The organism is Streptomyces sp. NPDC111507 (genome assembly GCF_055638955.1).
The window spans coordinates 1,568,966-1,626,636 of the sequence record NZ_JBVKBU010000001.1 but is presented as its reverse complement, the minus strand read 5'-3'; the positions used below and the strand labels follow the sequence as shown (position 1 = coordinate 1,626,636).

At 70.4% G+C, this 57,671-nt stretch carries 45 protein-coding genes, 1 tRNA gene and 1 other RNA gene (2 of these 47 running past the window's edge); 36 read left to right on the top strand and 11 right to left on the bottom strand.

Going from position 1 to position 57,671, the window contains the following annotated elements; translation table 11 throughout:
- From ACZ7M2_RS07225 to ACZ7M2_RS07210, 4 genes are all read left to right on the top strand, one after another.
- Nucleotides 1-453 carry the end of a serine/threonine-protein kinase gene (locus ACZ7M2_RS07225; protein ID WP_471594462.1) on the top strand. Its footprint begins 1,266 nt before the window's first position, so the window shows 453 of its 1,719 coding nt (coding positions 1,267-1,719); its start codon lies off the left edge, out of view; its stop codon occupies nucleotides 451-453.
- Between the two features lie 157 nt (nucleotides 454-610).
- Nucleotides 611-1,852 (top strand): serine/threonine-protein kinase, encoded by a 1,242-nt coding sequence (locus ACZ7M2_RS07220; RefSeq protein WP_471594461.1) that lies wholly within the window; start codon nucleotides 611-613, stop codon nucleotides 1,850-1,852.
- A 300-nt stretch (nucleotides 1,853-2,152) separates the two neighbouring features.
- Nucleotides 2,153-3,259 carry a peptide chain release factor 2 gene (gene prfB / locus ACZ7M2_RS07215; protein ID WP_403695303.1) on the top strand — a complete coding sequence of 369 codons (1,107 nt, stop codon included), beginning with the start codon at nucleotides 2,153-2,155 and terminating at the stop codon, nucleotides 3,257-3,259.
- Nucleotides 3,260-3,572: 313 nt separating this feature from the next.
- Nucleotides 3,573-4,178, top strand: a complete 606-nt coding sequence (locus tag ACZ7M2_RS07210) for a hypothetical protein (protein WP_471594460.1) — start codon at nucleotides 3,573-3,575, stop codon at nucleotides 4,176-4,178.
- A 199-nt stretch (nucleotides 4,179-4,377) separates the two neighbouring features.
- Here the strand turns inward: ACZ7M2_RS07210 and ACZ7M2_RS07205 are convergent, their stop codons facing one another.
- Nucleotides 4,378-4,569: a hypothetical protein gene (locus tag ACZ7M2_RS07205; protein ID WP_095854342.1), complete on the bottom strand. Its 192-nt coding sequence runs from the start codon at nucleotides 4,567-4,569 to the stop codon at nucleotides 4,378-4,380.
- A gap of 392 nt (nucleotides 4,570-4,961) precedes the next feature.
- On the opposite strand from ACZ7M2_RS07205, the gene ftsE reads away from it, so the two are divergent.
- The 7 genes from ftsE (at nucleotide 4,962) to ACZ7M2_RS07170 (ending at nucleotide 11,345) form a co-directional block, all read left to right on the top strand.
- On the top strand, nucleotides 4,962-5,651 hold the full coding sequence (gene ftsE, locus ACZ7M2_RS07200; RefSeq protein ID WP_101404877.1) for a cell division ATP-binding protein FtsE: 690 nt from the start codon (nucleotides 4,962-4,964) through the stop codon (nucleotides 5,649-5,651).
- A 31-nt stretch (nucleotides 5,652-5,682) separates the two neighbouring features.
- The gene (gene ftsX, locus ACZ7M2_RS07195) at nucleotides 5,683-6,600 is read left to right on the top strand and encodes a permease-like cell division protein FtsX (protein WP_352048982.1); all 918 of its coding nucleotides are present in this window, start codon (nucleotides 5,683-5,685) and stop codon (nucleotides 6,598-6,600) included.
- A 67-nt stretch (nucleotides 6,601-6,667) separates the two neighbouring features.
- On the top strand, nucleotides 6,668-7,834 hold the full coding sequence (locus tag ACZ7M2_RS07190) for a S41 family peptidase (RefSeq protein ID WP_471594459.1): 1,167 nt from the start codon (nucleotides 6,668-6,670) through the stop codon (nucleotides 7,832-7,834).
- Between the two features lie 69 nt (nucleotides 7,835-7,903).
- Nucleotides 7,904-8,446 (top strand): SsrA-binding protein SmpB, encoded by a 543-nt coding sequence (gene smpB / locus ACZ7M2_RS07185; protein WP_054229635.1) that lies wholly within the window; start codon nucleotides 7,904-7,906, stop codon nucleotides 8,444-8,446.
- 105 nt (nucleotides 8,447-8,551) lie between these two features.
- Nucleotides 8,552-8,940: a transfer-messenger RNA gene (gene ssrA / locus ACZ7M2_RS07180) on the top strand.
- A 79-nt stretch (nucleotides 8,941-9,019) separates the two neighbouring features.
- Nucleotides 9,020-9,841 (top strand): hypothetical protein, encoded by an 822-nt coding sequence (locus ACZ7M2_RS07175; protein WP_471594458.1) that lies wholly within the window; start codon nucleotides 9,020-9,022, stop codon nucleotides 9,839-9,841.
- A gap of 106 nt (nucleotides 9,842-9,947) precedes the next feature.
- Nucleotides 9,948-11,345, top strand: coding sequence for a hypothetical protein (locus tag ACZ7M2_RS07170; protein ID WP_471594457.1), 1,398 nt, complete (start codon nucleotides 9,948-9,950; stop codon nucleotides 11,343-11,345).
- A gap of 6 nt (nucleotides 11,346-11,351) precedes the next feature.
- Here the strand turns inward: ACZ7M2_RS07170 and ACZ7M2_RS07165 are convergent, their stop codons facing one another.
- The 7 genes from ACZ7M2_RS07165 to ACZ7M2_RS07135 all read right to left on the bottom strand — a co-directional run bounded on the left by ACZ7M2_RS07165 (nucleotide 11,352) and on the right by ACZ7M2_RS07135 (nucleotide 22,125).
- The gene (locus ACZ7M2_RS07165; protein ID WP_471594456.1) at nucleotides 11,352-14,294 is read right to left on the bottom strand and encodes a glycoside hydrolase family 3 protein; all 2,943 of its coding nucleotides are present in this window, start codon (nucleotides 14,292-14,294) and stop codon (nucleotides 11,352-11,354) included.
- Nucleotides 14,295-14,305: 11 nt separating this feature from the next.
- A complete protein-coding gene (locus tag ACZ7M2_RS07160) occupies nucleotides 14,306-15,319 on the bottom strand; it encodes a LacI family DNA-binding transcriptional regulator (protein WP_351430269.1) in 1,014 nt (337 codons plus the stop codon).
- A complete protein-coding gene (gene yicI / locus ACZ7M2_RS07155) occupies nucleotides 15,319-17,568 on the bottom strand; it encodes an alpha-xylosidase (RefSeq protein WP_471594455.1) in 2,250 nt (749 codons plus the stop codon). Before yicI ends, ACZ7M2_RS07160 begins: the two co-directional genes overlap by 1 nt.
- A gap of 11 nt (nucleotides 17,569-17,579) precedes the next feature.
- A complete protein-coding gene (locus tag ACZ7M2_RS07150) occupies nucleotides 17,580-18,401 on the bottom strand; it encodes a carbohydrate ABC transporter permease (RefSeq protein WP_352048989.1) in 822 nt (273 codons plus the stop codon).
- Complete coding sequence (locus tag ACZ7M2_RS07145; RefSeq protein WP_471594454.1) at nucleotides 18,398-19,375, bottom strand: carbohydrate ABC transporter permease; 978 nt, start codon at nucleotides 19,373-19,375, stop codon at nucleotides 18,398-18,400. Before ACZ7M2_RS07145 ends, ACZ7M2_RS07150 begins: the two co-directional genes overlap by 4 nt.
- Nucleotides 19,372-20,667 carry an ABC transporter substrate-binding protein gene (locus ACZ7M2_RS07140; protein ID WP_471594453.1) on the bottom strand — a complete coding sequence of 432 codons (1,296 nt, stop codon included), beginning with the start codon at nucleotides 20,665-20,667 and terminating at the stop codon, nucleotides 19,372-19,374. Before ACZ7M2_RS07140 ends, ACZ7M2_RS07145 begins: the two co-directional genes overlap by 4 nt.
- 120 nt (nucleotides 20,668-20,787) lie before the next feature.
- The gene (locus ACZ7M2_RS07135) at nucleotides 20,788-22,125 is read right to left on the bottom strand and encodes an MFS transporter (protein WP_471594452.1); all 1,338 of its coding nucleotides are present in this window, start codon (nucleotides 22,123-22,125) and stop codon (nucleotides 20,788-20,790) included.
- A gap of 83 nt (nucleotides 22,126-22,208) precedes the next feature.
- Here ACZ7M2_RS07135 and ACZ7M2_RS07130 point away from each other — a divergent pair, with 83 nt between their 5' ends.
- From ACZ7M2_RS07130 to ACZ7M2_RS07105, 6 genes are all read left to right on the top strand, one after another.
- The gene (locus ACZ7M2_RS07130) at nucleotides 22,209-23,237 is read left to right on the top strand and encodes a LysR family transcriptional regulator (RefSeq protein ID WP_471594451.1); all 1,029 of its coding nucleotides are present in this window, start codon (nucleotides 22,209-22,211) and stop codon (nucleotides 23,235-23,237) included.
- A gap of 1,746 nt (nucleotides 23,238-24,983) precedes the next feature.
- Complete coding sequence (locus ACZ7M2_RS07125) at nucleotides 24,984-25,811, top strand: hypothetical protein (RefSeq protein WP_471594450.1); 828 nt, start codon at nucleotides 24,984-24,986, stop codon at nucleotides 25,809-25,811.
- A complete protein-coding gene (locus tag ACZ7M2_RS07120; RefSeq protein ID WP_471594449.1) occupies nucleotides 25,811-28,021 on the top strand; it encodes a glycosyltransferase in 2,211 nt (736 codons plus the stop codon). The genes ACZ7M2_RS07125 and ACZ7M2_RS07120 overlap by 1 nt, the downstream gene beginning before the upstream one ends.
- Nucleotides 28,018-29,322 (top strand): acyltransferase family protein, encoded by a 1,305-nt coding sequence (locus ACZ7M2_RS07115; protein ID WP_471594448.1) that lies wholly within the window; start codon nucleotides 28,018-28,020, stop codon nucleotides 29,320-29,322. The genes ACZ7M2_RS07120 and ACZ7M2_RS07115 overlap by 4 nt, the downstream gene beginning before the upstream one ends.
- A gap of 200 nt (nucleotides 29,323-29,522) precedes the next feature.
- Nucleotides 29,523-30,902, top strand: a complete 1,380-nt coding sequence (locus ACZ7M2_RS07110) for a nitrate/nitrite transporter (protein ID WP_471594447.1) — start codon at nucleotides 29,523-29,525, stop codon at nucleotides 30,900-30,902.
- 101 nt (nucleotides 30,903-31,003) lie between these two features.
- Complete coding sequence (locus ACZ7M2_RS07105) at nucleotides 31,004-32,164, top strand: uroporphyrinogen-III synthase (protein ID WP_471594446.1); 1,161 nt, start codon at nucleotides 31,004-31,006, stop codon at nucleotides 32,162-32,164.
- Here ACZ7M2_RS07105 and ACZ7M2_RS07100 read toward each other — a convergent pair.
- Entirely contained in the window at nucleotides 32,113-32,670 is a 558-nt protein-coding gene (locus tag ACZ7M2_RS07100) for an anthrone oxygenase family protein (RefSeq protein ID WP_471594445.1), read from the bottom strand. The genes ACZ7M2_RS07105 and ACZ7M2_RS07100 overlap by 52 nt on opposite strands.
- Before the next feature lie 177 nt (nucleotides 32,671-32,847).
- Between ACZ7M2_RS07100 and ACZ7M2_RS07095 the strand changes: the two genes are divergently transcribed.
- The 6 genes from ACZ7M2_RS07095 (at nucleotide 32,848) to ACZ7M2_RS07070 (ending at nucleotide 40,254) form a co-directional block, all read left to right on the top strand.
- Complete coding sequence (locus ACZ7M2_RS07095; protein WP_352049000.1) at nucleotides 32,848-33,435, top strand: CGNR zinc finger domain-containing protein; 588 nt, start codon at nucleotides 32,848-32,850, stop codon at nucleotides 33,433-33,435.
- Nucleotides 33,436-33,727: 292 nt separating this feature from the next.
- Complete coding sequence (locus ACZ7M2_RS07090; RefSeq protein ID WP_054229655.1) at nucleotides 33,728-34,264, top strand: sigma-70 family RNA polymerase sigma factor; 537 nt, start codon at nucleotides 33,728-33,730, stop codon at nucleotides 34,262-34,264.
- Between the two features lie 38 nt (nucleotides 34,265-34,302).
- Nucleotides 34,303-35,094, top strand: coding sequence for an anti-sigma factor family protein (locus tag ACZ7M2_RS07085; RefSeq protein ID WP_471594444.1), 792 nt, complete (start codon nucleotides 34,303-34,305; stop codon nucleotides 35,092-35,094).
- 83 nt (nucleotides 35,095-35,177) lie between these two features.
- Nucleotides 35,178-37,604, top strand: a complete 2,427-nt coding sequence (locus ACZ7M2_RS07080; RefSeq protein ID WP_471594443.1) for a HelD family protein — start codon at nucleotides 35,178-35,180, stop codon at nucleotides 37,602-37,604.
- A 423-nt stretch (nucleotides 37,605-38,027) separates the two neighbouring features.
- The gene (locus ACZ7M2_RS07075; protein ID WP_471594442.1) at nucleotides 38,028-39,449 is read left to right on the top strand and encodes an NAD-dependent malic enzyme; all 1,422 of its coding nucleotides are present in this window, start codon (nucleotides 38,028-38,030) and stop codon (nucleotides 39,447-39,449) included.
- Between the two features lie 523 nt (nucleotides 39,450-39,972).
- A complete protein-coding gene (locus tag ACZ7M2_RS07070) occupies nucleotides 39,973-40,254 on the top strand; it encodes an HU family DNA-binding protein (RefSeq protein WP_007382399.1) in 282 nt (93 codons plus the stop codon).
- A 125-nt stretch (nucleotides 40,255-40,379) separates the two neighbouring features.
- Here ACZ7M2_RS07070 and murA read toward each other — a convergent pair whose 3' ends face one another.
- Nucleotides 40,380-41,726, bottom strand: a complete 1,347-nt coding sequence (gene murA / locus ACZ7M2_RS07065) for a UDP-N-acetylglucosamine 1-carboxyvinyltransferase (protein WP_067379861.1) — start codon at nucleotides 41,724-41,726, stop codon at nucleotides 40,380-40,382.
- Nucleotides 41,727-42,006: 280 nt separating this feature from the next.
- On the opposite strand from murA, the gene ACZ7M2_RS07060 reads away from it, so the two are divergent.
- The 11 genes from ACZ7M2_RS07060 to ACZ7M2_RS07010 all read left to right on the top strand — a co-directional run bounded on the left by ACZ7M2_RS07060 (nucleotide 42,007) and on the right by ACZ7M2_RS07010 (nucleotide 54,607).
- Nucleotides 42,007-42,582: a YqgE/AlgH family protein gene (locus tag ACZ7M2_RS07060; RefSeq protein ID WP_054229660.1), complete on the top strand. Its 576-nt coding sequence runs from the start codon at nucleotides 42,007-42,009 to the stop codon at nucleotides 42,580-42,582.
- A 30-nt stretch (nucleotides 42,583-42,612) separates the two neighbouring features.
- Nucleotides 42,613-42,909, top strand: coding sequence for a DUF3039 domain-containing protein (locus tag ACZ7M2_RS07055; RefSeq protein WP_075029065.1), 297 nt, complete (start codon nucleotides 42,613-42,615; stop codon nucleotides 42,907-42,909).
- Between the two features lie 253 nt (nucleotides 42,910-43,162).
- Complete coding sequence (locus ACZ7M2_RS07050; RefSeq protein WP_471594441.1) at nucleotides 43,163-44,482, top strand: extracellular solute-binding protein; 1,320 nt, start codon at nucleotides 43,163-43,165, stop codon at nucleotides 44,480-44,482.
- Between the two features lie 4 nt (nucleotides 44,483-44,486).
- Nucleotides 44,487-45,431 carry a carbohydrate ABC transporter permease gene (locus tag ACZ7M2_RS07045; RefSeq protein ID WP_471594440.1) on the top strand — a complete coding sequence of 315 codons (945 nt, stop codon included), beginning with the start codon at nucleotides 44,487-44,489 and terminating at the stop codon, nucleotides 45,429-45,431.
- The gene (locus ACZ7M2_RS07040) at nucleotides 45,428-46,282 is read left to right on the top strand and encodes a carbohydrate ABC transporter permease (protein WP_471594439.1); all 855 of its coding nucleotides are present in this window, start codon (nucleotides 45,428-45,430) and stop codon (nucleotides 46,280-46,282) included. The genes ACZ7M2_RS07045 and ACZ7M2_RS07040 overlap by 4 nt, the downstream gene beginning before the upstream one ends.
- Nucleotide 46,283: 1 nt before the next feature.
- Nucleotides 46,284-47,960, top strand: coding sequence for a beta-N-acetylhexosaminidase (locus tag ACZ7M2_RS07035; protein WP_471594438.1), 1,677 nt, complete (start codon nucleotides 46,284-46,286; stop codon nucleotides 47,958-47,960).
- 280 nt (nucleotides 47,961-48,240) lie between these two features.
- Entirely contained in the window at nucleotides 48,241-49,134 is an 894-nt protein-coding gene (locus ACZ7M2_RS07030) for an FAD binding domain-containing protein (RefSeq protein ID WP_352049009.1), read from the top strand.
- Nucleotides 49,131-50,795, top strand: coding sequence for a (2Fe-2S)-binding protein (locus ACZ7M2_RS07025; RefSeq protein WP_471594437.1), 1,665 nt, complete (start codon nucleotides 49,131-49,133; stop codon nucleotides 50,793-50,795). The genes ACZ7M2_RS07030 and ACZ7M2_RS07025 overlap by 4 nt, the downstream gene beginning before the upstream one ends.
- Complete coding sequence (locus ACZ7M2_RS07020; RefSeq protein ID WP_471594436.1) at nucleotides 50,792-53,098, top strand: xanthine dehydrogenase family protein molybdopterin-binding subunit; 2,307 nt, start codon at nucleotides 50,792-50,794, stop codon at nucleotides 53,096-53,098. Before ACZ7M2_RS07025 ends, ACZ7M2_RS07020 begins: the two co-directional genes overlap by 4 nt.
- On the top strand, nucleotides 53,095-53,238 hold the full coding sequence (locus tag ACZ7M2_RS07015; protein ID WP_388212553.1) for a hypothetical protein: 144 nt from the start codon (nucleotides 53,095-53,097) through the stop codon (nucleotides 53,236-53,238). Before ACZ7M2_RS07020 ends, ACZ7M2_RS07015 begins: the two co-directional genes overlap by 4 nt.
- A gap of 190 nt (nucleotides 53,239-53,428) precedes the next feature.
- Nucleotides 53,429-54,607 carry an SUKH-4 family immunity protein gene (locus ACZ7M2_RS07010; RefSeq protein ID WP_471594435.1) on the top strand — a complete coding sequence of 393 codons (1,179 nt, stop codon included), beginning with the start codon at nucleotides 53,429-53,431 and terminating at the stop codon, nucleotides 54,605-54,607.
- 85 nt (nucleotides 54,608-54,692) lie between these two features.
- Here the strand turns inward: ACZ7M2_RS07010 and ACZ7M2_RS07005 are convergent.
- Nucleotides 54,693-54,764 (bottom strand) — tRNA-Cys (locus ACZ7M2_RS07005).
- A 218-nt stretch (nucleotides 54,765-54,982) separates the two neighbouring features.
- Here ACZ7M2_RS07005 and ACZ7M2_RS07000 point away from each other — a divergent pair.
- Both ACZ7M2_RS07000 and ACZ7M2_RS06995 read left to right on the top strand, forming a co-directional pair.
- Nucleotides 54,983-56,425, top strand: a complete 1,443-nt coding sequence (locus ACZ7M2_RS07000; RefSeq protein ID WP_471594434.1) for an MFS transporter — start codon at nucleotides 54,983-54,985, stop codon at nucleotides 56,423-56,425.
- A gap of 256 nt (nucleotides 56,426-56,681) precedes the next feature.
- Nucleotides 56,682-57,671, top strand: the 5' portion of a protein-coding gene (locus ACZ7M2_RS06995) for a DEAD/DEAH box helicase (protein WP_352049015.1). Its footprint extends 810 nt past the window's final position; only the first 990 of its 1,800 coding nucleotides appear in the window; the start codon lies at nucleotides 56,682-56,684; its stop codon lies off the right edge, out of view.

Genomic DNA, 57,671 nt, shown 5'->3' with positions numbered 1-57,671 from the left:
CGGCAGGTCGCGCGCCCGCAGCAACAGCAGCGCCCGCCGCAGGGACAGCAGCCGCCGCCCGGATACGGGTATCAGCAGCAGCAACAGCCGCAGCAGTACGCGCCTCAGCAGCCGCAGCGCCGTCAGCGGCAGCAGCCGCAGGGGTACGCCCCCGCGCCCCAGCAGCAGCCGCAGCGGTACGCGCCCCCGCCGCAGCAGCCCGAGGCACCGGCGCCCCGGCAGTCGCGCGAGCCGCGGCAGCGCAGCGCCAACCCGATGAAGATCCCGGGACTCGGCTGCCTCAAGGGGTGCCTGTTCACGATCGTCATCCTGTTCGTCGCCGGCTGGCTGGTCTGGGAGTTCAGCCCGCTCCAGCACTGGATCGGGACGACCAAGGGGTACTGGAGTGTGCTGAAGGACGGGTTCACCACCGCCACCAAGTGGATCGGGGATCTCGGCGGTTCCGGTAATTAGCTCCCGCCGATTCCCTTTGATTCCCGGTGAATCCCTCGCGGTTCCCTCGCGACTCTGGGGATTTGTCGACATCTGACGGGTGATTTCCGTCTCCGGAGTGAAGGTTGGCTCTTCGGACGCGTACTTTTAGCGGCAACACGCGTCAGTAGGAGCAGTCTTGGCACGGAAGATCGGGAGCCGGTACACCGCCCACCAGATTCTGGGGCGGGGCAGCGCCGGCACGGTGTGGCTCGGTGAGGGACCTGAGGGGCCCGTCGCCATCAAGCTGCTGCGCGAGGACCTCGCGTCCGACCAGGAGCTGGTGGGCCGCTTCGTACAGGAGCGCACGGCTCTGCTCGGACTCGATCACCCGCATGTCGTGGCGGTACGGGACCTCGTCGTCGACGGCAATGACCTCGCGCTCGTCATGGACCTCGTACGGGGCACGGATCTGCGCACCCGGCTCGACCGGGAACGGCGGCTGGCGCCCGAGGCCGCGGTCGCGATCGTGGCCGACGTCGCGGACGGGCTGGCGGCGGCGCACGCGGCCGGGGTCGTGCACCGCGACGTGAAGCCGGAGAACGTGCTGCTGGACATGCAGGGGCCGCTGGGCCCGGGGGGCTCGCACCCCGCGCTGCTCACGGACTTCGGTGTGGCCAAACTCATCGACTCGCCGCGGCGGACCCGGGCCACGAAGATCATCGGGACGCCGGACTATCTCGCGCCCGAGATCATCGAAGGGCTGCCGCCGCGGGCCGCCGTCGACATCTACGCCCTGGCGACCGTCCTGTACGAGCTCCTCGCCGGGTTCACGCCCTTCGGGGGCGGGCATCCCGGGGCGGTGCTGCGGCGGCACGTGACCGAGACGGTCGTACCGCTTCCCGGTATCCCCGAGGAGCTGTGGCAGCTGATCGTGCAGTGCCTGGCCAAGGCGCCGGCGTCGCGGTTGCGGGCCTCCGAGCTGGGGGCGCGGTTGCGGGAGCAGCTGCCGCTGCTGGCGGGGATGCCGCCGCTGGACGTCGACGAACCGGAAGGGGAGTCGGCGGAGGACGTCCCCGAGGGGGGCGAGACGGCGGAGCCGACGGAGCCGGCTTCGCGGGTGCGGCGGGGGGCGGTGCCGTTGGTGCCGGGGGCTGCGCCGGACTCCAACCGGGACACGCATACGTCGATGCGGGTGCCGGGGCCGGACGAGCTGGCGGGTGGGGCGCGCGGGACGGCTCGGGCGCCGCGGGCGGCGGGGGCGCCTCGGCCGGGGTCGGCTCGGCACCGGGCGTCGGCGCGGCGGCGTCGGATCACGTTGGGGGTGGCGGGGGCGGTTCTTGTCGCCGCGGTGGGGGTCGGTACGTGGCTGGCCACGTCGGGTGACGACGCGGGGGCGACGCCGCACGACACGAAGAACTCGGCCCCGGCGTCCCCCTGACCCCCACTCCGACCCGGGGCTCCGCCCCGGACCCCGGTTGTTCGGCCGCGGGCCCGGTGGGGGCTGGTCGCGCAGTTCCCCGCGCCCCTGGGGGGTGGGGCTTCGCCCCTGGCCCCCCTGGTGGGTGGTTGGCTGCGGGCCCGGTGGGGGTTGATCGCGCAGTTCCCCGCACCCCTGGCCCGCGGCTGCGGGGCTGGGCGCGTAGCGCCCGGAACCGACGGTCCCGTGCCCCTGGCCCCGGGAGGGACCCCCGTCGGGCGAGGGGCGAGCCTCGCTTGCGGCAGCCGTTACGCTGGAGGCGTGGCAGTCGTCGATGTATCCGAAGAGCTCAAGTCCCTCTCCTCGACCATGGAGTCGATCGAGGCCGTCCTGGACCTCGACAAGCTGAGGGCAGATGTCGCCGTGCTCGAGGAGCAGGCGGCCGCGCCGTCCCTGTGGGACGACCCGGACGAGGCGCAGAAGATCACCAGCAAGCTGAGCCACCTCCAGGCGGAGGTCAGGAAGGCCGAGGCGCTGCGCGGGCGTATCGACGATCTGAGCGTGCTCTTCGAGATGGCCGAGGAGGAGGACGACCCGGACGCCCGTGCCGAGGCCGAGTCCGAGCTCGTCGCCGTCAAGAAGGCGCTGGACGAGATGGAAGTCCGGACGCTGCTCTCGGGGGAGTACGACTCCCGTGAGGCCGTCGTCACCATCCGTGCCGAGGCCGGAGGCGTCGACGCCTCCGACTTCGCCGAGAAGCTCCAGCGCATGTACCTGCGCTGGGCCGAGCGCCACGGGTACAAGACCGAGCTCTACGAGACCTCGTACGCGGAAGAGGCGGGCATCAAGTCCACCACCTTCGCCGTCCACGTCCCGTACGCGTACGGAACGCTCTCCGTGGAGCAGGGCACCCACCGCCTCGTGCGCATCTCGCCGTTCGACAACCAGGGGCGCCGCCAGACGTCCTTCGCGGGTGTCGAGATCCTGCCCGTCGTCGAGCAGACCGATCACATCGAGATCGACGAGTCCGAGCTGCGCGTGGACGTGTACCGGTCGTCCGGCCCCGGCGGCCAGGGAGTGAACACCACCGACTCCGCGGTGCGCCTCACCCACCTCCCCACCGGAATCGTCGTCTCCTGCCAGAACGAGCGGTCGCAGATCCAGAACAAGGCGAGCGCGATGAACGTGCTCCAGGCCAAGCTGCTCGAGCGGCGCCGCCAGGAGGAGCAGGCCAAGATGAACGCCCTGAAGGGCGACGGCGGCAACTCCTGGGGAAACCAGATGCGTTCGTACGTCCTGCACCCCTACCAGATGGTCAAGGACCTGCGGACCGAGTTCGAAGTCGGTAACCCCGAGGGCGTTTTCGGCGGGGAGATCGACGGATTCATCGAGGCCGGAATTCGCTGGCGCAAGCAGCAGGAGAAGTAGTTCGAGGTATCAACATCACCTGGATGCCTCTTTGTCGACAAGGCAACTGCCGCCCATCGGGCGGCAGTTGCCTTTTGTGTGGGGGAATTCTGGGTTTTACGTCACAGTCACATGTCCGCAGGGCAGGCAAATGTCACTGATCCGGACATCGCGTACGCAACGACCTTGACGTTGCTGTGAAAACTGGGAAGGGTGACGCGTGGCATGCGTATCTCCGGGGCGCATGTGAACCGGGGGGCTGAGCGAGCCACCTGTGACGCCGTGGCCCCGGGCGCTGCTCCATTGACGATCAGCTACTGGGGGTAGCAAACAGATGACCAAGAAGACGCGGATCCGCGTGGCACGCATAGCAGCCGGTGTGGTGATCGCCGCCGGTGCTTCGCTGACTGCCGCGGGTGCCGCCTCGGCTCTCGACATCAATGTCGGTGTCACGGTTGACGGAGACCCGAGCGCCACCCCGACCGAGACGGGCATTCCCACCGTCCCGGCCACCCCGACGACGGAGCCGGGCACCACGCCTCCGGCGACGCCCACCATCCCGAGCACCCCGACCGACCCGGCCACGCCGACCACCACGCCGCCGACGGACGAGCCCACCGACCCCACCGAGGACCCCACCGAGCCCACCGACCCGACGGACAGCCCGACGGACGGTTCCGGCACCGGCACCGGTGGTAATGACAGCAACCCCGACGGCGGCTCCAAGCCCGTCGAGCAGGGCAAGGGTTCCTCCGGCCTGACCGACACCGGCGCGAACACCTCGTCCGACACCTCCGCCCAGGGCAAGAACGGGCAGCTGGCCGAGACGGGTGCCGCCGAGACCACGTTCCTGCTGGTCGGCGCCGCCACGATGATCGCGGGCGGTATCGGCTTCCGTCTGCTGCCGCGCCTCGCGAACGGCCGCGGCGCCGCTGCCTGACGCAGCTGAGCGCAGCACGAGAGGGGCCCGGAGCAGTCAGCTCCGGGCCCCTCTCGCGTCAAGCACATCAGCGATGCTCGGGATGGTTCACCGAGTGACCGACCGTCTCGGACGGTGACCATCATGATGAGCACCGCGGTGACCACCATGATGACCGCCTGAGAGGGTGACTGAGGTCACACCGCTGCTCTCAGGAGACTCATACCGTCTGGTGCGCCAGCAGCGCCACCGCCGCGATCAGCACGGCGAGCAGCGCGATCAGCGCCATCGGGTTCAGCCCCGCGAAGGGGCTCTCCTGCTGCAGCCGCTCCCGGTTCGCGCGGCAGACCGGACAGCGGCCCTCACTGACGGGCGCCGCGCAGTTCGCGCACACCAATCGGTCGTACGTCATGCGCTTGCCCTCCTTGCGCCGTCCTCCGCCGCTTACATAACGCCGCGGGGAACGCAACCGTTCCCCTTCCACTGTGCCAGGTTCCGCGGGAAACGGCGCGGCTCGCCTTATCCTGCCCTGTGCTCCGCGGGTTAGGCAGGGAAACGGGCGCTTCCGGAGGAGCGGGCGGCGTCTGGTTCGCGGCTGCCGGCCTGTAGGGGCCGGGCGCGCGGATCCCCGCGCCCCTACGGGGTGCCCGTACAAAGGCCCGTACAAAAGGGCCCCGCCAAAGACCTGTACAAAAACGCACAAGCCCCGCACAACCCCCGCGCAACCCTGACCGGCGACTGCGCTCGTGCACCCGGTTCGCGTATGGTCACGCTCACCTACCCCCGGCGACCCGTGGTGCATCCGTGATCCGATTCGACAGTGTCTCCAAGGTCTACCCCAAGCAGACCCGCCCCGCTCTCAGGGATGTCTCCCTGGAGGTCGAGCGTGGTGAGTTCGTGTTCCTCGTGGGGTCCTCCGGCTCCGGAAAGTCCACCTTCCTGCGGCTGATCCTCCGCGAGGAGCGGACCAGCCAAGGCCAGGTGCACGTCCTGGGCAAGGACCTCGCGCGCCTCTCCAACTGGAAGGTGCCGCAGATGCGCCGCCAGCTGGGGACCGTGTTCCAGGACTTCCGCCTGCTGCCTAACAAGACGGTCTCCGAGAACGTCGCCTTCGCGCAGGAGGTCATCGGCAAGTCCCGCGGCGAGATCCGCAAGTCCGTGCCCCAGGTGCTCGACCTCGTCGGGCTCGGCGGCAAGGAGGACCGGATGCCCGGCGAGCTGTCCGGTGGTGAGCAGCAGCGCGTGGCCATCGCGAGAGCCTTCGTGAACCGGCCCAAGCTCCTCATCGCGGACGAGCCGACCGGCAACCTCGACCCGCAGACCTCCGTCGGCATCATGAAGCTGCTCGACCGCATCAACCGGACGGGCACCACCGTGCTGATGGCGACGCACGACCAGAACATCGTGGACCAGATGCGCAAGCGCGTCATCGAGCTGGAGCAGGGCCGCCTCGTCCGCGACCAGGCGCGCGGCGTCTACGGCTACCAGCACTGACGACGGTCCACGGAAAGGCTTAGCAGACGCCATGCGCCCCCAGTTCGTTCTGTCGGAGATCGGTGTCGGTCTCCGGCGTAATCTGACGATGACCTTCGCGGTCGTCGTCTCGGTCGCCCTCTCCCTCGCCCTGTTCGGCGGTTCGCTGCTGATGAGCGACCAGGTGAGCACCATGAAGGGCTACTGGTACGACAAGGTCAACGTCTCGGTCTTCCTCTGCAACAAGAGCGACGCGGAGTCCGATGCCCACTGCGCCAAGGGGGCCGTGACCACCGAGCAGAAGAACCAGATCCTCAGCGACCTCAAGAAGATGACCGTCGTCGAGAAGGTCTCGTACGAGTCGGCGGACCAGGCCTACAAGCACTACAAGGAGCAGTTCGGCGACTCCCCGCTGGCCAGCTCCCTCACGCCGGACCAGATGCAGGAGTCGTACCGCATCAAGCTGAAGGACCCGCAGAAGTACCAGGTCATCGCGACCGCCTTCGACGGCCGTGACGGCGTGCAGTCCGTGCAGGACCAGAAGGGCATCCTGGACAACCTCTTCGGGCTGCTCAACGGCATGAACTGGGCCGCGCGCGCGGTGATGGCGATGATGCTCGTCGTCGCCCTGATGCTGATCGTCAACACGGTGCGCGTCTCGGCGTTCAGCCGGCGCAGGGAAACCGGCATCATGCGGCTCGTGGGCGCCTCCGGGTTCTACATTCAGGCGCCGTTCATCATGGAGGCCGCGGTCGCCGGACTGATCGGCGGAGGCGTCGCCTGCGGATTCCTGGTGGTCGCGCGGTACTTCATCATCGATCACGGCCTCGCGCTCTCCCAGAAGCTGAATCTGATCAACTTCATCGGCTGGGACGCCGTGCTCACCAAGCTGCCGCTCATCCTCGCGACGAGTCTGCTGATGCCCGCGCTTGCGGCGTTCTTCGCGTTGCGCAAGTACCTGAAGGTGTGACGCATGCCAAGGGGGCCGTACTGCCAACCGGCGGTACGGCCCCTTGCGTTGTCCTAGACTCACCGCCATGTCAGGCCGAGACCTGTTCTGCCAGCCCCGCCGCGCAGGCCGCGGGGCCGCCCTGACATTGCTTTTCGCGAGTGTCCTCGTCGCGGGGGCCGCGACCGGGTCCTTCGGTGATCCCGACCGGAAATCCCCGTCCCCCTCGGCGCGTTCGACCCCGGCGGCCCACCGCGAGACGGTCACCGATGCCGCCGCCGAGGCGATGGCCGACGGCAAGTCCCCCATGGAGGCCGCCGAGCGGGCCGTCAGCCGCAGCGGGGACCGCTGGGGCGCCGTCTACTCCCAGGGCGAGTACGAGGAGTTCGAGGAGGCCCTCGACGGCCAGTACACGGGCGTGGGGCTGTGGGCCCGGCGCGAGCGTGACGGCCGTATCGAGGTGACCCGGGTGCAGAGCGGCTCGCCCGCGGCCGCCGCCGGGATCCGCACGGGAGACCGGCTGCGCAGCGTCGACGGAGAGAAAGTGGACGGCCGGCCGGTCACCGAGGTCGTCTCGTTACTGCGCGGGGACGCGGACGACGCCGCCGCCGGTACGAAGGTCTCCCTCGGTCTGGAGCGCGGCACACGCGTGTGGAGTGAGACGGTGCGCCGGGCGAGGCTGTCCACGGACTCCCTGACCGTCCGCAAGCTCCCCGGCGGCGTCACCGTGATCAAGGTCGCCGCCTTCACCAAGGGCGTCGGTGACGCCGTACGGACCGCCGTCGAGCAGACCCCCGAGCACGCCGGGATCGTCCTCGACCTGCGCGGCAACTCCGGCGGACTGGTCACCGAGGCCGTCACCGCCGCCTCCGCCTTCCTCGACGGCGGCCTCGTCGCCACCTACGACGTCAATGGCGCGCAGCGCTCCCTGCACGCCGATCCCGGCGGCGACACGACCAGACCCCTGGTCGCGCTCGTCGACGGCGGCACGATGAGCGCGGCCGAACTGCTCACCGGGGCCCTCCAGGACCGCGGCCGTGCGGTCGTCGTGGGCTCCAGGACCTTCGGCAAGGGCTCGATCCAGATGCCGAGCCGGCTGCCCGACGGCTCCGTCGCCGAGCTGACCGTCGGCCACTACCGCACCCCCGCCGGGCACACCGTCGACGGGCGGGGCATCACCCCCGACCTGGAGGTGGACGCGGAGGCCCTGGAGCGGGCGGCGACCGTGCTCAGCGGTCTCGGCGACCCTTCGTAGCCACCGGCTCGGCGCTCTTGTAATCGGCTTTCCCCAGGACCCCCCTGTAGTGCGAAAATGGTCAGCACTATGAGTAAGGGAATGTACGTACCGAAGGAGTCCCAGCCCAAGCAGGGCGGAGGGGCCGCGAAGGCCAAGGACGGCAAGCGCAAGATCGTCGCGCAGAACAAGAAGGCACGGCACGACTACGCGATCATCGACACCTACGAGGCCGGGCTCGTCCTGACCGGCACCGAGGTGAAGTCGCTGCGCCAGGGACGCGCCTCGCTGACCGACGGCTTCGTCCAGATCGACGGGAACGAGGCGTGGCTGCACAACGCCCACATTCCCGAGTACAGCCAGGGCACCTGGACCAACCACACGGTGCGCCGCAAGCGCAAGCTGCTCCTGCACCGCGAGGAGATCGACAAGCTGGCGTCGAAGTCGGAGGAGACGGGTCACACGATCGTGCCCCTCGCCCTGTACTTCAAGGACGGCCGCGCCAAGGCCGAGATCGCGCTCGCCCGCGGTAAGAAGGAGTACGACAAGCGGCAGACCCTGCGTGAGAAGCAGGACCGCCGGGAGTCGGACCGCGCGATCGCGGCGGCGAAGCGGAAGCAGCGGGGCGAGTAGCCACGGGGAATACGGTGGCATCGACGTGCGTTGGTCACGTACGATGGGATCTGCACCTCACAGCGGGTGCGCAACCCTCTTCGGAGGGGCTTGAAAAAACAACATGGGGATGATCGGTTTCGACAGCGGCTGTCGAAGCAGGGGAAGCGTGTCGAGGAAGCGACAATGATCTCGTTAACCATATGTCGCAACCAATAATCGCCAATTCCAAGAGCGATTCCCAGTCCTTCGCCCTCGCTGCCTAATAAGCAGTGAGTGAAGGACCCTTAATGGGTGTCAGCCCGGGGGTGTTCCCGACCCGGACCCTGGCATAATCTAGGGAACTAAACCATCGAGCCCGGTCACGGGGTTCGATGGGAAATCAAACAGTGGCTGGGCCCGTCGGCGACTTGTTCGCGTGATCACCGGGGCCGAGAAAATCGCAGCGAACTGCACACGGAGAAGCCCTGATTCTGCACCGGTGGACGCGGGTTCGATTCCCGCCATCTCCACGATCAGGAGGTCCTCCCGGACCTCCACATCCCATGTGGGCAAAGGCCTCGTCGCTTTCGAGCGGCGGGGCCTTTGTCATGCGTGATCATCCAGCTGAAGTACGTGGGCGGCACATATCCTCGCGAGGAACTCATGGCGGAACAACGGGAAGCACGCTTTTTGATCCACGACGAACCCCGGCACCTGCTCGTCCGCGCCCAGGGCGAGCCGTCTCCGGTGTACGAGCCGGAGGATCCCGGGGACCACGAGGACCCCGGCACCTTCACCCGTAACACCCCGCTCGACGACGACGGGCTGGTCCTTCCGGCGGACTTGGCGGATGCGCTGCGTTCCTGGTCGTCGTCCCGCTCGGCGGACGGTTTCCCGTCCCGTCGGCACAGGCGGAAGCACGTCGAACGGGGCCTGGAGGTCGCCCAGGCGGTGGCGAGACATCTGGGGCCCGCATGGGTGGTGCGGTACTGGGACGAGAGGCAGGCCAGGGCCCCGTTCGTGTGCTGGGGATGCGGACGCCCGGACTGGGCCCTCGAGGAACACGGCGAGCCCCCGCACCCGCTCCACATCGTGGTCGAAGGCGAGTTCAAGTGGTACCCGCTCCGCGCGGAGGGATTCGGAGACTTCGCACCGGACGGTCCCGTCGGCAGTCTCCATCTGTCCGAGGAACTGGTGGCCGATCTGTACGCGTGGGCGAAGAGCATCGACACCACGGTGAACCTGGACCTGCGGGACCGGGAGGACGGTAAGTACGACGACGAGTGGGAGCGGCTGTTCCACGAAGGGACGGAGCTGGCGAGACGCGTCGCGCACGAGCTCGGCCCCGCCCGGAAGGTGACCTACAGAGGCCTGGCGAACGGCGGTCCGGCCGCCATGACGTCGGTCACCTGGCAGGGGGACCGGGAAGTGTGAAAGTCCGCTGAACACGAGCGGTGAAGTGCCATTCGCGTTCGCCGTAAAAGAGACCTGAAAGGCTGGGGGGGGGACGACTGTGACGGGACGGCAGGAGCCGTACTGCGTGGACTACGACGCGGACTTCGGACTCAGTGGGCTGACCGAGGCGTTCACGCTCTCACCCGCGCCGGAGAACACCGGCGCGGCACTCGGACTCGTCACGGCGAAGCTCGACGCGTATGACCGTGAGTGTCCCGTGGGCAACGTCGACCATCTCAGCGCGGATGAGCGGAGCATCCTCGGCTACGACACCAGCCACGACGACTGGGGGTACGCCGAGGAACTGCGCGAGGACGTGCGCGGGCTCGTCGAGTCCCCGCTGCCGGACGAGGCGATCCAGGCCGTGTGGCGAGCGGCCGCGGGAGGCGGATGGGATCCCGCGGCGCACGGCATGAGCGCCCGTGACTGGCTGCGGCGCATCGACGAGACCTGTGCCGCACGGCCGCCCCGGAAAGTCCCCGGGCGGCGCCCGGCACCTTCCTCGTGGTGGGGCGCCTGGCAGCCGACGGCCGACGAGGTGCGTGACGACGTGGTCGCGGAGATCGCGGAGATCGCGGACATACGGTCCTGTCGCGAGCCGTCGGCCGGTTCCCTCCCTTCCCCCGACACCCGGCTCCCTTCTCCCGACACCCTGTCGGCCCTCGAAGAAGTGGCCGTCCGCGTGCATCCCGAGCTCGGCTTCCGGCTGTTCCTGCGCGCGCTGAAGGTGCACTCCGTGCGGATAGAAAAGGCGCGGTACGACCGGTTCCAAGCGCTCGGTGACAGGTTCGGCCACCCCGCTGCGCTCATCGACTCCGGTCTCGCCATCGTGTGGCCGCCCATCGACACCGCCCGCCGTGATGCCACCTGGGACTTCGGGCTCTCCCGCCTCGCCGGGCAGGCGCACCAGGACTGGTATGGAAGCCGGGAGGAGGTCCGGAGGGCGGCCGAGGGCGACGACATCGGGCAGACCCCGGGCTCCGCGGCCGCCGTGCTCCTGGAGGACACGCTCCGTCTGTTGCGGTCCGCACTGCCCGACGCAGCGGTCACCGCACTGTGGGCCGGCGCCTCGGACAGGCCGGGGAGTACCGACGGCCGGGACTGGCTTCGGCTGATCGCGGACGTGTGCCGGGAGCGGCTGAAGGAGGCCGCCCCCGCGTACACACCCGTTGTGGCGCGCGCCCGCACCGAACTCGCCGACACGGTGCTGAGGGAGATCCGGGAGACAGCGCCCACTGTGAGGGACAAGGCCATCAGCCCCCACTGGCATCCTGTTCCCGCCACGGACGTCATGGACGCGCTGGAACACGTGGTCACCCGGATCGATCCCGATCTCGGGTTCCGGTTGTTCCTCCGCGTCCTGAACGCGCTGTCCGTGCGACTCCCGCAGGAGCAGTACGACCGGTACAAGGCGATCGGCGAGCGCTTCGGGTACGGCGAGTATCACGTCTCCGGCGTGGATCACCTGATCGAGGCCGGCTGACCCACCTCAGCGCAGGGTGAACGTGGACAGCCGCACACCCCCGCTCAGCACCAGATACACGCCCGTACGCCCCTTCGCCGCGCCGGTGAGGGCGGCGGTCACCGTCGTGTAGTCGTACGGGGATGCCGTGCCGCCCGTACGAGCGGTGCCGACGAGCGGGCCGGTCGGCGAGCCCAGCCGGACCTCGACCGTGCCGGACGAACCGGCGACGCGTGCGCTGAACTCGGACACTCCAGAGCCCAGTCGGGCGTCCGCGAACTTCAGCCAGGCCCCGTCGGCCGTCGCGCCCACCGCCGTCCCGCGCGCCTTCGACTCGTCGACCAGACGGACGGAGCCGGGGGAGTAGTCGTCGAAGTTCTCCGCCCGGGTCACCTTCGTGAGGTCCCGGGGCGGGATCGTCTCGCCCCGTACCGTCCAGGACGTTCGGGAGCGGATGTCGGAGGACGAGGCGCCGACCAGGACGTCGTACGTGCCGCTCTCCACCACCCACTTCGAGCGGGTGACGTCCCAGTGCGCGAGGTCCTTCGCAGGGACCTTCAGCCGGACCGTCCTCGTCTCCCCGGGCTTCAGGGACACCCTCGCGTACGCCTTCAGCTGCTTCAGGGGTTCCTTGTCCCTCGACGCCCGCTGGTGGGTGTAGAGCTGGACGACCTCGTCGCCCGCCCGCTTGCCCGTGTTCGTGACCGCCACCTCGTAGCCGCCGTCCACCCTCTTCAGCGCGCCGTAGCGGAACGTCGTGTACGACAGGCCGTAGCCGAAGGGATAGAGCGGCCGCCCCTTGAAGTACTGGTAGGTGCGGTCGGACTTGATGATGTCGTAGTCGAGGATCGAGGGGAGGTCCGATGCCGACCGGTACCAGGTCTGGGTGAGGCGGCCCGCCGGGTTCGTGTCGCCGTAGAGGACGTCGGCGAGCGCGTTGCCCGTCTCCTGGCCCGCGTGGGTGGTCCACAGGAGGGCCGGGACCTCCTTCTGGAGGGTGCCGAGGGTGGTCGGGTAACTGTTCTCCACGATCACGACCGTCTTCGGATTGGCCGCGCGCACCGCCCTGACCAGGGCCTCCTGCGACGGGGCCAGGCCCATGTCCGTACGGTCGTGGGCCTCGCGGCCGTTGATCGCGGGCATCGAGCCGACCACGACCACCGCCGTGTCCTTGCCCCGCACCGCGGCCACGGCCTCGTCCACGCCGCTGCGGACGACGTCCTTGGAGTAGTGGGCGGCCCCCGACTTCTCGACCAGGCCCAGGGTGCCGTCGGGGCCCGTCGGACCGAGGTAGACCGGGTTCGACCACCAGGACTCGGTGGTCTCGTATCCGGCGTACCGGAGCAGGTACGTGCCGTCGTCCTGCCGCTCCAGCTTGAACTGCTGCTGGACGTACCAACCGTTGGGCTGGACCTGGTCGTTGACGAAGTTCGACCAGTTGTAGCCGACGTACTTGCCGTTGGCGGCCGAGCGCAGGGTCACGATGCCCGAGCCCCAGTCGAACGCGTCGAACTGGGCCGCCACCCCTGTCTCGGTCCTCTCCTTCAGGGCCCCGCCGGCCTCCGACGCGCCCGCCGTCACGTACTTCCCCGTCGCCGTGTCCCTCAGCGCGATGCGGTCGACGCCCTCGCTGCTCCCCACCGAGGTGCCCAGCTTCGTGGCGATGCCGTCGGCAGGCGTGACCGCGTACGGCAGCGTGCCCGAGTACCAGTCCGTGTAGAGGGTGTCGGCGAGCGGGCCGACCACGGCCACGTTCTTCGCCGCGGCCTTCAAGGGCAGTACGCCGTCGTTCTTGAGCAGGACCGCGCTCTTTGCCGCCGCCTCGCGGGCCAGCTTCTGGTGGGCCGGGCTGTTGATGACCGACTGGTCGATCGAGCCGTACCTGCCGCCGTTCGGGTCGAACTCGCCGAGCCGGACGCGGACGGCGAGGACGTGGGAGACGGCCGTGTCGACGTCCGACTCCTTCAACAGGCCGGTGCTCAGGGCCGACTTGATGGCCGTGGTCGTCGGGGCCGAATCGCCGTTGTTGTCCGTGAAGCTGTCGATGCCCGCCTTGAGCGCCGCCGCGTCGCCCTCGGCGAGGGTGTCGTAGTAGTTCTGGGTGCCGGGGAGCAGGTTGCCCGGGGCGAAGGCGTCGGTGACGTTCAGCAGGTCTCGGGAGGTCCACGTCCGTACGACGTCGTCCAGGTCCGGGTTCACCGTGTCGGGGCGGCCGTTGACCAGGTTGTACGAGGCCATCACGCCCGTCGTCGCGTCCGCCTCGACGGCCGGTCTGAAGGCCGCCTCGTCGTACTCGTGCTGGACGCGTGGACGCAGGTCGGAGGACGTGGTCGCGCGGTTCACCTCGTTGTTGTTGGCGAGGTAGTGCTTGAGGGTGGGGGCCGTCTTGAGGTGGTCGGGGTCGCCGCCGGTCAGGCCCTCGCCGTACGCCGTGGAGATCGAACCGGTGAGATACGGGTCCTCGGAGTAGCCCTCCTCGTTGCGTCCCCAGCGCGGGTCGCGCAGCAGGTTGACCACGGGCGCCCACAGGTTGAGGCCCCAGCCGTCGGGGCGTTCCTGCTGGAAGCCGCGCGCCTCGTCGCCGACCGCCGAGCCGACCTGCTGGATCAGTGCCGGGTCCCAGGTGGAGGCGAGACCGATCGCCTGCGGGAAGACGGTCGCCCTGCCGAGCCAGGCGACGCCGTGCAGGGCCTCGGTGCCGGTGCGGAAGGACTGGATGCCGAGGCGGGGGATCGCGGGCTCGTACTGGTGGAGGAGGGAGACCTTCTCGTCGAGGGTCAGCCTCCCCAGCAGGTCGTTCACGCGTGCGGTGACGGGGAGGCGGGGGTTGCGGAAGGCGTACGCGGGGTCGTCCGCCCCTGCCGGAACGATGGCTGTCAGACCGGCGGTCAGCGCCAGCGCCAGGACGAGGGAGGCCCGCTGTCTTCTCCTGCTTCCTCTGTTTCCCTTGCTTCTCTTGCCTTTCCTCATGTCACGGCTCCTCAAGGGGTCAGCGTGCGCGGTGCGGTACTCGCGCGTTCCGTCAGCCGGGGTGCGAGGAGCGTGGCTTCGGGTACGTCGGTGCCGCCCAGCTTCTTCATCAGCAGTTCCACCGCCCGCGCGCCCACCTCGGTGGACGGGATGGCGACGGAGGTGACGGGGACGCGGACGTTCTCGGCGAGCTCGTCCGGGCAGATCGCGGTGACGGAGAGGTCGACGGGGACGCGCAGACCGAGCTGTTCGAAGGCGTCGATCAGCGGTTCCAGGACCGGTTCGTTGTGCACGACGACGCCGGTGAGCGCCGGCTGTTCGCGCAGGAGCTGTTCGGCGACCCGGCGGGCGGCGGCGGGCGAGGCCTCGCAGGGGTGGACGGAGGACGCCAGCCCGCCCCGGTCGGCGGCGGCGGTGAAGCCCTCCACCACACGCTGGGCGAACGCCGTCCCCCGTACGTACACCTCGGGCGGCGACCCGACCAGCGCCACGACCCGGTGCCCGAGCCCCGCCAGCCGCTCGACGCACAGCTCGCCCGCCGCCTTGAAGTCCAGGTCGATGCAGGTCAGCCCGGCGGGCCCGGCAGGGAACCCGATGAGGACCGAGGGGCGGTCCAGGGCGCGCAGCAGCGGCAGCCTGGGGTCGTGCAGCTGGACGTCCATCACGATCAGCGCGTCCACCAGCGCGGTGTCCGCGACCCGCCGCAGCCCCTCCTCGCCCTCCTCCTGCGTCAGCAGCAGGACGTCGTGATCGTGCCTGCGCGCCGCCGTCACCACCGACACCGCGAACTGCATCACCACCGGCACATGGATGCCCGCCCGCAGCGGCACCACCAGGGCCAGGACGTTCGACCGGCTGCTCGCGAGGGCGCGCGCCCCGGCGTGCGGGCGGTAGCCCAGTTCGCGGATGCTGGCCTCGATGCGCTGCCGGGTCTCCTCGGAGATGGGGCGCTTGCCGCTCAGGGCGTAGGAGACGGTGCTGGGGGAGACCCCCGCGTGCCGCGCCACATCGGTGATCTTCACCATCAGGCCGGCTCCACCGTGAGGAACCCGGTCCCCGCCTGTGCCCGCGCGGTCCGCTCCCCGGAGGCCAGCCCCCAGGGTGCCGAGGGATCACTGCAGGACGCCCGGAGCGTGTCTCCTTCCCGTACGACGGTGAAGGTCACGTCGCCGACCGGCACGGTCACCTGAGCGCCCCGCTCCAGCCCGTACGCCCTGAGCGTGACCCCGTCGGCGTACACGTAGTCGGGCCGGTCGTCCACCGCGCCCACCGGGATCACCGCGCCCGGCCGCACCAGCAGCGGCACGCTGCTGAAGCCGTGCCGCTCGCGCACCCAGCGCGGACCGGTCACCGTGCGCCCCGTGAGGAAATGGGTCCAGGTGCCGTCCGGAACGTAGTAGGAGACGTCCCCCTCGTCGCTGAAGACGGGCGCGACCAGCAGGTCCGGGCCGAGCATGTACTGCCGTTCCAGGTGCGCGCACCCCGGATCGTCGGGGAATTCGAGGACCATCGCCCGCATCATCGGCACGCCCTCCGCGTGGGCGGCGCGGGCGACCTCGTACAGATACGGCATGAGGCCGAGCTTCAGCCGGGTGAACAGCCGCAGCACGTCCACGGCCTCCTCGTCGAACAGCCACGGCACCCGGTAGGAGGACGAGCCGTGCAGCCGGCTGTGGGAGGAGAGGAGCCCGAAGGCGATCCACCGTTTGAAGAGGGCCGGTGTCGGTGTTCCCTCGAAGCCGCCGATGTCGTGGCTCCAGAACCCGAACCCCGACATGCCGAGACTCAGCCCGCCTCGCAGCGACTCCGCCATCGACGCGTACGTCGCCTCGCAGTCGCCTCCCCAGTGCACCGGGAACTGCTGGCTTCCGGCGGTCGCCGAGCGCGCGAAGACGACGGCCTCCGCCTCGCCCCGGTGCTTGCGCAGCACTTCGAAGACCGTGCGGTTGTAGAGGTAGGTGTAGTAGTTGTGCATGCGTTCCGGGTCGGCGCCGTCGGCGTACGCCACGTCGACGGGGACCCGCTCGCCGAAGTCGGTCTTGAAGCAGTCGACGCCCTGGTCGAGCAGCGCCTCCAGTTTCGAGGCGTACCAGTCGCGGGCGGCCGGGCTGGTGAAGTCGACCAGCGCCATGCCCGGCTGCCACAGGTCCCACTGCCACACACTGCCGTCGGGCTTCCTGAGCAGATGGCCCAGGGCCTTGCCCTCCGCGAAGAGCGGGGAGCGCTGCGCGATGTACGGGTTGATCCACACGCAGATGTGCAGGCCCTTGTCCTTCAGCCGGGTCAGCATGCCTTCCGGGTCGGGGAAGACGCGCGGGTCCCACTGGAAGTCGCACCAGTTGAACTCGCGCATCCAGAAACAGTCGAAGTGGAAGACGGAGAGGGGGAGTTCGCGCTCCCGCATGCCGTCGATGAACGAGGTGACGGTGGCCTCGTCGTAGGAGGTGGTGAAGGACGTCGACAGCCACAGGCCGAAGGACCAGGCGGGCGGGAGGGCCGGGCGGCCGGTGAGCCGGGTGTACTTGCGCAGGATGTCCTTCGGGCTCGGCCCGTAGATCACGTAGTACGTCAACTGCTGCGTCTCGGCGCTGAACTGGACCCGGGAGACCGCTTCCGAGGCGACCTCGAAGGAGACACGGCCCGGGTGGTCGACGAAGACCCCGTAGCCCGCGTCCGTCAGATAGAAGGGGACGTTCTTGTACGCCTGTTCCGTCGCCGTACCGCCGTCGGCGTTCCACATGTCCACGACCTGGCCGTTCTTGACGAGCGGGCCGAAGCGCTCGCCGAGGCCGTAGACCTGGGTGCCGACGCCGAGGTTCAGCTGCTCGCGCAGATAGTGGGCACCGGCCGCGTCCCGCATGATGCCCATGCCCTTGGGGCCGCTGGTGGTGAGGACACGGCCGTGGGCGAGGAAGTCGACGTGCCAGGGGGTGGTGCGGGCGACCCGGACGGACAGGGCGCCCGCGGTGAGCGTCGCGTGCTCGTCGTCGTGCTCCACGATGGGGGCGAACTCGCTCCGGTGGACTTCGAAGCGGGGGCCGCGCGGTTCCTCGCCCTGGAAGTGCGTGAACGTGACGCCGATGACGTCCGGCATCGGCGCGTGCGCGCTGATCGTCACGACCGGTCCCTTCAGCAGGTCGCCGCGGTGGCGGATGGGCTGGGTCGGCGCGTGGATGTCGAGGGTTGCGTCGGACGTGCTGACGTCGAGGACCTCGACCGGGTGGGCCGCGGTGACGCCCTCGCGCAGCAGCCAGTAGCCGTCGGTGAACTTCACGCCCACACCCCTTACTTGACCGCGCCCACGGCGATGCCGCGGGTCAGTGTCCGCTGGAAGACGAGGAAGAAGACGATCGCGGGGAGCACGCCCAGGAGGGCCGCCGCGTTGGTCATGGTCGCGTCCATCAGGCGTTGGCCCTGGAGGACGCCGAGCGCCACCGACACCGTCTGGTTGTCGTTGGAGATCAGCATGACCAGCGGCAGCAGGAACTCGTTCCAGGTCCAGATGAAGAAGAAGACCAGGAGGACACCGATGGTGGGGCGGCTGACGGGGACCACGATCCGCCACAGCACCTGCCACTGGTTCGCCCCGTCGATCCGGGCGGCCTCGATGATCTCGCGCGGGAACCGCCCGAGGACGGAGGACAGGAGATACGTGCCGAAGGCCGCCTGGACGACCGTGAACACGATGATCACGCTGAGCCGGGTGTCGTAGAGTCCCGCCTGCTTGCTCAGGTAGTAGATCGGATAGACCAGCGCCTCCTGCGGCAGCATGTTCGCCAGCACGAAGAAGGCGAGGACCCAGGTGCGGCCCTTGATGCGGCCGATGCCGATCGCATACGCGTTCAGGACGGACAGCACGGCGGCGCCGATCGCCACCGAGCCGGAGATCAGGATCGAGTTGACGAGCTTCTGGCCGTAGTCGACGCGCTGCCAGAAGTCCTTGAGGCCGTCGAGGTAGAGGCCGTGGGGCAGGCTGAGGGGTCCGTTCGACGCGTACTCGGCGGGGGACTTGACCGCGTTGATCGCGACGATGCCGAAGGGCAGCACCATGAACAGGGCCGCGATGATCAGGGCCACGAGGACGGGATAGCGGCGTACGGCGGTCATGCGCGGAGTCCTTCCTCGGCGTCCTCGGCGCGGGTCTGGAGCTTCAGGCCGATCAGGGCGAGTACGAGGATGATCACGGTCAGCACGGTGGAGATCGCCGCGCCGTAGCCGACCTGGGTCTTCTCGAAGAAGGTGGTGAAGGAGAAGTAGGACGGCACGTCGGTCGCGCCGCCGGGACCGCCCTTGGTGAGGACGTACACCGCGCCGAACACCTTGAGCGCGGCGATCGTGCACCAGAGGAGGACGACGTAGATCTCCGGGCGGATCTGCGGCAGCGTGATGTGCCAGAAGCGGCGCCACCAGCCCGCGCCGTCCAGCTCCGCCGCCTCGTACAGCTGCGGGTCGACGCGTTGCAGCCCCGCCATGAAGACGACCAGCGGGAAGCCGATCTGGACCCACACCATCACGCCCATGACGCTGTAGAGGGCGAAGTCGGGGTCGCCGAGCCAGTCCCGCTGGAGCGAGCCGAGGCCCACCGCCTTCAGGAGTGCGTTCAGGGAGCCGTTGTCGGGGGCGAGGATCCAGCTCCAGACGATGCCGGCGACGGCGATGGGCAGGACCTGGGGGAGGTAGAAACAGGCGCGCAGGACGGCGGCGATCTTCGTGCCGAAGTGCTTGCCGACGAAGTCGAAGAGGGCGGCGGCCAGCACGAGCCCGAGGACCGTCGGCACGGCGGCCATGGCGACGACCATGAACAGGCTGTGCCGGAAGGATGCCCAGAACTCGGAGTCGTCCAGCAGCTCGCGGTAGTTGGCGAGCCCCGACCACTTCGGCGAGCCGACGCCCTGCCAGTCGGTGAAGCTCACGCCGGTGTTCATCAGGAACGGGACGACGATCACGGCGAGGAAGGCGAGGACGCCGGGGAGCAGGAAGAGGGCGTAGGAGGAGTGGGGGCGGCGCGAGCTCGTCGTACGGCCGTGGTGCCGGTGGTGTCCCCGGACGACCCGGCCGCCCCGTTCGACGGTGACCGTCATGTCTTCGGCGCGCCCTTGTCGTACGCCGTCTGCAGCGCGCTCAGATAGGCGTCCGGTTTCTCGCTCCCCGTGATCAGCTTCTGGGTTTCGGAGACGAGGACGTCGTAGAAGCCGGCGACCGGCCAGTCCGGGTAGAAGGCCAGACCGTCCTTGCCGGAGAGTGTGTTGAAGTCGGCGATCAGAGTCTTGGCCTTCGGGTCGGTGATGGCGGCGGTGTCGGCGCCCACCGGGACCCCGCCCTTGTTGCCGAGCAGGTTCTGGATCTTCTGCGACATGGTGATGTCGATGAAGTCGTAGGCGAGGTCCTTGTTCTTGGCGCCCTTGGGGACGACCCAGAGGTTGCCGCCGGAGCCGAGGGTGAGGTTGCTGCCGGGCCAGAGGAAGGTGCCCCAGTCGAACTTGTTCTCCGTCTGGAAGCGCCCGTACCACCAGCTGCCGCTGAACAGGATCGGGCTCTTGCCCTGGATGAAGGAGAGGCCCGCGTCCTCGGCCTTGAGCGAGGTGGACTTCTTGCTGATGTAGCCCTTCTTCACCCAGTCGGCGAAGGTCGTGGCGGCGTACGTCCAGGCGGCGTCGTGGAAGTCCGTCTTGCCCTTGTAGAGCTCGTACTTGTCGACCCACGAGCGGTCGGCCTTGGAGAGGGCGAGCTGGTACAGGTACTGCTGGGCCACGTACTCGGCGCCCGCGTTCGCCAGCGGGGTGATGCCCTTCGACACGAACGTGTCCATGGCGGCGGTGAGCTGGTCGAGGGTGGTGGGCTGGGCGATGCCGTACTTCTTGAAGAGGTCCTTGTTGTAGAAGACCATCGTGTACTCGGCGTAGTTGGGCACGCCGTACCACTTGCCGGAGCCCATGACCCCGTTGGTGTCGTACTGGCTGGTGGTGCGCACGCCCGCGCTGAGCTTCTTGTCCCAGCCGCGCTTGGTCGCCTCGGCGGTCAGATCGGTGAGAAGCCCCTGCTTGGAGAGCAGCCCGGCCGTCGCGTTGCCCTTGTTGTACTCCATGAGGTCGGGCGCGTCGTTCGAGTTGAGGACCATCGGGGCCGTCTTCTGGATCTGCTCGAAGCCCTTCTCCTCGAACTTCACCTTGACGCCGGGATGCTTCGCCTCGAACTCCTTGATGGCCTCGTTCCAGGCCACGCCCATCGCGCTGTCCGGCCCTTCGTAGTGCCACAGTTTCAGCGTCTTGCCGTCCGAGGAACCGCTGTCCGAGCTGCCGCAGGACGCCAGCAGCAGGGAGCCCGCCAGGGCCACCGCCGCCGTCGCCACCGCACGCCTTCGTGTCGTCAACATCCATTGCCTCCGGGGGAGTTGGATGGGTTTCGGGACCGTCACGCAGCGTTCGTCGAATCGTTTCGATGCGTGACGTCGAAGCGCTTCGACGGGGGAAGGTATGTGGGGGTCCCGGGCGCGTCAATGGGGTGCGTCGGAATTGGGGCCGAGGGACTGGCGGCGGTTCGGCGGGTCGGACGTCAGGGGGATCGTGAGGGAGATCGCGAGCGCGCTTCCCGCCGCCGCGACCGGCACCCCGAACCCCGCCGTCGCCGAGAGGTGCTCGACGATCCAGCCGCCGGTCGCCGAGCCGCAGGCGATGCCGCCGAGCAGGCCCGTCACCGCGAGGGTCATGCCCTCGTTCAACCGGCCCTCGGGAGTGCGCCGCTGGACGAGGGCCATGCCGGTGACCATGGTCGGCGCGGTCGCGGCCCCGGCGAGCAGCAGTGCGCCCGCGAGGGCGGGGAGCGAGGCGGTCAGGGAGGCCGCGAGCAGGGGGAGGGTCATGAGGGCCGTCATGGCGGCGAGACACCACGGGTGGCGCCGCTCGGCCGGACCGGTCGGCTTCCGCGCCCCGTACAGCAGCCCCGCCACGCACGACCCCGCCGCCTGGAGGGCGAGCACCGTGCCCGCCGCCGACCGATGCCCCTGTGCGTCCGCGAAGGCGATCGTGACGACCTCCATCGAACCGAAGACGGCACCGGTGGCGAGGAAACAGAGGAGCAGAGGCCGCATTCCGGTGGCCAGGAGAGGGGACGTGGACGGCGTACGGGGCTGGGGCGGCGGCTCCGTCGAACGCTGGGCGGCGAAGATCAGCACGCCGGTCATCATCAGCACGCCGGCCACCAGCGTGCCCGCCTCCGGGAAGAACGTCCCGCACAGGAAGGCCGCGCACACCGGGCCCAGCATGAAACACAGCTCGTCCGCGGCCTGTTCGAAGGAGTTCGCGGTGTGCGCGGCGGCCGGGTCGTCCCGCAGGAGGTGGGCCCAGCGGGCGCGTGACATGCCGCCCGTGTTGGGGGTGGTGGCCGTGGCGGCGTACGCGGCGAACAGGGTCCAGTCCGGCGCCCCGAGACGCACGCACAGCAGCAGCGCGACGCTTCCCAGCAGGGCGAAGGCGGTGGCCGGCACCGCGATCCGGGCCTGACCGTGGCGGTCGACGAGCCGCGCGGTCCAGGGGGCGACCAGCGCGGTCGCCGCGAGACCGGTCGCCGTCACGGCGCCGGCGAGGGCGTACGAGCCGCGCGAGCCCGCGATCATGATCACCGCGCTGACGCTGAACATCCCCATGGGGAGCCGGGCGAGCAGGTTCCCGAGGGTGAAGGCGCGGGTGCCGGGGATGGTGAAGAGGCGGCGGTAGGGGGTTGTCCGGCGGGGCGGGGCCTTCTGGCGGCGGGGGCGGAAGTCGGCGATCACCAGGCTGTCGCCGGTGGCGGTGAGCAGGGGCGGGGACGCGTGCTCGGAGGGCTGTTGCGGCATGGGCCAACCGTCGCCGGGCGCGGGGTGGAGGGTCCAACACTTACTCCGTGGCCATTGACGCACCTGCGTTGTAAGTTCGCGTGATGCCCGCCCCTGCCGACCGCTCTTCCGGCCGCTCTCCCAGCCTCCCTTCCGGCCTCCCTCACCGCTCTCTCGACCCCCGACTCCTACGCGGGTTCCTCGTCGTCGCCGAGGAGTTGCACTTCACGCGGGCCGCCGCCCGGCTGTACGTCGCCCAACAGGCCCTCAGTCGCGACATCCGGCGACTGGAGCGCGAACTCGGGGCGGAGCTGTTCGTGCGCACGACCCGGCAGGTGACGCTGACCGCCGACGGTGAGCGGCTGGTGCCGTACGCGCGGCGGGTGCTGGAGGCGCAGGACGCGCTGCTGTCGGCGTTCGCGGGGGACGGACCGGAGCGGCCGCTGCTCGTCGACGTCAACTCCCCGGGCCTCGTCTCCGGCCGCGTCCTGGACCGGGCCCGTGCGCTCGCGCCCGACTGCGAGCTGATGGCCCGCTTCGAGAGCGGGCTGACCGGCGCGGCGGGGGAGATCCTCGCGGGCCGCCTGGACGCGTCGTTCGGACGGTTCGCGGGCCTCGATCCGGCGGTCCGGGCGCGGCTCGAACAGCAGCCCGTACGGTACGAGCCGATGGCCGTCGTACTGCCCGAGGACCATCACCTCGCCGGCCTGGACGCGGTGCCGCTCGACGCGCTCGCGGGCGAGACGGTGTACGCCGGGGCGGGGAATCCGCGGACGCGGGAGTGGACCGACTTGGCGCTTCACCTTTTCGAGGGACGCGGTATCGCGCTGGCGCCACCCGCGCCGGTGGCCGTCGGAGCCGATGAGTTCCGGCGGGTGATGGCCAAGAAGCGGAATCCTGTCCTTGCTGTGGTCGATTTTCCGGCCATGTCTGAAACCGTGCGGAAACCTCTCGTTGGACCTGTTCCGTTGTCACCCGTGTCACTGGTGTGGCGAAAGGGGCTGGTGCACCCCGGGATCGATGCCCTTCGACGAGCGGCCGGCGAGCTGGCAGCCGAGGAAGGGTGGCTGCGGCGCCCCGCGGACGGTTGGATTCCGGCCAGTGATGAGCTGGTGATGGCGGGGCAGGATTGACGCATAAGCACACGGGTCTTCCCCATGCGCTACATTCATGGTCCGGGTGCAGTGTGGTAATGGGGGGCGCTCGGGACGGGTGGGGGCTCGTTCCGAACGACATATACGTAATGCCCGGAGTCGTGCGCGCACCCGAAACCTGTCCCTGGGGGGATGTGCGTGCGCGTGGAGAAGTGGCGAGAAGACGCCCAACCTGATCGCCGAGATATCGATCAGGCGGACGGGCGTGGAGCCGGAGAGTCGGCTGCGCCGACCGCGTCGGCGGGATCCGGAGAGTCGGTGGTGTGGCCCGAGGCCGCCCGTGCGACGTCGACGTGGCCCCAGATCGCGGGCGCCGCCGCCGTGCGGCTCGCCGCGGAAGCGGAATCCGACACCGATGTCGAACGCGGTGTCGAAAGAGAGCCTGGAGCTGGCGGCGAAGGCCGACCGGGCGCCGGTACGAGAACTGGCGCGGAACGTGGATCGGGTGCGGAGCGTGGATCGGGCGCAGAGGGTGCGTTCGGCGCGGGCCGGTTGCCGGGTGCGGGCCGTTCGTCCGGTTCTGAGGGGTTGTCCAGTGCGGGCAGTTCGTCCGGTGCCGGTGGTCGGGGCGGTGTTGAGCGACGGTTCGATGTGGACTGTCGGGTGAGCGCGGACGACGACGCGGGCGCCGACGGCCTCGGCGCGGAGCGCCACGACGAGGCGAACCATGGAGACGACGCGGATCTGCAGGCCGGGGCGGTCCGCCGTGCTGGGTCGGACCGTCGTGCTGGGGTTGCCGACCGGGCGGCCGGACCGGACGACCTTGCCGGGGTGCCCGATCAGCCTGCCGGGCCGCGTGACCGTACGGGAGTGGACCGGGGAGGACAGGCTGTCCTGGGGGCCGGGGCGGTGGGCCGTGCTGGGCTGAACCGTCGTGCCGGGGTTGCCGACGTGACGGTCGGATCGGACGCCGCTACCGGGGTGCCCGACCGGACCGCTGGACCGGACGACCTTGCCGGGGTGCCCAACCAGCCTGCCGGTTCGCGTGACCGTGCCGGGGCGGATCGGCGGGCCGGGGCGCCCGATCAGTCTGCCGGGCCCCACGACCGTGCCGGGGCGCCTGGCAAGCCTGCCGGTCCGCGTGACCGCATTGCACCGGATCAGCTCGCCGGAGTACCCGACGAGCCTGCCGGTCCGCGTGACCTTGCCGGGGCGGATCGGCGGGCCGGGGCGCCCGGCAAGCCCGCCGGATCGCGTGACCGCATCGCATCGGATCAGCTCGCCGGAGTATCCGACCAGCCTGCCGGTCCGCGTGACCTTGCCGGGGCGGATCGGCGGGCCGGGGCGCCTGATCAGTCTGCCGGGCCCCACGACCGTGCCGAGGCGCCCGGCAAGCCTGCCGGTCCGCGTGACCGCATCGCATCGGATCTGCTCGCCGGAGTGCCCGACGAGCCCGCCGGTCCGCGTGACCGTGCCGGAGCCGATCGACGCGTCGGCCAGGACGATCGGCCGGCCACGGGCGGCTGGCCGGACGCGCGCAGGCGCCCCGACTTCCTCGGTCGACCTGACACCCTCGGTCGCTCCGACGCCTTCGGCCGACCTGACACCCTCGGTCGACCTGACACCCTGGGTCGACCCGACACGCCCAGCCGTTCCGATACGACCAGCCGATCCGACACACCCGGTCGGTCCGACGCGTCCAGCCGACCCCAGAGGGGCGGCTGGCCGGTTGTGGAGCGCAGGGCGGACACGCTCGGTCGGGGACAGCGGGACGGTCGGGCGATCGTGGGCCGTGGGGCCGACACGCCCGGTGGGTCCGCTGCCGCGTCCTGGGAGCAGTCCGGTGAGCCGGGACACACCCACGATCCGCACGAGGTGACGGTTCAACTCGACGGAGTCGGACGGCGGAAGACGGCGGACTGGCTGGTTCAGCAGGCCAAGGACGCCCCGGGCGTCCAGGACGGCTCGGACGGCCCGGTGTTCGTGGACGAGTCCGGCCGCCGCAGCCGCAGGTTCCGCCGGCTCGGCATCCTCGTCGGCATCGCCTGCGCGGTGTACGCCGTCGTCATCGTCGCCACCCTCCTGTCCGGCAACTCCAACGCGCCCTGGCTGCCGGTACCGGGCCAGCAGGACGACACGCCGGCCGGGAAGGTCGACACCTCGCCGCTGCCCACCGACTCGGTGTCGCCGTCCGGTTCGAGCAGCGCCGCGCCCGGCGCGAGCGCCTCGGCGGGCGACGGTACGGCCCCCGCACCGGGCGTCAGCCCGACACCGGGCGCCTCCGCGAGCGCCACCGACCCGGGCACGTCCGCGGACCCGAAGCCCTCGACGTCCGCCACCACCAGGCCGAAACCGAGCACCAGCACCACCAAGGACCCCGTCACCCCGCCGTCCCTCCCGGTGTCCGACTCGCCCGACCCCAGCCCCTCCGAGGACGGCGCCGCCTCGCCGAGCCCCTCGGAGAGCACGGTCGGCGCCGACGGCACCGGCACGGTCGCCGACAGCCCCGTACAACCGGGCCCCATCGCCTCCGAGCCCGGCATCACCAACTCCTCGTCCCCGGAGAACCCGGTGAGCCCGGCGACCCCGCACAACCTGGAGAACATCCTCTGATGGCATCCCGCACCCACGCGCACGGGCCCGCTCCCCGTGCGCGGCGTCCGGCACCCGATGTCCGGCGCCGACGGCTGCCCATGCGCTGGCTGCTGCCCTCGTTGCTCCTCATCGCCATGCTGGCGATGCTGATGCTGCGCGGCTATGTGCACAGCGAGATCCTCGCCGACCACCGCATCCAGCCCGAGGCCGCCACCGACAAGGTGCCGGACAAGATCCTCGACGGCGGCCCGGTCATCGACACCCGCGGTGGCCGCACGAACAGCCTGACCGTCCCCGACCACCGGCTCGTCCTCACCTTCGACGACGGCCCGGACCCCACGTGGACACCCAAGGTTCTCGACGTCCTGAAGAAGCACCACGCCCACGCCGTCTTCTTCGTCACCGGCACCATGACCTCGCGCTATCCGGAGCTCGTGAAGCGCATGGTCGCGGAGGGCCACGAGGTCGGCCTGCACACCTTCAACCACCCCGACCTCTCCTTCCAGTCCACGAAGCGCATCGACTGGGAGCTCTCCCAGAACCAGCTGGCGCTGGCCGGGGCGGCGGGCATCCGCACCTCGCTCTTCCGGCCCCCGTACTCGTCCTTCGCGGACGCCATGGACAACAAGTCGTGGCCGGTGACGCAGTACATCGGTACGCGCGGTTACATCACCGTCGTCAACAACACCGACAGCGAGGACTGGCAGAAGCCGGGCGTCGACCGCATCATCCGCAACGCCACGCCCAAGGGCGGCAAGGGCGCCATCGTCCTGATGCACGACTCCGGCGGCGACCGCCACCAGACCGTGCAGGCGCTGGACAGGTTCCTGCCGGAGCTTCAGGAGCGCGGGTACCGGTTCCAGAACCTCACCGAGGCCCTCGACGCACCCAGCGCGCACACCCAGGTCACCGGCCTCGAACTGTGGAAGGGCAAGGCCTGGGTCTACCTGGTGCGCGCCTCCGACGACGTCACCGACATCCTGGTCGTCGGCATCGCGATCATCGGCGTGCTCGTCTTCACCCGCTTCGGCATGATGCTCCTGCTGTCCGCCCTGCACGCCCGCCGGGTGCGGCGCACGGACTTCCGCTGGGGTCCGGCGCCGGTCACCGAACCGGTGTCGGTGCTCGTGCCGGCGTACAACGAGGCCAAGTGCATAGAGAACACGGTCCGTTCCCTGATGGCGAGCGAACACCCCGTCGAAGTGCTGGTCGTCGACGACGGTTCGAGTGACGGCACGGCGCGGATCGTCGAGGACCTGCTGCTGCCGAACGTCCGTGTCGTGCGCCAGCACAACGCGGGCAAGCCCGCGGCTCTCAACCGGGGCCTGGCCAACGCCCGTCACGACATCGTCGTGATGATGGACGGCGACACGGTCTTCGAACCGGCCACCGTGCGCGAACTCGTCCAGCCGTTCGCCGACCCGAGCGTCGGCGCGGTCGCGGGCAACGCCAAGGTCGGCAACCGCGACTCCCTCATCGGGGCCTGGCAGCACATCGAGTACGTGATGGGCTTCAACCTCGACCGCCGGATGTACGACATCCTCGGCTGCATGCCGACCATCCCCGGCGCGGTCGGCGCCTTCCGCCGCTCCGCGCTGGAGCGGGTCGGCGGCATGAGCGACGACACACTCGCCGAGGACACCGACATCACAATGGCCCTGCACCGCGACGGCTGGCGGGTCGTCTACGCGGAGAAGGCACGCGCGTGGACGGAGGCGCCGGAGTCCGTCCAGCAGCTCTGGTCCCAGCGCTACCGCTGGTCGTACGGCACGATGCAGGCGATCTGGAAGCACCGCAGAGCGCTCGTCGAACGGGGCCCGTCGGGCCGCTTCGGCCGGGTGGGCCTGCCGCTGGTCTCGCTGTTCATGGTCCTGGCCCCGCTGCTGGCCCCGCTGATCGACGTCTTCCTGCTGTACGGGCTCGTCTTCGGCCCGACGCAGAAGACGGTCCTCGCGTGGCTGGGCGTCCTTGCCATCCAGGCGGCCTGCGCGGCGTACGCCTTCCGGCTGGACCGCGAGCGCATGAGGCATCTCATCTCGCTCCCGCTCCAGCAGATTCTCTACAGGCAGTTGATGTACATGGTCCTCCTCCAGTCCTGGATCACCGCGCTCACCGGAGGCCGGCTGCGCTGGCAGAAGCTGCGGCGCACAGGCGTCGTGGAGGCACCGGGATCGATCCCGCGGCAGCGGACGGCACAGAGCGGGAACGATCGGAGGCCGGTCGCATGACCACGCACGAGTACACGGCGGGTGCGACACCGCCGCTGGGATCGGCCCGGATCCACCCCGAACCGGCACCATCGCCGACACCCGCGCCGACACCCGCGCCGGGATCAGCCCCGGGACCGGCCGCGCAGTCCGCTCCCGCGCCCAAGAAGCCCGGCCGTGACCGCTACCTGGACCTGCTGCGTTCGATCGCCCTGGTCCGTGTGGTCGCCTACCACCTCTTCGGCTGGGCATGGCTGACGGTCCTCTTCCCCTCCATGGGCGTGATGTTCGCGCTGGCCGGCTCGCTGATGGCCCGCTCGCTCAGCCGCCCGCCCCTCGGTGTGATCCGCGGCCGTGTCCGCCGCCTCCTGCCGCCCCTGTGGGCGTTCAGCGCGGTGGCGCTCGCGCTGATGTTCGCGGGCGGCTGGAACGTGCTGAAGGACCCGGACAACGGCGGCACCTGGGGCCTCGTCAAGCTGATCGACTACGTCATTCCGATCGGCGCCCCGCCCTTCCCCTGGCACGTCGGCTCCAAGTCCGGCCTGCTGGAGGACACCTGGGCGGTCCAGGCGGCGGGCCCGCTCTGGTACCTGCGCGCCTATCTGTGGTTCGTGATCGCCTCGCCCCTGCTGCTGTGGGCCTTCCGCAGGGTGCCCTGGGCGACGCTGCTGGCCCCCCTCGCCCTGACGGCGGTCCTCGGCACCGGCCTGGTCACCATCCCCGGCGAGACGGGCAACGCGATCTCCGACTTCACGGTCTACGGCGGCTGCTGGGTCCTGGGCTTCGCCCACCACGAGGGCGTTCTGCAACGGGTCCCCCGCTATCTGGCGATCTCCTGCTCGGCCCTGCTCATGGCCTTCGGCCTGTGGTGGGCCTCGGGACACCTGGGCCCCGACGGCTGGGACCTGAACGACATCCCCCTCGCCCAGGCGGCCTGGTCCTTCGGCTTCGTCGTCATCCTGCTCCAGTACTCCCCGTCCTGGCAGGAACTCCCCGGTCGGCTGGCCCGCTGGGACAAGCTGATCACCCTGTCCAACAACCGGGCCGTCACGATCTACCTCTGGCACAACATGCTGATCATGGCCACGGTCCCGATCATCGACCAGGCCTACAACCTCCCGTTCATGCAGAGCGACAGCGCGGTGGCCGCGCTCGACTCCTCGTACATGGTGTGGATGTTCCTCCTGGTCTGGCCCCTCATCGGCCTGACGATCCTGGCCTTCGGCTGGATCGAGGACATCGCCGCCAAGCGCAGCCCGAGGCTGTGGCCCGACGGCACGCAGAGGAAGAAGGGCGCCTCGCGGGGAAGCCACCGGGTCTAGCGGGATTCACCGGGTCTGGACACAGGCAGGGGGCGACGGCACCCCGGACGTCCTCACCGTCGCCCCCTCGCTCTCGTGAGAGCAACGTTCCTTTCCGGTCACTCACAGCCACAGCCTCGAAACGCGTCCTCCCTACCTTCGGGACTCAGTCAGTCGTTGTACGACACCTGGGCACCGCACCGGAGAACCGTGGAGGCGTCATGACAGCCCCTAGTACAGCCCCCGCACCGAGCAGGGGAGGCCGCTGGATCCAGAAGTGGGACCCCGAGGACGAGACCTTCTGGAAAGAGACGGGTGAGAAGGTCGCCCGGCGGAATCTGCTCTTCTCCGTGCTCTCCGAGCACATCGGGTTCTCGATCTGGACCATGTGGTCGGTGATGGTGCTCTTCATGGGCCCCGAGTACGGGCTCACCCCGGCCGACAAGTTCATGCTCACCTCGATGGTGACGCTGGTCGGAGCCGTGGTGCGGGTCCCGTACACCTTCGCGGTGGCGATCTTCGGCGGCCGGAACTGGACCATCGTCTCGGCGAGCCTGCTGCTCGTCCCGAGCGTCGCCGCGTTCGCGGTGATGAAGCCGGGGACCTCGTTCGACACCTTCCTGCTGGTCGGTCTGCTCGCCGGCATCGGCGGCGGCAACTTCGCCTCCAGCATGACCAACATCAACGCCTTCTTCCCGTTGAGGAAGAAGGGCTGGGCGCTCGGTCTCAACGCGGGCGGCGGAAACATCGGCGTGCCCGTCATCCAGCTCGTGGCGCTCGCGATCATCGGCGTGAACGGCGGACCGAGGGTCCTGCTGGGGATCTACATTCCGCTGATCGTCGTCGCCGCCGTGCTCGCCGCCGTCTACATGGACAACATCGCGTCCGTGAAGAACGACACCGGCGCCGCCAGGGACGCCGCGAAGGACGCCCACACCTGGATCATGTCCTTCCTCTACATCGGCACCTTCGGGTCGTTCATCGGCTACAGCTTCGCCTTCGGGCAGGTGCTCCAGAACCAGTTCGGCCGCACCCCGCTGCAGGCGGCCTACGTCACCTTCATCGGCCCGCTGCTCGGCTCCCTGATCCGGCCCGTGGGCGGCTGGCTCGCCGACCGCTACGGCGGCGCGCGCATCACGCTGTGGAACTTCGTCGCCATGGCCGGCGCGACCGGTGTCATCGTCGTCGCCTCCACTCAGAAGTCGCTTCCCCTGTTCACGATCGCGTTCATCGCGCTGTTCGTGCTCACCGGGCTCGGCAACGGCTCGACGTACAAGATGATCCCGGGCATCTTCCAGGCCAAGGCCGTCGCCAAGGGACTGGAAGGGGAGGCGGCGGCCTCCTACGGGCGGCGGCTGTCCGGCGCCTCCATGGGCCTCATCGGCGCGGTGGGCGCGCTCGGCGGCGTCGGCATCAACCTCGCCTTCCGGCAGTCCTTCCTGTCCTATGGTTCGGGCACCGGCGCCTTTGTCGCCTTCCTCGCCTTCTACGCGCTGTGCTTCCTGGTGACCTGGGCCGTATACCTTCGAGGCCCCGCCACCCAGACCCGTACGGCCACTGCCGCAGAGGCGAAGCCGCAGCTCAGCTACGTCGAGGTCTGACGTAACACGGGTGACATCAAGGTGAACCGAGCCTGTCACGGGGTGTTGACAGGCTCGGTCAGCGGTGACCGCACGTAGACCCCCAGCGCGAGACGAGAGCCATGGACGACGAACAGCAGCGACCGGCCGGGCAGGACAGCGGCCCCCTCGCGGGGTTCACCGTGGGCGTGACGGCCGCGCGTCGGGCCGACGAACTCGGGGCTTTGCTCCAGCGACGCGGCGCCGTCGTCCAGCACGCGCCCGCCCTGCGCATCGTGCCGCTCGCCGACGACAGCGAACTCCTCGCCGCCACCAAGGAGCTGATCGACCAGGCGCCCGACATCGTGGTCGCCACCACCGCGATCGGCTTCCGCGGCTGGATCGAGGCCGCCGACGGGTGGGGGCTCGGCGAGGGCCTGCTCGGTCGGCTGCGCGGGGTCGAACTGCTCGCGCGCGGCCCCAAGGTGAAGGGCGCCGTACGGGCCCAGGGACTGACCGAGGAGTGGTCGCCCTCCTCCGAGTCCATGGCCGAGGTGCTCGACCGGCTCTTGGAGGAGGGCGTCGAGGGCCGCCGTATCGCCGTACAGCTGCACGGCGAGCCGCTGCCCGGGTTCGTGGAGTCGCTGCGGGCCGCCGGAGCCGAGGTCGTGGGGGTCCCCGTCTACCGGTGGATGCCGCCGGAGGACATCGGGCCCGTCGACCGGCTCCTCGACGCCACCGTCACCCGGGGCCTGGACGCGCTCACCTTCACCAGCGCGCCCGCCGCCGCCTCCCTGCTGTCCAGGGCCGAGGACCGCGGCCTGCTGTCCGAACTCCTCGCCGCCCTCCACCACGACGTCCTGCCCGCCTGCGTCGGCCCCGTCACCGCGCTCCCTCTGCAGGCGCACGGCATCGACACGGTCCAGCCCGAGCGCTTCCGGCTCGGCCCCCTCGTCCAGCTGCTCTGCCAGGAACTCCCCGGCCGGGCTCGTACGTTGCCCATCGCCGGCCACCGCGTAGAGATCCGCGGCCACGCCGTGATGGTCGACGGAGCGCTGCGGCCCGTACCGCCCGCCGGGATGTCGCTGCTGCGGACCCTGTCCCGCCGCCCCGGCTGGGTGGTCGCCCGGGCCGAACTGCTGCGGGCGCTGCCGGGCGCCGGGCGGGACGAGCACGCCGTCGAGACGGCCATGGCCCGGCTGCGTACGGCACTCGGCGCGCCCAAGCTCATCCAGACCGTCGTCAAGCGCGGCTACCGGCTCGCGCTCGACCCGGCCGCCGACTCCAAGTACGCCGACGTGTAGGCGCGGTGGCGGTACAGGAGCAGAGCGCGGGTGAGGCAGGCCAGGGCGAGCGTCGACAGCAGGGCCCGTACGACGTTCCACGCGACCCAGGTGTCCTCGAACCTCTGGCGTACGGCGGCCGGGTCGGCGACCGTCGCGGGGTTTCCGGCGTTCGCCAGACGGTTGTTGAGCGGGATGTTCACGGCGACCGTGAACAGGAAGGCCAGCGCGTACGCGGCGAGGGCGGCGAACACCCACCACCGGTGGGGGGACTTGCGCGACTGCCAGGCGGAGACCGCCGTGAGGGCCAGCGCGCCCATGAAACTCAAGAAGAACACCGGGTTCTGGATCACGTCGTTGATGTTCTGCATGACCTCGATGAAGACCCGGTCGTCACTGCGGGCCAGTGACGGCATGACGTCGCAGGCGAAAATGTAGAAGACCCCGGCGATCAGGCCCATCGCGACCGTGGCCGCACCCAGGACACCTCCGGCGGTGGTACGCCGCCCCGTGCTGTTCTCTGTCATGCCATCGAGTCAACCGGCGTGGTCCGGCGCCGGACATGGCCGAGGCGCGCGGTCTCATAAGCGGACGTCCACCCCCTGACCGGCACAGGTCTTCCGGTCGCGGGTGCAGCCATGCACTGTAGGGGGTACGCCCCTACCGACCCCTCACGGCGGTAACCCCAAGGCGGTGACAGGCACATGGCATCGGGCATGGCCACGGCCTCGTACGAGCTGAGGTTCGACTCCGGGCGGATCTGCCTGGACCTCCTCGCGACCACCCACCCCGAGGAACGGCTCGACTCGGTGGACCGGCTGCGCGCCTGGATCACCCGCTCCGGGCTCGTCCCCGCGGGCACCCCGCTCGCGGCGGCCGACCTCTCCTGGCTCGTGGGCTTTCGCGAACTGCGCGGCCATGTCGCCCGGTTGGTCCGCGGCGAGCTGGACGCACGGCCCGCTGACACCGCGCTCGCCCGCGTCAACGCCGTCGCGCTCGCCGCCCCGCCCGCCCCCTGGGCCGTACGCGCGGACGACGGATCGCTGCGGCGCCGGCTGCACACCCCGCCCGGCCGCCCCGGGTTGCTCGCCGTCATCGCACGCGACGCCCTCGAACTGCTCACCGACCCGGTGGCGCGCGCGAGCCTCAGACAGTGCGAGGGGGACAACTGCCCGATCGTCTACCTCGACACCTCCCGGGGGCGGCGCCGGCGGTGGTGTTCCAGCGAGGTGTGCGGAAACCGGGAGCGGGTGGCCCGGCATCGGCGCCGGGCGGCCCTCGCCCGCGCGTGAACCGTGCATGACGCGCATACACGTGTATGACGCGCATAAACCGTGTATGAAACGCGTCACAGTATCCGGAGCCTTCGCTTCACCCGTATGTGATGTGTCGATCGCGTGCGGTGATCAACAAACATCCTTCACAACTCTTCCAAGAAATATGTCCTACCTCTTTGAACATGCGCACGCCCAGACACGTACTCCGGGACGAGCGACCGACTGGGGGATCCCCCGGACACCGGAGGTAGGCGTGCGCAAGGATTCCGCCGTGGCTGATGAACGAAGGTCAAGGGCCCGACATCGCATGAATCCATCTGCGTCGGCTTCGTCGAACGAACCCGACGAGGAGCTGATGCGTGCGCTGTACCGGGAACACGCGGGTCCGTTGCTCGCGTACGTGCTGCGGCTGGTCGCGGGGGATCGGCAGCGTGCCGAGGACGTTGTGCAGGAAACACTCATCCGTGCCTGGAAGAACGCCGGTCAGCTCAATCGGGCGACCGGTTCGGTACGACCCTGGCTGGTGACGGTCGCCCGGCGCATCGTCATCGACGGCCACCGCAGCCGGCAGGCCCGGCCGCAGGAGGTGGACCCGTCACCGCTGGAGGTCATCCCCGCGGAGGACGAGATCGACAAGGCGTTGTGGCTGATGACACTGTCGGACGCGCTGGACGACCTGACCCCTGCTCACAGGGAAGTTCTGGTCGAAACGTACTTCAAAGGGCGTACGGTCAATGAGGCGGCCGAGACGCTCGGCATACCCAGCGGCACCGTGCGCTCCCGGGTGTTCTACGCCCTGCGGTCGATGAAGCTGGCGCTGGAGGAGCGGGGGGTGACGGCATGAACACATACGGGGGTTACGGAACGGGCGGGCCAGGAGCCATGCAGGGACCACGGGGACAACAGAACCCTGGTGACAACATTCACGAAACCGTCGGCGCCTACGCCCTCGGTATCCTCGACGACGCCGAGGCGACGGCCTTCGAGGCCCATCTCGCCACCTGCGAATGGTGCGCCCAGCAGCTCGACGAGCTCGCCGGGATGGAACCGATGCTCGCCGCGCTCGCGGATCTGCCCGCCTCGCAGGGCACGCCCGCCATCGGCGAGTCGCTGTCCGCACGCCCGAGCCCACGGCTCGCGGAACGGCTGGTCGACGAGGTGTCGGAGCGACGCGCGGTCAAGCGCCGGCGCGGCCTCTACCTCGTAGCCGCCGCGGCGGCGCTGATCATCGGCGGCCCGCTGACGGTGATGGCCGTCAACGGCGGCGGCACCACCAGCACCACCGCGTCGCCCGACTCGGCCATGGCCACCAGCCCGGCCAAGGCAGCCTTCGACGTCATGACGGACAAGAAGTCGGCCACGGACCCGAGCACCAAGGTCAACGCCGTCGTCGCGATCGAGAAGAAGGACTGGGGCACCCACGCCGTCCTCCAGCTCAAGAACGTCAAGGGCCCGCTGAAGTGCTCCCTGATCGCCGTCGGCAAGAACGGCGAGCGCGAGACGGTGACCTCCTGGGCCGTTCCGAACTGGGGCTACGGCATCGCGAACGCCAAGACGGAAGAGGCGAAGAAGCCCCTCTACGTCCACGGCGGCGCGGCCTTCAACCCGAACGAGATCGACCACTTCGAGGTCATGACCTTCGACGGGAAGCGGCTCGTCGAGGTGAACGTGTGAGCGGTCTCAGGGCGCGCACGTAGCCTCACGGGGTCCCCTTCGCGTACGGTTGACGGCTGCCCAGCACGTCAGAAGGGGGCCCGGTGGCCGCTCAGGCTCAGCAGGAAACCGCGCTCGACCAGATCCACGATTCCGCACAGGACGATTCCGTACGGGATCGTGAGATCAGCGTCGAGCAGCAACATCTGGACCGGGTGTACCGGCGCCTCGAGGAGAAGATCCACGAGGCGGAGTTCCTGATGAACGACGCCGCTCAGCGCGGCCAGGTCGGTACACCGGGGGCGCTCGCGGAGCGCGACGCCCAGGTGTTCCGCGCGGGGATTCATCTGAATCGCCTGAACAACGAGTTCGAGGACTTCCTCTTCGGCCGGATCGACCTGCTGCTCGGGAAGGACGGCAAGAAGGGTCCGGACGGCGCCTACACGGCCGTCGAACCGGCCGAGGGTGTCGTACAGGTGGACGAGACCGGCCAGTACGCCTCCATCGCCGAGACGCTTCACATCGGCCGCATCGGGGTGCTGGACGCGGACTACGCGCCGCTGGTCATCGACTGGCGGGCGCCCGCCGCGGCCCCCTTCTACCGCTCGACGCCGGTCGACCCGGGCCGCGTCGTACGCCGCCGGGTCATCCGCTCCAAGGGCCGCAAGGTCCTCGGCGTCGAGGACGACCTGATGCGCCCCGAGCTCAAGGCCACCCTCGACGGCCGGGAACTCCCGGTGATCGGCGACGGCGCCCTGATGGCCGCGCTCGGCCAGGCCCGCAGCCACACCATGCGGGACATCGTGGCGTCCATCCAGGCCGAACAGGACCTGGTGATCCGCGCCCCCGCCGCGTCGGTGACCTACGTGGAGGGCGGCCCCGGCACCGGCAAGACGGCCGTGGCCCTGCACCGGGCGGCCTATCTCCTCTACCAGGACCGCCGCCGGTACGCGGGCGGCATCCTGATCGTCTCCCCGACCCCGCTCCTGGTCGCCTACACCGAGGGCGTGCTGCCCTCCCTCGGCGAAGAGGGCCAGGTCGCCATCCGCGCCATCGGCTCCCTCGTCGACGGTGCGGAGGCCACCCTGTACGACGCTCCGGCCGTCGCCCGCGCCAAGGGCTCGTACAGGATGCTCAAGGTGCTGCGGAAGGCCGCCAGGGGCGCGCTGGAGACTCCCGGCGGCAACCCGGGCCGGTCCACCGCCGGCGGGGAAAGGCCGGAGCAGCTCGCGTTCGGCGAGGAGGCCGCCCAGATCCCCGGGGGCACCCCCACCCGCCTGCGCGTCGTCGCCTTCGGGAGGCGCCTGGAGCTGGAGGCCGCCGAGCTCGACCGCATCAAGCACAACGCGCTGAGCGGGACCGCGCCGGTGAACCTGCTGCGCCCGCGCGCCCGCAAACTGCTCCTGGACGCGCTGTGGGCGAAGTCCGGGGCCGGTACGCGGCACGCGGACCCGGAGCTGGCCGCCGAGCTGCGGTCGTCCTTCGACGAGGATGTCGCCTCCGAGGACAGTTTCATCGACTTCGTGAACGCGTGGTGGCCCGAGCTGACCCCGCGGGGCGTCCTCGCCGCCATGGCCGACGAGCGGCGCCTCGGCCGCTGGGCGCGCCGGATCCTCAACCCCGGCGAGGTGCGCCGGGTCGCGCGCTCGCTCAAACGGGACGGGCTGTCCGTCCACGACGTGGCGATGCTGGACGAGCTCCAGGCGATCCTGGGCATGCCCGTCCGGCCCCGCAAACGCCGCGAGCTGGACCCGCTGGACCAGCTCACCGGTCTCGAGGAGCTCATGCCCGTACGCGAGGAGTCGCAGCGTGAGCGGGCCGAGCGGCTGGCGCAGGAGCGCGTCGAGTACGCGCACGTCATCGTCGACGAGGCGCAGGACCTCACGCCCATGCAGTGGCGGATGGTGGGCCGACGCGGCCGGCAGGCCACCTGGACCGTCGTGGGCGACCCGGCGCAGTCCTCGTGGTCGGACCCCGACGAGGCCGCGGAGGCCCGTGACGAGGCCCTGGGAAGCCGTCCCCGGCGCCGCTTCACCCTCACCGTCAACTACCGCAACCCCGCCGAGATCGCCGAGCTGGCCGCCAAGGTCCTCGCCCTCGCCATGCCCGGCTCCGAGTCCCCCTCGGCCGTACGGTCCACCGGGGTCGAGCCGCGTTTCGTGGCGACGAACAACGCGGGCGCCGGTGTACGGGACTCGCTCGCGCAGACCGTGCGCGCCGAGGCCGCGCGGCTGCTGGACCGGGTGGACGGCACGGTGGGCGTCGTGGTGGCCATGAACCGGCGCGAGGAGGCCGCCCGCTGGCTCGCCGGGCTCGGCGAACGGGTGGTGGCGCTCGGGAGCCTGGAGGCGAAGGGACTGGAGTACGACGCGACGGTGGTCGTCTCGCCGGCGGAGATCGCCGACGAGTCGCCCGCGGGGCTGCGGGTGCTCTACGTCGCCCTCACCCGGGCCACGCAGCAGCTGACGATCGTCTCCGGCGACCGCGACGAACCCGACGCGAACGGGGTGCCGGATCTGCTCCGGGACTGACCCCCGCCGGGGCCGACGCCCCAGATGAACTCTCGGGGTGGGAATTGCCTTACGGGGATCGTTTGTTACCGTGGATGTGACACCGGCCCGATCCAAGCCCCCGGGCCCAACCTTCGTCGCTACGAGCGACCACTTGCCGCGAGGCGAGCATGGCGGGTCGGTGTCACTGAACGAGGAGAGGCTCACGTCACCTGACGTGAGCCTCTTTCGTTGTCGGCTCCCGTTGGCCGACCATTTCCCCTGAGGTTCACGTACTCTCGTATGGTGGAAGTTGTCTTCCGAAAGCGCGCGCCCTACCTGCGAACAAAACGTTCGCAATCCGGGGCGGCTACCACGTACTGAGGGGTAGGTGCGACGATCGGACGGCATACCCGCGAGACAGCGCGACCCAGCAGTACACGGTGAAAGCAGAGGAAGTCGGCCATGGCAACGGCGCCCAGCGTCTCCTACTCGATTACGGTCCGACTGGAGGTGCCCGCGAGCGGAACCGCGGTCTCCCAGATCACCACGGCCGTAGAGTCCCACGGAGGCTCGGTCACCGGCCTCGACGTGACCGCCTCAGGCCACGAGAAGCTCCGGATCGACGTCACCATCGCGGCGAGCTCCACGGCCCACGCCGACGAGATCGTCCAGCAGCTGCGCGGCATCGAGGGCGTCACGCTGGGCAAGGTCTCCGACCGTACGTTCCTCATGCACCTCGGCGGCAAGATCGAGATGCAGTCGAAGCACCCGATCCGCAACCGTGACGACCTCTCCATGATCTACACCCCGGGCGTGGCCCGCGTGTGCATGGCGATCGCCGAGAACCCCGAGGACGCCCGCCGCCTCACCATCAAGCGCAACTCCGTTGCGGTCGTGACGGACGGCTCGGCCGTGCTCGGCCTCGGGAACATCGGGCCCAAGGCCGCCCTCCCGGTCATGGAGGGCAAGGCGGCCCTCTTCAAGCGCTTCGCCGGCATCGACGCCTGGCCGCTGTGCCTGGACACCCAGGACACCGACGCGATCGTCGAGATCGTCAAGGCCATCGCCCCCGGCTTCGCGGGCATCAACCTGGAGGACATCTCCGCGCCGCGCTGCTTCGAGATCGAGGCCCGGCTGCGCGAGGCCCTCGACATCCCCGTCTTCCACGACGACCAGCACGGCACCGCGATCGTCGTCCTCGCCGCGCTCACGAACGCCCTGCGTGTGGCGGGCAAGGCCATCGGTGACATCCGGGTCGTCATGTCCGGCGCGGGCGCGGCCGGTACGGCCATCCTGAAGCTGCTCATCGCCGCGGGCGTCAAGAACGCCGTCGTCGCCGACATCCACGGTGTCGTGCACGCGGACCGCGCGGACCTCGTCGGCGCGGCCTCCGATTCGCCACTGCGTTGGATCGCCGAAAACACCAACCCCGAGGGCCTCACGGGCACGTTGAAGGAGGCCGTGCGCGGCGCCGACGTGTTCATCGGCGTCTCCGCCCCGAACGTGCTCGACGGCGACGACGTGGCCGCCATGGCCGAGGGTGCCATCGTGTTCGCGCTCGCGAACCCCGACCCCGAGGTCGACCCGGCAATCGCCCGCCAGACCGCGGCAGTTGTCGCCACCGGCCGCTCCGACTTCCCCAACCAGATCAACAACGTGCTGGTCTTCCCGGGCGTCTTCCGCGGCCTCCTGGACGCCCAGTCCCGCACGGTCAACACCGAGATGATGCTGGCCGCCGCGGCCGCGCTCGCGGACGTGGTGACCGAGGACGAGCTGAACCCGAACTACATCATCCCCAGCGTCTTCAACGACAAGGTCGCGGGCGCGGTCGCCGGAGCGGTGCGCTCCGCGGCGAAGGCGGCGGGTGTGACAGCGGCGGAGTAGGGCACTCGGCGCCGGTGCGGGCGTCGCCGGGGGCTTGCCGCCCCCGGCCCCCGCGTCGGCCCGGACGGCCTTGTCCTCGAACGCTGGACGGCCTTGTCCTCGAACGCCGGACGGGCCGGCAGGCGTCCGCCGGATGATGGTCGTCGGTGGTCGTGGCGGTGTGACTTGCTGTGACGATCGCCACGACGGCCGCGCGTCGGCGCGTCGCGGGATGCGGGGTCCCTGGCGGCCCTCTAGGGTGGCGGCCAGGCTCAGGCCTCCCAGGCCCTGCGGTCCGCTGCCGGGAGCGGACGGAGCGTCACCACACTGAGGCAGTGGCGCTTTTCGTGTGACTCCCAGGGGTGCCGGATTGGCTTTCCCGCCGCAGGTGGGGGCAGGATGCGTCTTCGGGCGCGAGGGTCTGGCTACGGACCCGGGTCCGGGGACCGACCGAGGGCCCTGGCAGCATCGGCTTCGCCGCATCCAACATGCGGCTCCGCCGCGTGGCACGCCTCAACGGCAAGAAGAACACGGGAGTAACAACATGAACCGCAGTGAGCTGGTGGCCGCGCTGGCCGACCGCGCCGAGGTGACCCGCAAGGACGCCGACGCCGTTCTGGCCGCGTTCGCCGAGACCGTCGGCGAGATCGTCGCCAAGGGCGACGAGAAGGTCACCATCCCCGGCTTCCTGACCTTCGAGCGCACCCACCGTGCCGCTCGCACCGCGCGCAACCCGCAGACCGGCGACCCGATCCAGATCCCGGCCGGCTACAGCGTGAAGGTCTCCGCGGGCAGCAAGCTCAAGGAAGCGGCCAAGGGCAAGTAAGCCGCGTCCGTGTGCCACGGGACGGCGCACGAACCGCAGTAACGCCAATGGGGCGGCCCCCTTGACCGGGGGGCCGCCCCATCGTCGTACGTACGCCTGGAACTGTGGCCAGGGCGCCGGCCGTGTTATCCGAGCGCCTTGCCCGGCAGTTCGACCTTCGCGCCGAGTTCCACGAGCTTCTCCATGAAGTTCTCGTAGCCGCGGTTGATCAGGTCGATGCCGTGGACGCGGGAGGTGCCCTGGGCCGCGAGGGCGGCGATCAGGTACGAGAAGCCGCCGCGGAGGTCGGGGATGACCAGGTCGGCGCCCTGGAGCTTGGTCGGGCCCGAAACGACGGCCGAGTGCAGGAAGTTGCGCTGGCCGAAGCGGCAGTTCGAGCCGCCGAGGCACTCGCGGTAGAGCTGGATGTGCGCGCCCATCTGGTTCAGCGCGGAGGTGAAGCCGAGGCGGGACTCGTACACCGTCTCGTGGATGATCGACAGCCCCGTGGCCTGCGTCAGGGCGACCACCAGCGGCTGCTGCCAGTCGGTCTGGAAGCCGGGGTGGACGTCCGTCTCCAGGGCGATGGACTTGAGCTGCGAGCCCGGGTGCCAGAAGCGGATGCCCTCGTCGTCGATCTCGAACGCGCCGCCCACCTTGCGGTAGGTGTTCAGGAACGTCATCATCGAGCGCTGCTGGGCGCCGCGGACGTAGATGTTGCCCTCGGTCGCCAGCGCGGCGGAAGCCCAGGAGGCGGCCTCCAGGCGGTCCGGGAGGGCCGCGTGGGTGTAGCCGCCGAGCGAGTCCACACCGGTGATGCGGATCGTCCGGTCGGTGTCCATGGCGATGATCGCGCCCATCTTCTGCAGTACGCAGATGAGGTCCTCGATCTCGGGCTCCACGGCGGCGTTGGACAGCTCGGTGACGCCCTCCGCGAGCACCGCCGTCAGCAGCACCTGCTCGGTCGCGCCGACGGACGGGTACGGCAGCTGGATCTTCGTGCCGCGCAGCCGCTGCGGAGCCTCCAGGTACTGGCCGTCCGCCCGCTTCTCGATCCGCGCGCCGAACTGCCGCAGCACCTCGAAGTGGAAGTCGATCGGCCGGCCGCCGATGTCACAGCCGCCGAGACCCGGGATGAACGCGTGTCCCAGACGGTGCAGCAGCGGGCCGCAGAAGAGGATCGGGATGCGCGACGAGCCCGCGTGGGCATCGATGTCGGCGACGTTCGCGCTCTCCACGTGCGACGGGTCGAGGATCAGCTCGCCCGGCTCCTCACCCGGACGGACCGTCACGCCGTGCAGCTGCAGCAGCCCGCGCACGACGCGCACGTCGCGAATGTCGGGGACATTGCGCAGTCGGCTCGGAGCGCTGCCCAGCAGGGCGGCGACCATGGCCTTCGGTACGAGGTTCTTCGCACCGCGGACACGGATCTCGCCCTCGAGCGGGGTTCCGCCGTGGACAAGCAGTACATCGTCAGAGCCGTTGACGGTCATGTATCTCGCGTTCCGATGAGTTGGGCAGGAAAATGCGTCGGCAGGCCGGTTGGGCGGGAGCCGAAGAGCAAGGGTAATCGCCGCCCACCCCCCTTAAGTAAGCCCAAGGACCACCCAGCAACGTCATAGCTTTGCCACAACACGAACCGTTCCGAATCGGGCACACGGGGTCACCGGTGACGGTGTGCGCGGGGGACGCTCCTCTGCGCCCTGAGCTGCATTCACTCGGGTACGGGTATTGGGTCCCCCTACCCGGGGAAGATGCGGGATCATGTCTGGCATGACCGAGGTGTCCTCGCTCACAGGGCGGCTGCTCGTGGCCACGCCCGCCCTGGCGGACCCGAACTTCGACCGCGCGGTGGTGCTGCTCCTCGACCACGACGAGGAGGGCTCGCTCGGTGTCGTCCTCAACCGGCCGACCCCGGTGGACGTCAGCGACATCCTGGAGGCCTGGGCCGACCTGGCCGGGGAACCCGGCGTCGTCTTCCAGGGCGGCCCGGTGTCGCTGGACTCGGCGCTGGGCGTCGCGGTGATCCCGGGCGGCGTCGCCTCCGGGGAGCGCGCGCCACTCGGCTGGCGGCGGGTGCACGGCGCGATCGGCCTCGTCGACCTGGAGGCCCCACCGGAACTTCTCGCCTCGGCCCTCGGCTCCCTGAGAATCTTCGCCGGGTACGCGGGCTGGGGCCCCGGCCAACTGGAGGACGAACTGACCGAGGGTGCCTGGTACGTGGTGGAATCCGAACCGGGAGACGTCTCCTCCCCGTCCCCGGAGCGCCTCTGGCGCGAGGTCCTGCGCCGCCAGCGCAACGAACTCGCGATGGTGGCGACGTATCCGGACGACCCTTCACTCAACTGATGTCCGTGACCTTCAGTACCCTTGGCTTTCATGAGCACTCTTGAGCCTGAGACCCAGCCCCAGCGAGGCACTGGGACGGGGACCCTCGTAGAGCCGACGCCGCAGGTGTCGCACGGCGACGGGGACCACGAGCGCTTCGCCCACTATGTCCAGAAGGACAAGATCATGGCGAGCGCCCTCGACGGCACGCCCGTCGTGGCCCTCTGCGGCAAGGTGTGGGTCCCGGGCCGCGACCCGAAGAAGTACCCCGTGTGTCCCATGTGCAAGGAGATCTACGAGTCCATGGGCGCCGGCGGCGACAAGGGCAAGGGCGGCCAGGACAAGTAACGGGCGCCGCCGAGCACCGGCGGCCCGACGATCACAAGGCCCTCGGGGCGCGTTCCGGCGCGCCCCGAGGGCCTTTGCGTCGTGTGCGCCGGCGGTCTTCGCGCCGGTTGCCGTTGCACAGGGTGCGCCCCGTGGTCACAGAGTGGTGGAGACCTCTTGTGGACATGTTCATGTAGTCCATAGCCTCCGGTGTGTTGTGCAGAGCGAAACCGCCATTGCGTATGTTGCAACGCCCCCCATCGGAGGATGCTCGATGAAGCTCTCTGTGAAGCTGCCCGTGAAGCTCCCCGCCCGAACGGCCGTCGCCCTCGCCGCCCTTGTCGTCGCCACCGCCTGCGCCCCCCAGACCTCCGGCAACTCCTCCTCCGGAAAGGACGAGAAGACCGGCACGCTGCGGGTCTGGCTCTTCCAGGAGGTCAACAACGGGCCGAAGGAGAAGGTCGTCGACGCGGCCGTCAGCACCTTCAAGAAGGCCCACAAGGACACCAAGGTCACCATCGAGTACATCCCCGTGGAGACCCGCGCCCAGCGTATGAAGGCCGCCTTCAACGACCCGAAGAGCGCCCCCGACGTCATCGAGTACGGCAACACGGACACCGCCGGCTACGTCAAGGACGGCGGACTCGCCGACGTCACCAAGGAGTTCGCCGACTGGAGCGAGGCCAAGGACACCGACCCGACCGCCAAGCAGTCCGTGACGGTGGACGGGAAGATCTACGGCGCCCCGTTCTTCGTCGGCGTACGCGCCCTTTACTACCGCACCGACATCCTCAAGGGCCTCGGCCTCGAAGCCCCCAGGACCCAGGCCGAACTGATCTCCACCGCCAAGAAGATCCGCGCGGCCGATCCCGGCCTCTACGGACTCGTGGTCGGCGGCGCCTACACATACGGCGCGATGCCCTTCATCTGGTCCCAGGGCGGCGAGATCGCCCAGGGCAAGGGCGGCTCCTACGCCGCGAGCATCGACAGCGAGGCCGCCCGGAAGGGCATCAAGGCCTACACCTCGCTGTTCGGCGCCGACAACTGTCCCGCCGCCAAGTGCGCGGGCATGACCGGCAACGACACCGTCACCGCGTTCTCCTCCGGCAAGGCGGGCATGGCCATCGGCGGCGACTTCAGCCACGCCGCGATCGAGGCCGGGAAGATCAAGGGCAAGTACGCGGTCGTGCCGTTGCCCGGCGCGAAGCCGGGCTCCGTGGCCCCGGCGTTCGCGGGCGGCAACAACATCGGCGTCCTGAAGAGCACCTCGCACCGCACCCTCGCCGTCGACCTGATGGAGCAGCTGGCGAGCAAGAAGACCCAGAGCGAGCTCTTCGACGCCATGGGGTTCCTGCCCACGTACAGCGACGTGCGGGACGCGGTCGCGAAGAAGCAGCCGTTCGTCGCGCCCTTCGTGAAGACCCTCGCCTCGGGCGCCAAGTTCGTGCCCGCCTCGGCCGCCTGGTCCCAGATCGACGCCTCGCTCGTCCTGCCGACGATGTTCCAGGAGGTCATCAGCGGCAAGAAGGACGTCGCGGCGGCCTCGAAGGACGCGGCGAAGAAGATGAACGACGCGTTCAGCTCCGTGGGGTGAGCGGATGACCACGCAAGAGGCCGTCGCCCAACCGGTCACGGTCGCGAAGGCCGCGGCCGGCGTCCCCGGCCGCCGGCGCGCCCGCTGGACCCCCTGGCTCTACCTCGCCCCCGCCCTCGTCGTCCTCGGCGCCCTGCTCGTCTACCCCGTCTACCAGCTCGGCCTGATCTCGCTCCTGAAGTACACCCAGGCACAGGTCAGCGGCGGCGAACCGACCGCCTTCGAAGGGTTCGGCAACTACACCACCCTCTTCGCCGACGACCAGTTCTGGCAGGTCCTGATCGCCACGCTGGTGTTCGCGGCGGCCTGCGTGCTCTCCACCCTGGCCGTCGGCTGCGCCCTCGCCGTGCTCCTCACCCGCGTACGGGCCCTGCCGAGGCTCGCGCTGATGCTGGCCGCGCTCGGCGCGTGGGCGACCCCGGCGGTCACCGGGTCCACGGTCTGGCTGTTCCTGTTCGACCCCGACTTCGGGCCCGTCAACCGGGTCCTCGGAATGGGCGACCACTCCTGGACGTACGGGCGCTACAGCGCCTTCGCGCTCGTCCTGCTCGAAGTGGTCTGGTGCTCCTTCCCGTTCGTGATGGTCACGGTCTACGCGGGGATCCGCGCCGTACCCTCCGAAGTGCTGGAGGCGGCCGCCCTGGACGGCGCCTCGCAGTGGCGGATCTGGCGCTCGGTGCTCGCACCGCTGCTCCGCCCGATCCTGGTGGTCGTCACCATCCAGTCGGTCATCTGGGACTTCAAGGTCTTTACGCAGATCTACGTGATGACGAACGGCGGCGGCATCGCCGGCCAGAACCTCGTGCTGAACGTGTACGCCTACCAGAAGGCCTTCGCCTCCTCGCAGTACGGCCTCGGTTCGGCGATCGGCGTGGTCATGCTGGTGATCCTGCTGGCGGTCACGCTGGTGTACCTGCGCCTGCTGCGCAGGCAGGGGGAGGAACTGTGAGCCTCATACCCAGCTTCGTACGGCGTCCCCGGCGCCCCTGGCGGCTCGCCGCCGAGGCGTCCGCGCTGCTGATCGCGGTGGTCGTCGCCTTCCCCCTCTACTGGATGGTGCTCGGCGCCTTCAAACCGGCCGGGGAGATCGAGTCCACCGAGCCCCGGCCGTGGACGCTTTCGCCCTCCCTGGATTCCTTCCGGCGCGTCTTCGGGCAGCAGGAATTCGGCCGCTACTTCGTCAACAGCCTTGTGGTGGCGGGGTCCGTGGTCGTCGTCTCGGCGCTGATCGCGTTTCTCGCGGCGACCGCGGTCACCCGATTCCGCTTCCGTTTCCGGACCACTCTGTTGATCATGTTCCTGGTCGCGCAGATGGTGCCCGTCGAGGCGCTGACGATCCCCCTCTTCTTCCTGATGCGGGACTTCGGCCAGCTGAACACGCTGGGCTCGCTGATCCTGCCGCACATCGCCTTCTCGCTGCCGTTCGCGATCTGGATGCTGAGGGGTTTTGTGAAGGCGGTTCCCGAGGCGCTGGAGGAGGCCGCGTACATCGACGGGGCGAGCCGTACGCGATTCCTCTGGCAGATCCTTTTCCCGCTCGTCTTCCCGGGCCTGGTGGCCACGAGCGTCTTTTCCTTCATCTCGGCCTGGAACGACTTCCTGTTCGCCAAGTCCTTCATCATCAGCGATACCTCGCAGTCCACCTTGCCGATGGCCCTCCTCGTCTTCTACAAGCCCGACGAGCCCGACTGGGGTGGCGTGATGGCGGCGTCCACAGTGATGACGATTCCGGTGCTCATCTTCTTCGTGCTCGTACAGCGACGCCTGGTCTCCGGTCTCGGCGGAGCGGTGAAGGACTGACGTGAACCATGTGATTCCGGCGCCCCGCGCCGTCGAGGGCCCCATGCGCTGCGGGGTCGAACTCGACGCGGAGACCACCCTGTGGGCCGCTCCCGGCACGGACGCCACGGAGCGCTGGCTGCGCGCCACGCTCGGCGCCGCGCTCGGCCTGCCGCTGCGACCAGGACCGCAGGACGCCCGCAACGCCGTACGGCTGCTCCTCGACGACACCCTGGAGCCGGAGGCGTACAGACTCAGCGTCGTCGTCAACTGGGGCATCGAGATCCGGGGCGGCGGCGCGGCCGGGGTCTTCTGGGGTGCGCAGACCCTGCGTCAACTCCTCGGCCCCGATGCCTTCCGCCGCGCCCCCGTCCGGCCGGGCAGGACGTACGGAATCGCGCACCAGATCATCGAGGACGCCCCTCGATTCCCCTGGCGCGGTCTCATGCTCGACGTCTCCCGGCACTTCATGCCCAAGGACGGCGTCCTGCGTCACCTCGACCTCATGGCCGCCCACAAACTCAATGTCTTCCACTTCCACCTCACCGACGACCAAGGCTGGCGTGTCCAGATCAAGCGGTATCCGAAGCTGACGGAGGTCGGGTCCTGGCGGGCGCGCACGAAATTCGGCCATCGTGCCTCGCCCCGGTGGGAGGAGAAGCCGCACGGGGGCTTCTACACGCAGGACGACATCCGCGAGATCGTCGCGTACGCGGCCGAGCGGCATATCAGTGTCGTCCCCGAGATAGACATCCCGGGGCACTCGCAGGCCGCCATCGCCGCGTATCCGGAACTGGGCAACACCGACGTCATCGACACGACCTCCCTGACCGTCTGGGACACCTGGGGCATCTCCAAAAACGTACTCGCCCCCACTGACAACACCCTGCGCTTCTACGAGGGGGTGTTCGAGGAACTCCTGGAGCTCTTCCCGGCGGACGCCGGCCCGATCGCGCGGTTCTCGCCATCCTCGGGGTTCTCGGGCTTCTCGGGGTTTGTGCACATCGGCGGCGACGAGTGCGCCAAGGACCAGTGGAAGCAGTCGCCGACCGCGCAGGCGCGCATCAGGGAACTGGGGCTCGCGGACGAGGACGAGTTGCAGTCCTGGTTCGTCCGGCACTTCGACAACTGGCTCTCCGAGCGCGGGCGTCGGCTGATCGGCTGGGACGAGATCCTGGAGGGCGGGCTGGCCGAGGGGGCGGCGGTGTCCTCGTGGCGCGGCTACCAGGGCGGCATCAAGGCCGCCCGCGCCGGCCACGACGTGGTCATGTGCCCCGAGCAGCAGGTGTACTTGGACCACCGTCAGGCCGCGGGTCCGGACGAGCCGGTGCCGATCGGATATGTCCGCACCCTGGAGGACGTCTACCGCTTCGAACCCGTTCCGCCCGAGCTCACCGAGGCGGAGGCACGGCATGTGCTGGGCACTCAGGCGAACGTGTGGACCGAAGTGATGGAGGACCCCGCACGCGTGGATTACCAGACCTTCCCCCGGCTCGCGGCCTTCGCCGAGGTCGCCTGGAGCGCCCTGCCCGCCCCTGCCGAGCGGGACTTCGCCGACTTCGAGCGCCGGATGGCCGCCCACTACGGGCGACTTGACGCCCTGGGCGTGGCCTACCGCCCGCCCACGGGCCCCCTTCCGTGGCAGCGGCGCCCGGGTGTGCTCGGACGTCCGATCGAGGGGGCGCCACCAAACGTGTGAGGTGACCCCCGACCGGCGTGTCACGGCCCGTTCGCCCCGACGCAGTGGCCCCACAAGGCAAAAGACACCCAAGGGCCACCGAAGAGTGGCAATTCGTACTGACCGGCGATGCCGTAGGAAAACGGACCATCTCCCTGGTGAGGGGGCGAATGCCTCCTAGCGGACCCCCGCGTCGAGGGCCGGGGAAGATGTGCCAGAGTTGCCACGTCCGCCCTGTCAGCACGTACCGTACGCGCAACACAGGTGGGACCAGGTGGGGCAGCGGGAAGGGGCAGCCGGTTTGACCACGCACGCACCGCAGGCGGCGCAGGCCGTGACGCTGCCCGCCTCGCTGGACGAGGCAGTGGCGGCGCTGGCCGCCATGCCCGCCGCCGTCCCCGTGGCCGGCGGCACCGACCTCATGGCCGCCGTCAACTCCGGACAGCTGCGGCCCGCCGCGCTCGTCGGCCTCGGCCGGATCAGCGAGATCCGCGGCTGGCAGTACCAGGACGGCCACGCGCTGCTCGGCGCCGGCCTCACCCACGCCCGCATGGGGCGCCCCGACTTCGCGGCCCTCATCCCGGCGCTCGCCGCCGCCGCGCGCGCCGCGGGACCGCCGCAGATCCGCAACGCGGGCACCCTGGGCGGCAACATCGCCTCGGCGGCCCCCACGGGGGACGCGCTGCCCGTGCTGGCCGCCCTGGAAGCCACGCTGATCATCGCGGGCCAGGGCGGAGCCCGCCGCGAGATCCCGGTGTCGCACCTGCTCGCGGGCATGGAGATGCTCCGCGGCGGCGAACTCATCGGCTACGTGCGTGTGCCGCTGCTGCACGCGCCGCAGGTCTTCCTGAAGGCGACCGGACGCACCGGACCCGGGCGCGCCATCGCGTCCGTGGCGCTCGTCCTGGACCCGGCGCGGCGCGGTGTGCGGTGCGCCGTGGGCGCCATAGCGCCGATGCCGCTGCGGCCCCTGGACGCGGAGGCGTGGGTCGCCCAGCTGATCGACTGGGACAACAGCCGGACGATCGTGCCGGAGGCGCTGAACGCCTTCGGGGAGTACGTCGCCGCGGCCTGCATCCCCGATCCCGTCCCGGCCGAGGACGGCTCCGTACAACAACTTCCGCCCGCCGTACTGCACCTGCGGCGCACCGTCGCCGCGCTGGCCCGACGAGCACTGGGGAGGGCACTGTCGTGACCGACGACCAGCACGGAGAGGGCACTCCGCGGACCAGCGGCAGGTGGGACCCCCTCCCGCAGGGGGACTACGACGACGGCGCCACCGCCTTCGTCAAGCTCCCCGAGGGCGGAATCGACGCCCTTTTGGCGGAACGTGAGACGCCTCTCGCGGCGCCCGGCCACGGCTATGTGCCCCCCCGGATCACCACGGCGCCCCCGGCGGCCGACCCCGGGGCGACGGGCACCTGGGCCACGCCGGCCGAGGCCGTCCAGTGGCCGGACCCCAACGCCGCGCACCAGGAAGCCGTACGCCACGAGACCGGGCGCCAGGAATCCGGGCGTCACGAGTCCGGGCGTCACGAGTCCGGGCATCAGCAGGCCGCGCACGACGGGTTCTCGTACCACCCCGGCGCCACCGGGCAGTGGGACTTCGGCGAGGCCACCCGGGAAGGCGCCTCCTCCGGTCACCACCCGGCCGACGCGCCCGGACACGACGTCACCGGACAGTGGTCGATTCCCGTCGCCGGCGGTGACCTTCCGGACGAATCGGGCGAGTTCACCACGTCGGCCCTGGTCGAGCAGTGGGGCGGCACGCCGCCCGCCACGCTCCCGGGCGGTGCGGCAGCGCCCTGGGCGACCTCCGAGATCGGCGAGCCGTGGTCCGCCGCACCGCGCGCGGTGAACCCCGAGGCCCCGCAGGCCGCTGAGGGCCCCGTGGAGCCCGCGCGGCACACGCATGCGGAATCGGCCGCCGAGGCCGCCCAGACGGCCGCGCAGGCCGCTCACGAGGCTCCTGAGCCGGTCGCCGGACCCACGCACGCGACGGCCGAGGCGTACGGGACCCCGGACGGGGCAGGACCGGACCACGACCCGGCCGTGCGGACCGCTCCGGCAGCGGTCCCGGAGGACTCCTCGGAGTACCTTGCGGAGCATCTTTCCGAGCACCCTTCGGAGTACCCCGAGACCCCGGCGCCGGACGCCCCCGCCGCGGAGGCGAGCGCCCCGGACACCCCCGCGCCAGCCCGTCACGACGAACACCCCCTGGCCTCCTACGTCCTGCGCGTCAACGGCGCCGACCGCCCCGTGACCGACGCCTGGATCGGCGAGTCGCTGCTCTACGTCCTGCGCGAGCGCCTCGGCCTCGCGGGCGCCAAGGACGGCTGCTCGCAGGGCGAGTGCGGAGCCTGCAACGTGCAGGTGGACGGGCGGCTCGTGGCGTCCTGCCTGGTGCCCGCCGTCACCGCCGCGAGCAGTGAGGTGCGTACGGTCGAAGGCCTCGCCGCCGACGGACAGCCCTCGGACGTGCAGCGCGCCCTGGCCAAGTGCGGCGCGGTGCAGTGCGGTTTCTGCGTCCCGGGCATGGCCATGACCATGCACGACCTCCTCGAGGGCAACCCGGCCCCCACCGAACTCGAGACCCGCCAGGCGCTGTGCGGCAACCTGTGCCGCTGCTCCGGCTACCGCGGGGTCCTGGACGCCGTACGCGAGGTCGTCGCCGAACGCCAGGCGCACAACGCGGCCGCCGCCGAGGCCACACCGGACGCGGACGAGCCGCGCATCCCGCACCAGGCGGGGCCCGGCGCGGGCGGCGTCAACCCCTCGGCGTTCGAGGACCCTTCCCCGTACGACTCCCAGGCGCCGTATGAGCAGCCGTACGGCCAGGACGGAGGCCAGGCGTGAGCAACGAGACCGCGACCGCGACTCCCGCGGCACCCGACACCGGCCCCGAGCCGCTGCCGCACGGGCTCGGCGTGTCGCTGCCCGCCGCGGAGGCCCGCGCCAAGACGGAGGGCACCTTCCCGTACGCGGCCGACCTGTGGGCCGAGGGCCTGCTGTGGGCGGCCGTGCTGCGCTCGCCGCACCCGCACGCGCGCATCGTGTCCATCGACACCAGCCACGCGCGCGAGATGCCCGGCGTGCGGGCGGTCATCACCCACGAGGACGTGCCCGGCTCCGCCCTGCACGGCCGCGGCCGTGCGGACCGCCCGGTGTTCGCCTCCGAGGTCGTACGCCACCACGGCGAACCCATCGCGGCCGTCGCCGCCGATCACCCGGACACCGCGCGGATGGCCGCCGCGGCCGTCATCGTCGAGTACGAAGTACTCGACCCGGTGACCGACCCTGAGCAGGCGTTCGAGGCCGAGCCCCTGCACCCCGACGGCAACCTGATCCGGCACATCCCGCTGCGCCACGGCGACCCGGACGCGGTCGGCGAGATCGTCGTCGAGGGCCTGTACCGCATCGGCCGCCAGGACCCGGCCCCGATCGGTGCCGAGGCCGGACTCGCCGTGCCTCGCCCGGACGGCGGCGTCGAGCTCTACGTCGCCTCCACCGACCCGCACACCGACCGCGACACCGCCGCCGCCTGCTACGGCCTGGAGCCCGAGCGGGTGAAGGTCGTCGTCACCGGAGTGCCCGGCGCCACCGCCGACCGCGAGGACCAGGGCTTCCAGCTCCCGCTCGGCCTGCTGGCCCTGCGGACCGGCTGCCCGGTGAAGATCACCGCGACCCGCGAGGAGTCCTTCCTCGGCCACGCCCACCGGCACCCCACCCTCCTGCGCTACCGCCACCACGCGGACGCCGAGGGCAGGTTGGTGAAGGTCGAGGCGCAGATCCTGCTCGACGCGGGCGCCTACGCCGACACGTCCGCCGAGTCGCTGGCCGCCGCGGTCTCCTTCGCCTGCGGTCCCTACGTCGTCCCGAACGCCTTCATCGAGGGCTGGGCCGTGCGCACCAACAACCCGCCCTCCGGCCATGTGCGCGGCGAGGGCGCCATGCAGGTCTGCGCCGCCTACGAGGCGCAGATGGACAAGCTCGCCAAGAAGCTCGCCCTCGACCCCGCCGAACTGCGCCTGCAGAACGCGATGGCCACCGGGGACGTGCTTCCGACGGGCCAGACGGTGACCTGCCCGGCCCCGGTCGCCGAACTGCTCCAGGCCGTACGCGACTACCCCCTGCCCGCGCTCCCCAAGGACACCCCCGAGGACGAGTGGCTGCTCCCGGGCGGCCCCGAGGGCGCGGGCGAACCCGGCGCCGTACGCCGCGGGGTCGGCTACGGCCTCGGCATGGTCCACATGCTCGGCGCCGAGGGCGCGGACGAGGTCTCCACGGCCACGGTCAAGGTCCACGACGGCGTCGCCACGGTGCTGTGCGCGGCCGTCGAGACCGGCCAGGGCTTCACCACCCTGGCCCGCCAGATCGTCCAGGAGACCCTCGGCATCGACGAGGTGCACGTGGCGCCGGTCGACACCGACCAGCCGCCCGCGGGCCCCAGCTGCCGGGGCCGCCACACCTGGGTGTCGGGCGGAGCGGTCGAACGCGCCGCGAAGATGGTCCGTACGCAGCTCCTGCAGCCCCTGGCGCACAAGTTCGGCATGTCCACGGAGCTCCTCCAGATCACCGACGGCAAGATCACCTCGTACGACGGTGTGCTCTCGACCACCGTCACGGAGGCGATGGACGGCAAGGAGCTGTGGGCCACCGCGCAGTGCCGCCCGCACCCGACCGAGCCGCTGGACGAGGCGGGCCAGGGCGACGCCTTCGTGGGCCTGGCCTTCTGCGCGATCCGCGCGGTGGTGGACGTGGACATCGAACTGGGTTCGGTACGGGTGGTGGAGCTCGCGCTCGCCCAGGACGTCGGCCGGATCCTCAACCCCGCCCAGCTCACGGCCCGCATCGAGGCGGGCGTCACCCAGGGTGTCGGTGCCGCGCTCACGGAGAACCTCCGTACCGCCCGCGGTCTGGTCCGCCACCCCGACCTCACCGGTTACGCCCTCCCGACGTCCCTGGACGCCCCCGACATCCGCATCGTCAAGCTCGTCGAGGAGCGCGACGTCGTCGCCCCCTTCGGCGCGAAGGCGGCCAGCGCGGTGCCGGTCGTGACGTCCCCGGCGGCCGTCGCGTCCGCCGTACGGGCGGCGACGGGCCGCCCCGTCAACCGCCTCCCGATCCGTCCGCAAGCCGCCGTGGTGACCACGTCATGAGTACCCCCGAGCCGACGACCCACGACCCCGAGCAGCCGCGCTACGAGCCCCCGCCGAGCGTCGGGAAGCTGGCGCTGTGGGTACTGCTGTTCGTCGTGGCGGCCGTCGTGGTCGTCCTGGGCGGCCTGTACCTCACCTGAGCCGGGCGGCGGCAAGGCGCCCCCCGATGGCTTGAACCCGCGTGTTTCCGGGCCGTACGGCCTGCGTGCCTGCGGGTTTCCGGCGTTGTCAGTGGGGCGGCGTATGGTTCTCGGTCAGTGGGGAATTGCCGCTGGGCGGCGGAGAGTTCCCCGCGGGAAGCACATATGCGTTCACATGCGCGGGGGAGCCATGAGCACGACTGACACCGATGTCGTCGGCGCGATCACGCTGACCGAGGACGAGCTGGATCCATACATCACGCACACGGACACTCGGCAGTGGCTGACGGGGCCCGGGCTGCCGGCCGAGGGCACGCTGCTGGCCTTCGGCGCATTGCGGGAGCACGGGCTGCGCAGGGTCGCCGACCTGGCCGGTGACGCCGACAAACTCGCCACGGAGCTCCAGGACCAGCTGGTCGTGGGAGCCCTGCGGACCTTCGACCGGGACCTGGAGTCGATCGTCCTGGACGGGGCGACGGGGAAGGTCGCCACGACGTACTTCTTCTCCGACCCGGCTCTGATGGACCTCGCGCCCCTGGCCCCCTCCCTGGATGCCCTGGTGCGTTTCTCGGCGGCGACGGAGGAACTGACGGCGTCCCGCGGACGGTTCGCCTCCTACGAGGGCCGCTTCGGCCCGAAGGCGGTCACGGAGGCCTCCGAGTCCCTCGCCGCGGTCTTCGCGGCGGGCGCGGGCGCCGAGGTGGCGCCGTACTGGCGGATGGCCGCCCTGATCCGCCCCCTCGCCCGGATCGCGGGCCCCGGCGAGGGCCTCGTCCTCGACCTGCCCAAGCGGCTGCTGGACGAGGAGTTCGGCGCGGGCGCGATCATGCGCTTCGAGGACGTCGACTTCCCGCCCGCGCTCGTGCACGAGCCGACCCGTCGCTTTCTGCGCGAGACCGGCCTGCCCGAGGACGGCCTCCTCTTCCAGCTGGACACGGAAGTGCCCCTGCCGGCCCTCGCGGACTACTACGCGGACCAGCGCCCCGACGACTTCTCCGCCGACGAACTCCCCCCGACGGCCGACCGCCTGATACGCCTCGGCTACCTCATCGAGGACACCAGCCTCGTGGTGGACGGCAGCACGGGTGCGGTCCTCGCCTGGAGCGAGCCGGACATCACCCTGCGCCCCCTCAACGCCGACATCTCCACCCTCGCCTTCACCCTCTGGCTGCTCCACCGCGAGAGGGCCCTCGACGCGACCCACGACCTCACCGACTCCTACGAACAACTGGCCGCGACCATGGCCCAGACCCTCGCCACGGTCGACCCGATCGCCTGCGACCCCACCCCCACGCTGGAGGGCGACGACGGCTGGCGCTACTGGCCGGAGATATTCGAGGACGAGGCCGGCGGCACCCTCCACGGCTAGCCGCCGGCCGGCGACACCGCCCACACCGCCCGCACAGACAGATCGGCCGCCCCCGGTCACGGGGACGGCCGACCGATCTCACCAGAGGCCGTGGCGGGAATTGAACCCGCGTAACTCGCTTTGCAGGCGAGCCCCTGAGCCACTCGGGCACACGGCCGTTCTCAGGTGCGGCACGGCTCACTCGTTCCGAACCTGATGGGTTGAACGTAGGCGGGGCGGAGGGCGGGCTCAAGAGGTGCGGGAGCGCTGCAACGGGACTGCCATACGCCGTTCATGAACGCCGGTTCCCGGACCTGTGGCGTACGACCAAAGACCCAGGCGATCACGGTCTTTGGACAGGAGTCACTGTCGGTTGTGGCCCTTACGCTGGCGGCCATGACAGCGCTGGAAGCACGTGATGCCGGGACCGCCCCGCCCGAGGGCAAGGGGGAGGGGGGTGTGCTGAGCCGTCCCTATCGGGCGCTCAGCATCGGGATCGTGTTCGTGGAGCTGCTGATCGCCTTCGAGGCGACGGCCGTCGGGACGGCGATGCCCGTCGCGGCGCGGGAGCTCGACGGGGTGTCGTTGTACGCGTTCGCGTTCTCGGCGTATTTCACGACGAGTCTGTTCGGGATGGTGTTCGCCGGACAGTGGGCGGACCGCGACGGGCCGCTCGCACCGCTGACCACGGGGATCACGGGCTTCGCGGCGGGACTGCTGCTGTCCGGGACGGCCGGGACCATGTGGCTGTTCCTTCTCGGGCGGGCGGTGCAGGGGCTCGGCGGCGGGCTGGTCGTCGTGGCGTTGTACGTCGTCGTGGTGCGGGCCTACCCGGAGCGGCTGCGCCCGGCGATCATGGCGGCGTTCGCGGCGAGCTGGGTGATTCCGTCCGTCGTCGGACCGTTGATCGCGGGCACGGTCACCGAGCACCTGGGCTGGCGCTGGGTGTTCACCGGGATACCGGTGCTGGTCGTGTTTCCGCTGGCGCTCGCGCTGCCGCGGATACGACGGCTGTCGTCCGGGCGGTCGGCGGACGCGGGGAGCGCCGGTCGCGAGCCCTTCGAGCGGCGGCGCATCCGGCTCGCGCTCGGGATCTCGCTCGGCTCCGGACTCCTTCAGTACGCCGCCCAGGACCTGGACCTGTTCTCCCTCGTCCCCGGCCTCGCGGGCGCCGCGCTGCTCGTCCCGGCCGTTCTCGGGCTGCTGCCGCGCGGCACCTACCGGGCGGCGCGCGGGCTGCCGTCCGTGGTGCTGCTGCGCGGGCTGGCGGCCGGTTCCTTCATCGCCGCCGAGTCCTTCGTGCCCCTCATGCTGGTCACCCAGCGCGGGCTGTCGCCGACGCTCGCCGGGTTCTCCCTCGCGGCGGCCGGCGGGACCTGGGCGCTGGGGTCGTATGTGCAGTCGCGGCCACGCGCGGAGCCGTACCGGGACCGGCTGATGTTCCTCGGGATGGTGCTGCTCGCGGCTGCCGTCGCCGCCGTGCCCAGCGTGCTGAACCCCGCTGTGCCCGTGTGGATCGTCGCCGTCGCCTGGGGGTTCGGCTGCTTCGGGATGGGGCTGGTGATCGCCTCGACCAGCGTGCTGCTGCTGCGCCTCTCGGCGCCGGAGGAGGTCGGCTCCCACTCCGCCGCGCTCCAGATCTCCGACGGCCTCTCCAACATCGTGCTCCTCGCGGCGGGCGGCGCGGCGTTCGCGGCGCTGGGCGGCGGCAAGGTCGCGGAGACGGCCACCTCGACGGCCGACGGTTCCCACCCCACCGCGTTCGCCGCCGTGTTCCTGCCGATGGCCGGGGTGGCGTTGGTGGGGGCCTGGGTGACGACGCGACTGCGAGAGCGGTGATCCGAAGGGAGAGCGGCGCTCCGGTTCGGGCGAGTGCGGTCCCCGTGAACCGGTCGGCCGTGTACTACCTGGTCATCGACGTGGCGGCCGGTGTGGAGCACGGCAGCGGGGCGATCGGTGGGCCGTTGTGGGGTTTGTGAGGTGGGTCCCATCCATGGGTGACCCGGCGTCGTCCGCGCGTTGACAGCTCCGGGGCGCCGGTAGGGTGGCCCGGTTGTCATACGTAGCCGAGCCGCTCGACCAAACCACGGAGACCGTGACTACCACCGCCGCCAGCGCATCCACCTCGCACCACCTCTCACCCGCCTTCCCCGGCCGCGCCCCCTGGGGTACCGCCAGCAAGCTGCGTGCCTGGCAGCAGGGGGCGCTGGAGAAGTACATCCAGGAGCAGCCCCGCGACTTCCTGGCCGTCGCCACACCCGGCGCCGGCAAGACGACGTTCGCGCTGACGCTCGCGTCCTGGCTGCTGCACCACCACGTCGTGCAGCAGGTGACCGTGGTCGCGCCGACCGAGCACCTGAAGAAGCAGTGGGCGGAGGCCGCCGCACGGATAGGGATCAAGCTGGATCCCGAGTACAGCGCCGGTCCGCTCAGCAAGGAGTACCAGGGCGTCGCCGTGACGTACGCGGGTGTGGGCGTGCGGCCCATGCTCCACCGCAATCGGGTCGAGCAGCGCAAGACCCTCGTCATCCTCGATGAGATTCACCACGCCGGTGACTCGAAGTCCTGGGGCGAGGCCTGCCTCGAAGCGTTCGAGCCCGCCACGCGGCGGCTCGCGCTCACCGGTACGCCCTTCCGGTCCGACACCAATCCCATCCCCTTTGTGACGTATGAAGAGGGGAACGACGGGATTCGCCGGTCCTCCGCCGACTACACCTACGGGTACGGGTCCGCGCTGGGGGACGGGGTCGTGCGGCCCGTCATCTTCCTCTCCTACAGCGGCAACATGCGGTGGCGCACGAAGGCGGGGGACGAGATCGCGGCCCGGCTCGGCGAGCCGATGACCAAGGACGCCATCTCGCAGGCCTGGCGCACCGCGCTCGACCCGCGCGGTGAGTGGATGCCCAGTGTGCTGCGCGCCGCCGACCAGCGGCTGACCGAGGTCAGGAAGGGCATCCCGGACGCGGGCGCGCTCGTCATCGCCTCCGACCAGGACTCCGCGCGCGCGTACGCCAAGCTCATCCGTGAGATCACCGGGACGAAGGCGACCCTCGTCCTGTCCGACGACACCGGCGCGTCCAGCAGG

What these genes read in the sequence shown, in the direction of transcription:
- ACZ7M2_RS07010 (WP_471594435.1), top strand. Translation starts at nt 53,429, where the DNA reads ATGAGCACGACTGACACCGATGTCGTCGGCGCGATCACGCTGACCGAG.
- ACZ7M2_RS07130 (WP_471594451.1), top strand. Translation starts at nt 22,209, where the DNA reads ATGCCCGCCCCTGCCGACCGCTCTTCCGGCCGCTCTCCCAGCCTCCCT.
- ACZ7M2_RS07050 (WP_471594441.1), top strand. Translation starts at nt 43,163, where the DNA reads ATGAAGCTCTCTGTGAAGCTGCCCGTGAAGCTCCCCGCCCGAACGGCC.
- ACZ7M2_RS07140 (WP_471594453.1), bottom strand. Translation starts at nt 20,667, where the DNA reads ATGTTGACGACACGAAGGCGTGCGGTGGCGACGGCGGCGGTGGCCCTG.
- ACZ7M2_RS07100 (WP_471594445.1), bottom strand. Translation starts at nt 32,670, where the DNA reads ATGACAGAGAACAGCACGGGGCGGCGTACCACCGCCGGAGGTGTCCTG.
- smpB (WP_054229635.1), top strand. Translation starts at nt 7,904, where the DNA reads ATGAGTAAGGGAATGTACGTACCGAAGGAGTCCCAGCCCAAGCAGGGC.
- ACZ7M2_RS07105 (WP_471594446.1), top strand. Translation starts at nt 31,004, where the DNA reads ATGGACGACGAACAGCAGCGACCGGCCGGGCAGGACAGCGGCCCCCTC.
- ACZ7M2_RS07000 (WP_471594434.1), top strand. Translation starts at nt 54,983, where the DNA reads ATGACAGCGCTGGAAGCACGTGATGCCGGGACCGCCCCGCCCGAGGGC.
- ACZ7M2_RS07060 (WP_054229660.1), top strand. Translation starts at nt 42,007, where the DNA reads ATGACCGAGGTGTCCTCGCTCACAGGGCGGCTGCTCGTGGCCACGCCC.
- ACZ7M2_RS07055 (WP_075029065.1), top strand. Translation starts at nt 42,613, where the DNA reads ATGAGCACTCTTGAGCCTGAGACCCAGCCCCAGCGAGGCACTGGGACG.
- ACZ7M2_RS07110 (WP_471594447.1), top strand. Translation starts at nt 29,523, where the DNA reads ATGACAGCCCCTAGTACAGCCCCCGCACCGAGCAGGGGAGGCCGCTGG.
- ACZ7M2_RS07135 (WP_471594452.1), bottom strand. Translation starts at nt 22,125, where the DNA reads ATGCCGCAACAGCCCTCCGAGCACGCGTCCCCGCCCCTGCTCACCGCC.
- ACZ7M2_RS07075 (WP_471594442.1), top strand. Translation starts at nt 38,028, where the DNA reads ATGGCAACGGCGCCCAGCGTCTCCTACTCGATTACGGTCCGACTGGAG.
- ACZ7M2_RS07165 (WP_471594456.1), bottom strand. Translation starts at nt 14,294, where the DNA reads ATGAGGAAAGGCAAGAGAAGCAAGGGAAACAGAGGAAGCAGGAGAAGA.
- murA (WP_067379861.1), bottom strand. Translation starts at nt 41,726, where the DNA reads ATGACCGTCAACGGCTCTGACGATGTACTGCTTGTCCACGGCGGAACC.
- ACZ7M2_RS07205 (WP_095854342.1), bottom strand. Translation starts at nt 4,569, where the DNA reads ATGACGTACGACCGATTGGTGTGCGCGAACTGCGCGGCGCCCGTCAGT.
- ACZ7M2_RS07120 (WP_471594449.1), top strand. Translation starts at nt 25,811, where the DNA reads ATGGCATCCCGCACCCACGCGCACGGGCCCGCTCCCCGTGCGCGGCGT.
- ACZ7M2_RS07015 (WP_388212553.1), top strand. Translation starts at nt 53,095, where the DNA reads ATGAGTACCCCCGAGCCGACGACCCACGACCCCGAGCAGCCGCGCTAC.
- ACZ7M2_RS07085 (WP_471594444.1), top strand. Translation starts at nt 34,303, where the DNA reads ATGCAGGGACCACGGGGACAACAGAACCCTGGTGACAACATTCACGAA.
- ACZ7M2_RS07095 (WP_352049000.1), top strand. Translation starts at nt 32,848, where the DNA reads ATGGCATCGGGCATGGCCACGGCCTCGTACGAGCTGAGGTTCGACTCC.
- ACZ7M2_RS07210 (WP_471594460.1), top strand. Translation starts at nt 3,573, where the DNA reads ATGACCAAGAAGACGCGGATCCGCGTGGCACGCATAGCAGCCGGTGTG.
- ACZ7M2_RS07070 (WP_007382399.1), top strand. Translation starts at nt 39,973, where the DNA reads ATGAACCGCAGTGAGCTGGTGGCCGCGCTGGCCGACCGCGCCGAGGTG.
- ACZ7M2_RS07145 (WP_471594454.1), bottom strand. Translation starts at nt 19,375, where the DNA reads ATGACGGTCACCGTCGAACGGGGCGGCCGGGTCGTCCGGGGACACCAC.
- ACZ7M2_RS07115 (WP_471594448.1), top strand. Translation starts at nt 28,018, where the DNA reads ATGACCACGCACGAGTACACGGCGGGTGCGACACCGCCGCTGGGATCG.
- ACZ7M2_RS07045 (WP_471594440.1), top strand. Translation starts at nt 44,487, where the DNA reads ATGACCACGCAAGAGGCCGTCGCCCAACCGGTCACGGTCGCGAAGGCC.
- ACZ7M2_RS07160 (WP_351430269.1), bottom strand. Translation starts at nt 15,319, where the DNA reads ATGGTGAAGATCACCGATGTGGCGCGGCACGCGGGGGTCTCCCCCAGC.
- ACZ7M2_RS07090 (WP_054229655.1), top strand. Translation starts at nt 33,728, where the DNA reads ATGAATCCATCTGCGTCGGCTTCGTCGAACGAACCCGACGAGGAGCTG.
- ACZ7M2_RS07150 (WP_352048989.1), bottom strand. Translation starts at nt 18,401, where the DNA reads ATGACCGCCGTACGCCGCTATCCCGTCCTCGTGGCCCTGATCATCGCG.
- ftsX (WP_352048982.1), top strand. Translation starts at nt 5,683, where the DNA reads ATGCGCCCCCAGTTCGTTCTGTCGGAGATCGGTGTCGGTCTCCGGCGT.
- ACZ7M2_RS07190 (WP_471594459.1), top strand. Translation starts at nt 6,668, where the DNA reads ATGTCAGGCCGAGACCTGTTCTGCCAGCCCCGCCGCGCAGGCCGCGGG.